This is a genomic window from Campylobacter sp. BCW_4332, assembly GCF_001763175.1.
In the GTDB taxonomy this organism is placed as follows: Bacteria; Campylobacterota; Campylobacteria; order Campylobacterales; family Campylobacteraceae; genus Campylobacter_D; species Campylobacter_D jejuni.
This window is the reverse complement of record NZ_MJYF01000045.1, coordinates 1-57,671: the sequence shown is the minus strand read 5'-3', so window position 1 is coordinate 57,671 and position 57,671 is coordinate 1. Positions and strand designations below refer to the sequence as shown.

The 57,671-nt window shown below is 30.2% G+C and carries 57 protein-coding genes and 1 pseudogene (1 of these 58 running past the window's edge); 22 read left to right on the top strand and 36 right to left on the bottom strand.

Features of this window, described 5'->3' with window-relative positions:
* Window positions 1–31: the 5' end (the start) of a peptidylprolyl isomerase gene (locus AJN64_RS04675; RefSeq protein WP_070292746.1), read on the bottom strand. 1,460 nt of this gene lie to the left of the window's left edge; 31 of the gene's 1,491 nt are visible here — the first part of the coding sequence; its start codon is at window positions 29–31; the stop codon falls past the left edge of the window.
* Window positions 32–190: 159 nt separating this feature from the next.
* Here AJN64_RS04675 and rsmH point away from each other — a divergent pair, with 159 nt between their 5' ends.
* Both rsmH and AJN64_RS04665 read left to right on the top strand, forming a co-directional pair.
* On the top strand, window positions 191–1,129 hold the full coding sequence (gene rsmH, locus AJN64_RS04670) for a 16S rRNA (cytosine(1402)-N(4))-methyltransferase RsmH (RefSeq protein ID WP_083271915.1): 939 nt from the start codon (window positions 191–193) through the stop codon (window positions 1,127–1,129).
* Window positions 1,129–2,067: a hypothetical protein gene (locus AJN64_RS04665; protein WP_004305554.1), complete on the top strand. Its 939-nt coding sequence runs from the start codon at window positions 1,129–1,131 to the stop codon at window positions 2,065–2,067. Before rsmH ends, AJN64_RS04665 begins: the two co-directional genes overlap by 1 nt.
* Here the strand turns inward: AJN64_RS04665 and AJN64_RS04660 are convergent.
* The 3 genes from AJN64_RS04660 to pta form a co-directional block, all read right to left on the bottom strand.
* Window positions 2,055–2,546, bottom strand: a complete 492-nt coding sequence (locus AJN64_RS04660; protein WP_002855147.1) for a hypothetical protein — start codon at window positions 2,544–2,546, stop codon at window positions 2,055–2,057. The two genes, AJN64_RS04665 and AJN64_RS04660, sit on opposite strands and share 13 nt — an antisense overlap.
* A 70-nt stretch (window positions 2,547–2,616) precedes the next feature.
* Window positions 2,617–3,804: an acetate kinase gene (locus AJN64_RS04655; protein ID WP_053872685.1), complete on the bottom strand. Its 1,188-nt coding sequence runs from the start codon at window positions 3,802–3,804 to the stop codon at window positions 2,617–2,619.
* Between the two features lie 13 nt (window positions 3,805–3,817).
* Window positions 3,818–5,323: a phosphate acetyltransferase gene (gene pta / locus AJN64_RS04650; protein ID WP_079729002.1), complete on the bottom strand. Its 1,506-nt coding sequence runs from the start codon at window positions 5,321–5,323 to the stop codon at window positions 3,818–3,820.
* Window positions 5,324–5,414: 91 nt separating this feature from the next.
* Between pta and flgH the strand changes: the two genes are divergently transcribed.
* The gene (flgH, locus tag AJN64_RS04645; RefSeq protein ID WP_053872687.1) at window positions 5,415–6,113 is read left to right on the top strand and encodes a flagellar basal body L-ring protein FlgH; all 699 of its coding nucleotides are present in this window, start codon (window positions 5,415–5,417) and stop codon (window positions 6,111–6,113) included.
* 29 nt (window positions 6,114–6,142) lie between these two features.
* Here the strand turns inward: flgH and ispG are convergent, their stop codons facing one another.
* A complete protein-coding gene (ispG, locus tag AJN64_RS04640) occupies window positions 6,143–7,216 on the bottom strand; it encodes a flavodoxin-dependent (E)-4-hydroxy-3-methylbut-2-enyl-diphosphate synthase (protein ID WP_002861372.1) in 1,074 nt (357 codons plus the stop codon).
* A gap of 145 nt (window positions 7,217–7,361) precedes the next feature.
* Between ispG and AJN64_RS04635 the strand changes: the two genes are divergently transcribed.
* Complete coding sequence (locus AJN64_RS04635) at window positions 7,362–8,756, top strand: DUF2972 domain-containing protein (RefSeq protein WP_070292744.1); 1,395 nt, start codon at window positions 7,362–7,364, stop codon at window positions 8,754–8,756.
* A 9-nt stretch (window positions 8,757–8,765) separates the two neighbouring features.
* Here AJN64_RS04635 and AJN64_RS04630 read toward each other — a convergent pair whose 3' ends face one another.
* The 4 genes from AJN64_RS04630 to AJN64_RS04615 are packed head-to-tail and all read right to left on the bottom strand — an operon-like array spanning window position 8,766 to window position 11,497.
* A complete protein-coding gene (locus AJN64_RS04630) occupies window positions 8,766–10,619 on the bottom strand; it encodes a primosomal protein N' (protein ID WP_083271914.1) in 1,854 nt (617 codons plus the stop codon).
* Window positions 10,601–11,038, bottom strand: coding sequence for a prepilin-type N-terminal cleavage/methylation domain-containing protein (locus AJN64_RS04625; RefSeq protein WP_002852324.1), 438 nt, complete (start codon window positions 11,036–11,038; stop codon window positions 10,601–10,603). Before AJN64_RS04625 ends, AJN64_RS04630 begins: the two co-directional genes overlap by 19 nt.
* Window positions 11,035–11,277: a hypothetical protein gene (locus tag AJN64_RS04620; protein ID WP_002854947.1), complete on the bottom strand. Its 243-nt coding sequence runs from the start codon at window positions 11,275–11,277 to the stop codon at window positions 11,035–11,037. Before AJN64_RS04620 ends, AJN64_RS04625 begins: the two co-directional genes overlap by 4 nt.
* Window positions 11,267–11,497, bottom strand: coding sequence for a hypothetical protein (locus AJN64_RS04615; RefSeq protein ID WP_002852327.1), 231 nt, complete (start codon window positions 11,495–11,497; stop codon window positions 11,267–11,269). The genes AJN64_RS04620 and AJN64_RS04615 overlap by 11 nt, the downstream gene beginning before the upstream one ends.
* Before the next feature lie 153 nt (window positions 11,498–11,650).
* Here AJN64_RS04615 and uvrB point away from each other — a divergent pair, with 153 nt between their 5' ends.
* Window positions 11,651–13,624: an excinuclease ABC subunit UvrB gene (gene uvrB, locus AJN64_RS04610; RefSeq protein ID WP_070292743.1), complete on the top strand. Its 1,974-nt coding sequence runs from the start codon at window positions 11,651–11,653 to the stop codon at window positions 13,622–13,624.
* Here uvrB and AJN64_RS04605 read toward each other — a convergent pair.
* The 10 genes and pseudogenes from AJN64_RS04605 to AJN64_RS04565 form a co-directional block, all read right to left on the bottom strand.
* The gene (locus AJN64_RS04605) at window positions 13,619–15,550 is read right to left on the bottom strand and encodes a sensor histidine kinase (protein WP_002871322.1); all 1,932 of its coding nucleotides are present in this window, start codon (window positions 15,548–15,550) and stop codon (window positions 13,619–13,621) included. The genes uvrB and AJN64_RS04605 overlap by 6 nt on opposite strands.
* A gap of 2 nt (window positions 15,551–15,552) precedes the next feature.
* Window positions 15,553–16,161 carry a potassium-transporting ATPase subunit KdpC gene (gene kdpC, locus AJN64_RS04600; protein ID WP_002871323.1) on the bottom strand — a complete coding sequence of 203 codons (609 nt, stop codon included), beginning with the start codon at window positions 16,159–16,161 and terminating at the stop codon, window positions 15,553–15,555.
* Window position 16,162: 1 nt separating this feature from the next.
* Window positions 16,163–18,208 carry a potassium-transporting ATPase subunit KdpB gene (kdpB, locus tag AJN64_RS04595; RefSeq protein ID WP_070283753.1) on the bottom strand — a complete coding sequence of 682 codons (2,046 nt, stop codon included), beginning with the start codon at window positions 18,206–18,208 and terminating at the stop codon, window positions 16,163–16,165.
* Between the two features lie 9 nt (window positions 18,209–18,217).
* The gene (gene kdpA, locus AJN64_RS04590; RefSeq protein WP_002861365.1) at window positions 18,218–19,909 is read right to left on the bottom strand and encodes a potassium-transporting ATPase subunit KdpA; all 1,692 of its coding nucleotides are present in this window, start codon (window positions 19,907–19,909) and stop codon (window positions 18,218–18,220) included.
* Between the two features lie 9 nt (window positions 19,910–19,918).
* Window positions 19,919–20,106, bottom strand: a pseudogene (gene kdpF, locus AJN64_RS09245) (K(+)-transporting ATPase subunit F).
* Window positions 20,107–20,247: 141 nt separating this feature from the next.
* The gene (locus tag AJN64_RS04585) at window positions 20,248–21,672 is read right to left on the bottom strand and encodes an anaerobic C4-dicarboxylate transporter (protein ID WP_004305519.1); all 1,425 of its coding nucleotides are present in this window, start codon (window positions 21,670–21,672) and stop codon (window positions 20,248–20,250) included.
* A gap of 165 nt (window positions 21,673–21,837) precedes the next feature.
* Window positions 21,838–23,088: an RNA polymerase factor sigma-54 gene (locus AJN64_RS04580; RefSeq protein WP_053872598.1), complete on the bottom strand. Its 1,251-nt coding sequence runs from the start codon at window positions 23,086–23,088 to the stop codon at window positions 21,838–21,840.
* Window positions 23,088–23,816 carry an LPS export ABC transporter ATP-binding protein gene (gene lptB / locus AJN64_RS04575; protein ID WP_002855252.1) on the bottom strand — a complete coding sequence of 243 codons (729 nt, stop codon included), beginning with the start codon at window positions 23,814–23,816 and terminating at the stop codon, window positions 23,088–23,090. Before lptB ends, AJN64_RS04580 begins: the two co-directional genes overlap by 1 nt.
* Window positions 23,809–24,216, bottom strand: a complete 408-nt coding sequence (gene tsaE, locus AJN64_RS04570; RefSeq protein WP_002854905.1) for a tRNA (adenosine(37)-N6)-threonylcarbamoyltransferase complex ATPase subunit type 1 TsaE — start codon at window positions 24,214–24,216, stop codon at window positions 23,809–23,811. The genes lptB and tsaE overlap by 8 nt, the downstream gene beginning before the upstream one ends.
* The gene (locus AJN64_RS04565) at window positions 24,213–24,458 is read right to left on the bottom strand and encodes an RNA-binding S4 domain-containing protein (RefSeq protein ID WP_002864726.1); all 246 of its coding nucleotides are present in this window, start codon (window positions 24,456–24,458) and stop codon (window positions 24,213–24,215) included. Before AJN64_RS04565 ends, tsaE begins: the two co-directional genes overlap by 4 nt.
* A gap of 154 nt (window positions 24,459–24,612) precedes the next feature.
* Here AJN64_RS04565 and AJN64_RS04560 point away from each other — a divergent pair, with 154 nt between their 5' ends.
* The 11 genes from AJN64_RS04560 to AJN64_RS04500 all read left to right on the top strand — a co-directional run bounded on the left by AJN64_RS04560 (window position 24,613) and on the right by AJN64_RS04500 (window position 35,759).
* Complete coding sequence (locus AJN64_RS04560) at window positions 24,613–25,833, top strand: argininosuccinate synthase (RefSeq protein WP_053872599.1); 1,221 nt, start codon at window positions 24,613–24,615, stop codon at window positions 25,831–25,833.
* A 12-nt stretch (window positions 25,834–25,845) separates the two neighbouring features.
* Window positions 25,846–26,289, top strand: a complete 444-nt coding sequence (gene rplI / locus AJN64_RS04555) for a 50S ribosomal protein L9 (protein WP_002871329.1) — start codon at window positions 25,846–25,848, stop codon at window positions 26,287–26,289.
* The gene (gene hslV / locus AJN64_RS04550) at window positions 26,289–26,831 is read left to right on the top strand and encodes an ATP-dependent protease subunit HslV (RefSeq protein ID WP_002776411.1); all 543 of its coding nucleotides are present in this window, start codon (window positions 26,289–26,291) and stop codon (window positions 26,829–26,831) included. Before rplI ends, hslV begins: the two co-directional genes overlap by 1 nt.
* Window positions 26,828–28,147, top strand: a complete 1,320-nt coding sequence (gene hslU, locus AJN64_RS04545) for an ATP-dependent protease ATPase subunit HslU (protein ID WP_053872600.1) — start codon at window positions 26,828–26,830, stop codon at window positions 28,145–28,147. Before hslV ends, hslU begins: the two co-directional genes overlap by 4 nt.
* The gene (era, locus tag AJN64_RS04540; RefSeq protein ID WP_053872601.1) at window positions 28,144–29,019 is read left to right on the top strand and encodes a GTPase Era; all 876 of its coding nucleotides are present in this window, start codon (window positions 28,144–28,146) and stop codon (window positions 29,017–29,019) included. Before hslU ends, era begins: the two co-directional genes overlap by 4 nt.
* Window positions 29,006–30,112, top strand: a complete 1,107-nt coding sequence (locus AJN64_RS04535; RefSeq protein WP_079728989.1) for a hypothetical protein — start codon at window positions 29,006–29,008, stop codon at window positions 30,110–30,112. The genes era and AJN64_RS04535 overlap by 14 nt, the downstream gene beginning before the upstream one ends.
* The gene (locus AJN64_RS04530; protein WP_052794060.1) at window positions 30,105–30,653 is read left to right on the top strand and encodes a hypothetical protein; all 549 of its coding nucleotides are present in this window, start codon (window positions 30,105–30,107) and stop codon (window positions 30,651–30,653) included. Before AJN64_RS04535 ends, AJN64_RS04530 begins: the two co-directional genes overlap by 8 nt.
* Window positions 30,654–30,871: 218 nt before the next feature.
* The gene (locus tag AJN64_RS09765) at window positions 30,872–31,066 is read left to right on the top strand and encodes a hypothetical protein (protein WP_070292742.1); all 195 of its coding nucleotides are present in this window, start codon (window positions 30,872–30,874) and stop codon (window positions 31,064–31,066) included.
* Between the two features lie 556 nt (window positions 31,067–31,622).
* On the top strand, window positions 31,623–31,805 hold the full coding sequence (locus tag AJN64_RS04510; RefSeq protein WP_153881743.1) for a hypothetical protein: 183 nt from the start codon (window positions 31,623–31,625) through the stop codon (window positions 31,803–31,805).
* A gap of 594 nt (window positions 31,806–32,399) precedes the next feature.
* Entirely contained in the window at window positions 32,400–33,953 is a 1,554-nt protein-coding gene (locus AJN64_RS04505; protein WP_053872603.1) for a peptide MFS transporter, read from the top strand.
* A 15-nt stretch (window positions 33,954–33,968) separates the two neighbouring features.
* Complete coding sequence (locus tag AJN64_RS04500) at window positions 33,969–35,759, top strand: aminopeptidase P family protein (protein WP_053872604.1); 1,791 nt, start codon at window positions 33,969–33,971, stop codon at window positions 35,757–35,759.
* Between the two features lie 119 nt (window positions 35,760–35,878).
* On the opposite strand, the gene mrdA is transcribed toward AJN64_RS04500, so the two are convergent.
* The 12 genes from mrdA to AJN64_RS04440 form a co-directional block, all read right to left on the bottom strand.
* On the bottom strand, window positions 35,879–37,684 hold the full coding sequence (gene mrdA, locus AJN64_RS04495) for a penicillin-binding protein 2 (RefSeq protein ID WP_052949642.1): 1,806 nt from the start codon (window positions 37,682–37,684) through the stop codon (window positions 35,879–35,881).
* Window positions 37,685–38,179 (bottom strand): membrane protein, encoded by a 495-nt coding sequence (locus AJN64_RS04490; protein WP_002855248.1) that lies wholly within the window; start codon window positions 38,177–38,179, stop codon window positions 37,685–37,687. It lies immediately after the preceding gene.
* Window positions 38,176–38,772 (bottom strand): ribosome biogenesis GTP-binding protein YihA/YsxC, encoded by a 597-nt coding sequence (gene yihA, locus AJN64_RS04485; RefSeq protein ID WP_002871338.1) that lies wholly within the window; start codon window positions 38,770–38,772, stop codon window positions 38,176–38,178. The genes AJN64_RS04490 and yihA overlap by 4 nt, the downstream gene beginning before the upstream one ends.
* Window positions 38,769–39,230: an LptA/OstA family protein gene (locus AJN64_RS04480; RefSeq protein WP_002871339.1), complete on the bottom strand. Its 462-nt coding sequence runs from the start codon at window positions 39,228–39,230 to the stop codon at window positions 38,769–38,771. The genes yihA and AJN64_RS04480 overlap by 4 nt, the downstream gene beginning before the upstream one ends.
* Window positions 39,212–39,727, bottom strand: coding sequence for a hypothetical protein (locus tag AJN64_RS04475; protein ID WP_002871340.1), 516 nt, complete (start codon window positions 39,725–39,727; stop codon window positions 39,212–39,214). The genes AJN64_RS04480 and AJN64_RS04475 overlap by 19 nt, the downstream gene beginning before the upstream one ends.
* The gene (locus tag AJN64_RS04470; RefSeq protein WP_052949640.1) at window positions 39,718–40,206 is read right to left on the bottom strand and encodes an HAD-IIIA family hydrolase; all 489 of its coding nucleotides are present in this window, start codon (window positions 40,204–40,206) and stop codon (window positions 39,718–39,720) included. Before AJN64_RS04470 ends, AJN64_RS04475 begins: the two co-directional genes overlap by 10 nt.
* 5 nt (window positions 40,207–40,211) lie before the next feature.
* Complete coding sequence (locus AJN64_RS04465) at window positions 40,212–41,039, bottom strand: septal ring lytic transglycosylase RlpA family protein (protein ID WP_053872258.1); 828 nt, start codon at window positions 41,037–41,039, stop codon at window positions 40,212–40,214.
* Window positions 40,999–42,117 (bottom strand): lytic transglycosylase domain-containing protein, encoded by a 1,119-nt coding sequence (locus AJN64_RS04460; protein WP_052858977.1) that lies wholly within the window; start codon window positions 42,115–42,117, stop codon window positions 40,999–41,001. The genes AJN64_RS04465 and AJN64_RS04460 overlap by 41 nt, the downstream gene beginning before the upstream one ends.
* A complete protein-coding gene (locus AJN64_RS04455; RefSeq protein WP_002852210.1) occupies window positions 42,117–42,932 on the bottom strand; it encodes a TatD family hydrolase in 816 nt (271 codons plus the stop codon). Before AJN64_RS04455 ends, AJN64_RS04460 begins: the two co-directional genes overlap by 1 nt.
* On the bottom strand, window positions 42,923–44,167 hold the full coding sequence (cbrR, locus tag AJN64_RS04450) for a bile resistance response regulator CbrR (RefSeq protein ID WP_044780550.1): 1,245 nt from the start codon (window positions 44,165–44,167) through the stop codon (window positions 42,923–42,925). The genes AJN64_RS04455 and cbrR overlap by 10 nt, the downstream gene beginning before the upstream one ends.
* A 103-nt stretch (window positions 44,168–44,270) precedes the next feature.
* Window positions 44,271–45,794, bottom strand: a complete 1,524-nt coding sequence (locus AJN64_RS04445; protein WP_002861340.1) for an AAA family ATPase — start codon at window positions 45,792–45,794, stop codon at window positions 44,271–44,273.
* Window positions 45,794–46,654 (bottom strand): NAD(+) kinase, encoded by an 861-nt coding sequence (locus AJN64_RS04440; protein ID WP_053872257.1) that lies wholly within the window; start codon window positions 46,652–46,654, stop codon window positions 45,794–45,796. Before AJN64_RS04440 ends, AJN64_RS04445 begins: the two co-directional genes overlap by 1 nt.
* Before the next feature lie 90 nt (window positions 46,655–46,744).
* Between AJN64_RS04440 and aspS the strand changes: the two genes are divergently transcribed.
* Genes aspS through msrA form a run of 4 tightly spaced genes read left to right on the top strand, consistent with a single transcriptional unit; the run spans window position 46,745 to window position 50,137 of the window.
* Window positions 46,745–48,496 (top strand): aspartate--tRNA ligase, encoded by a 1,752-nt coding sequence (aspS, locus tag AJN64_RS04435; protein ID WP_053872260.1) that lies wholly within the window; start codon window positions 46,745–46,747, stop codon window positions 48,494–48,496.
* A complete protein-coding gene (locus tag AJN64_RS04430; protein WP_002855137.1) occupies window positions 48,493–49,071 on the top strand; it encodes an adenylate kinase in 579 nt (192 codons plus the stop codon). The genes aspS and AJN64_RS04430 overlap by 4 nt, the downstream gene beginning before the upstream one ends.
* Before the next feature lie 9 nt (window positions 49,072–49,080).
* Window positions 49,081–49,599 carry an inorganic diphosphatase gene (gene ppa, locus AJN64_RS04425; RefSeq protein ID WP_070292741.1) on the top strand — a complete coding sequence of 173 codons (519 nt, stop codon included), beginning with the start codon at window positions 49,081–49,083 and terminating at the stop codon, window positions 49,597–49,599.
* Between the two features lie 40 nt (window positions 49,600–49,639).
* The gene (msrA, locus tag AJN64_RS04420) at window positions 49,640–50,137 is read left to right on the top strand and encodes a peptide-methionine (S)-S-oxide reductase MsrA (RefSeq protein WP_002855174.1); all 498 of its coding nucleotides are present in this window, start codon (window positions 49,640–49,642) and stop codon (window positions 50,135–50,137) included.
* A gap of 175 nt (window positions 50,138–50,312) precedes the next feature.
* Here msrA and AJN64_RS04415 read toward each other — a convergent pair whose 3' ends face one another.
* Genes AJN64_RS04415 through ilvC form a run of 5 tightly spaced genes read right to left on the bottom strand, consistent with a single transcriptional unit; the run spans window position 50,313 to window position 54,432 of the window.
* On the bottom strand, window positions 50,313–51,152 hold the full coding sequence (locus AJN64_RS04415) for an RsmB/NOP family class I SAM-dependent RNA methyltransferase (RefSeq protein ID WP_083271916.1): 840 nt from the start codon (window positions 51,150–51,152) through the stop codon (window positions 50,313–50,315).
* Window positions 51,153–51,180: 28 nt separating this feature from the next.
* Entirely contained in the window at window positions 51,181–51,564 is a 384-nt protein-coding gene (ruvX, locus tag AJN64_RS04410; RefSeq protein ID WP_053872256.1) for a Holliday junction resolvase RuvX, read from the bottom strand.
* Complete coding sequence (locus tag AJN64_RS04405) at window positions 51,561–52,334, bottom strand: DNA-processing protein DprA (protein ID WP_053872255.1); 774 nt, start codon at window positions 52,332–52,334, stop codon at window positions 51,561–51,563. Before AJN64_RS04405 ends, ruvX begins: the two co-directional genes overlap by 4 nt.
* Complete coding sequence (locus AJN64_RS04400; protein WP_053872254.1) at window positions 52,324–53,406, bottom strand: divergent polysaccharide deacetylase family protein; 1,083 nt, start codon at window positions 53,404–53,406, stop codon at window positions 52,324–52,326. The genes AJN64_RS04405 and AJN64_RS04400 overlap by 11 nt, the downstream gene beginning before the upstream one ends.
* A gap of 3 nt (window positions 53,407–53,409) precedes the next feature.
* Window positions 53,410–54,432, bottom strand: coding sequence for a ketol-acid reductoisomerase (ilvC, locus tag AJN64_RS04395; protein WP_002861333.1), 1,023 nt, complete (start codon window positions 54,430–54,432; stop codon window positions 53,410–53,412).
* 118 nt (window positions 54,433–54,550) lie between these two features.
* On the opposite strand from ilvC, the gene AJN64_RS04390 reads away from it, so the two are divergent.
* Both AJN64_RS04390 and AJN64_RS04385 read left to right on the top strand, forming a co-directional pair.
* Window positions 54,551–56,485 carry an RNB domain-containing ribonuclease gene (locus AJN64_RS04390; protein WP_070292739.1) on the top strand — a complete coding sequence of 645 codons (1,935 nt, stop codon included), beginning with the start codon at window positions 54,551–54,553 and terminating at the stop codon, window positions 56,483–56,485.
* Entirely contained in the window at window positions 56,478–57,443 is a 966-nt protein-coding gene (locus AJN64_RS04385) for a DNA polymerase III subunit delta (RefSeq protein ID WP_053872252.1), read from the top strand. The genes AJN64_RS04390 and AJN64_RS04385 overlap by 8 nt, the downstream gene beginning before the upstream one ends.
* Window positions 57,444–57,671: the final 228 nt, after the last annotated feature.

The window sequence follows — 57,671 nt, the reverse complement described above, 5'->3', positions numbered from 1 at the left end:
ATTTTTTGTGATGTTGCATCCAAGTAAGCATATCATTCCTTGATTAAATTTAAACTAGATATTGTATCGTAGAAGTGTTTAAGTGGAGTTTAATTATAGAATTTTTACCAAAAAAATATTTGTTCTTTAAATTTTATGATTTTTACAATGAAATTTAGTTATAATTATAGTTTATAAAAATTTATTAGGATTGATTTTGGAAATTCCTCATATCCCAGTTTTACTTAATGAAGTTCAAGAGATTTTTAAAAATCTTAAAACAGGTTATTTTTTAGACTGCACTTTAGGATTTGGCGGACACAGTGAAGCTTTGCTTAAAAATCATCCTGATCTTGAAATCATTGCTTGCGATCAAGATCAACAAGCTTTAGAATTTTCTAAAAAACGTCTTAAAGATTTTCACAATAGGATAACTTTTATACAAAGTAATTTTAGTGAAGTTTTAGAAAAAATTTCACATAAAGAAGAATTAAGAGGTATTTTAGCAGACATTGGAGTTTCTTCATTTCAACTTGATAGTAACGAAAGAGGTTTTAGTGTAAATTCTGACTTTTTGGATATGAGAATGAATCAAAACTCCAAAATATCGGCTTATGAGATTATTAATACTTATACAAAAGAGCAATTAACTTCCATTTTTAAAGATTATGGAGAATTGCACGATGCACATTTTATTGCTGAAAAAATTTGCCTAGAAAGAAGTAAAAATCCAATCAAAAGCGCCAAGGAACTTTATCAAATCATAGGAAAAGGCAAACAAAATCATAGAAAAATTTCCAAAGCCACCTTAGCATTTCAAGCCATTAGAATAGAAGTAAATCAAGAACTTAAAGTGCTTAAAGATTTTCTTGGGCATTTAGAAAATTTAAAACCAAAAAATTGCATTTTAGCAATCATTAGTTTTCATTCTTTGGAAGATAGAATAGTAAAAAATTTTTTCAAAAAATGGTCAAAAAACTGCATTTGTGATGAAAAAATAATGCGTTGCGAATGTGGAAATAACCATAGCCTAGGGCAAATAATAACCAAAAAAGCTATAAGTGCAAGCAAGGAAGAACTTTTAAAAAATTCTCGCTCTAGTTGTGCTAAAATGCGGGCTTTTTATTTTAATAATTTGGACAATAAATAATGCTAGAAGATGATTTTATAAAAGAACGCCAAAACATACGCCAAAAAATGCTGAAATTTTCTCGCGCTATAAATCAAGGCAAACCGCTTGATGATGATTTAAGAGATGAAATTTCTAGCGATGATATTTTAAGACGTCGTTTTAAAAAAAAGACTCCTAATAAATTCTTAGAAGAACTCGATGAAGAGTATGAGTCAAAACATACTAAAAAATCAAATATATATTTAAAAGAAGATCTGATCAATGTTAAATTAGAAGAAAAGCAATCTCTTGCTAAAAAATTTTTTTCCAAAATGAAAGAAAGGAAAAAAGAAGAAAATAAAAAAACTAAAAAGATTTTTTCGTTTGGAAGAAAAAAAATAAACGAGATAAAAAATATTCAAACCAAACCAAAAATTCAAACAAAAAATGATCAAAACCCTATCCAAGATAAAAAAGAAAAAAAAGAATCTATAAAATCTATAGAAAAAATTCAAAAAACTGAGCCTAAAATACAAAATTCCCAAACTATAGAAAAACGACCTGATATTAAAAAACAACCCGATATTAAACAAAGTTTGGAAAATTTACAAAAAAAGATAACACCACAAGAAAATAAACAAGAACTTCCAAAACCATCCAATCAAGCCCAAGAAAAACAACAAAATGATGAAGATGCTCAAAAGGCAAAAAATGTTTTATTAGAAGGCTACTCTAATGCCACCAAAGAAGATAGAAACCTAAATTTCAATCATCTTCTTTTTGCGGCTTTACTTGTTAGTTTTGCGTTATTTTTATTTGCTCCACAAATTTATATTAGAAATCAAATTTATTATCTTAGTAGAGAAATTGCTACATTAAGAACAGAAGAAAGCGTTTTAAACGAAGAAAATAAAGATTTAAAAAGAAGGCTTGAAAATATGCGATTCCAAAATCAAATTTTAGACTATTTAGAATGAATAATCTTATCTAAAACATACTGCTCTAAATTTGCTTTTGGAATTTCCTCTTTTAAGGCTTCCTTATAAATTTCACCTGCCATTATAGAGTATTTTTCATAAGCAAAATAAGGGAAATGCAAAGCCCAGGCTTTTTGTATTATTTTTTTTGAGATTATTTTGCGAGTATAAACTTTAAAAATATCATATCCTATAAATACACAAGCAGTAACCATAACAGCACTCACTATGCTTATATGAAAGTCAAGTTTTGTTAAAAAATAATGAGTAATTAAAAGCAATGGTAACAAAACCACAGCACAAAAAACACCAAAATAAATATAAGAATTTAGAATTTTGAAATTAAAATTTAGCTTAGAAGGATCTACAAGCATACCGTCATTAAAAAGTGCATTTGCCTCTAATAAATCCTTCACTAAAACAGGTTGTTCTGATACTTTAAATAAAAAACGAAGGCTAAATTCTTTAAATTTTTTCATAATCCATGCTTTATTTTTTAATTAAAATTTTATCTAAAGAAAATTAATTTTTACTAAATATAAACCTCTTTCAATTGCTTATTAATTCTTCTGTAATTCTAGCGATTTCTAATTCTTCATCTGTAGGAATAACAAGCACTTTAACTTTAGAATTTGCATGATTTATCATTCTTTCGCCCGAAATCCTTTGTTTGTTAAGTTCAAAATCTAACTCGATACCAAGATGAGCTAATCTCTCACATACTTTTTGTCGAACCAAACTATCATTTTCTCCTATACCACCTGTAAAAATAATAGCATCGGTTTTTGGCAACACGGCAAAGTAGGATCCTATATATTTAACAAGACGATAACAAAACATATCAAGAGCCAAGCGTGCTTTATCATTACCTTGTTCTATCTCTCTTTCTATATCTCTAAAATCATTATAACCACAAATTCCATATACTCCACTTTTTTTATTCATCAGTGTATCTATTTCTTCTATAGTTAAACCTTTGATATGACTTATAAAAGGTAAAATAGCAGGGTCTAAATCTCCACAACGCGTTCCCATAATAAGTCCTTCAAGTGGAGTAAAGCCCATAGAAGTATCTACACTCTTACCTTTTTCTATAGCACATACACTTGCGCCATTTCCAAGATGAGCAGAGATGACATTTAATTCATTTTGATCTTTTTGAAGAAATTTTGCCGCTCTAGAACTAATATAAGCATGAGAAGTCCCATGAAAACCATATCTTCTAATATTATGCTTATCATAAAAATCATAAGGCAAAGCATACATATAAGCAAAATCAGGCATAGTGCGATGAAAAGCTGTATCAAAAATAGCTGCATTAGCAACACTAGGTGCAGCTTTAATCATTGTTTTTATACCTGCTAAATGGGCAGGATTATGCAAAGGAGCAAAAATACTAACCCTATCTATCTCTTTAAGAACATAGTCATCTACTAAACAATGCTCACTTAAATTTCTTCCCCCATGAACTATACGATGACCACAGCCATCAAGAGCATTTAAATCCGCTAAAATTCCTGATTCTTTAAAAAGCTCATTAACTATACTAAGTCCTTCTTCGTGATTATTTATTGTTAATTCTCTTTCAAAACTTTCATTATTTAAAACATTTTTTAATATAACTTTTGAATTTTGCTCTCCGATTTTCTCTACTAAGCCACTGGCTTTAACGATTTTATTATCAAAAAATTTAAATTTAATCGATGAAGAACCTGAATTTAAAACTAAAATTTTCATTTATTATTCCTTTCTATTGAGCTTGTATAGCACTTAAAATAACAGTATCTACAATATCATCTACCAAACATCCACGACTTAAATCATTAACAGGTTTTTTAAGACCTTGTAAAATAGGACCGATTGCTAAAGCATTAGCGGTTCTTTGAACTGCTTTGTAACAAATATTTGCTGCATTAAGATCAGGAAAAATATATACATTTGCATGGCCTGCTATCTTAGAATTTGGCATTTTCTTTGCCGCAGTCTTTAGATCATAAGCGCAATCAAACTGCATAGGACCATCTATATTTAACTCAGGGTATTTTTCTTTAGCAATTTTTAATGCTTCTTTTACAAGATCTACACTTTCCCCTTTACCGCTATCACCACTAGAATAAGAAAGCAAAGCTATTCTTGGTTCAAGTCCAAAAGATTTAGCAGTCATAGCACTTACATAAGCACTAGTTGCAAGCTGTTCAGCACTTGGACTTGGATTTACAGCACAATCAGCAAAAGCTAAAACTTGATCTTCAAGCCCCATAAAGAAAATTCCCGAAACAGAACTAATACCTTCTTTGGTTTTAATAAGCTGCAATGCAGGGCGAATTGTTTCAGCCGTAGTAGTTGATGCTCCACTAACCATAGCATCAGCTTTTCCAGTATGTATAAGCAAAGTTCCAAAATAAGTTTTATCCTGAACTAGCATCTTAGCCTCTTCTAAACTCATTCCTTTAGATTTTCTTGCCTCATAAAGAATGGAAGTAAATTCTTGATTATATTCTGAATTGAGCGGATTCATAATTTGTATAGTACTTAAATCAAGACTTAATCTAGCAGCATCTTGTTTGATTTTTTCCTCATCACCCAATAAAATAAGATCAACAACTTTACTTTTTAATAAAATTTCAGTAGCTTTTAAAATTCTCTCATCATTACTTTCTGGCAAAACAACAGTTTTTTTATTTTTTACGCTTTGTTTAATCAATTCATATTTAAAACGATGCGGAGTTATAAAATCATACTCTTCAAGCTTTTGCACTTCTTCAAAATTAAATTTTTCATTAATCAAAACATAATTACGACCATCTAGGGCATGATCGAAATATTTTTGAGCTATAAGTTTATCTTCATCATTAATAATAGCAGCGATAGGGGTATTAAGATTTTTAGCCAATTTTATACTAAGATCAAATCCATCAAGTATTCCAAATTCGCAAAAGCTATTTACAAGCACAAAATCGTATTTGCGTTTTAACTCTTCATATTCTTCTAAAATAACATTAAAAAAATTATGAGGATCTTTGCTAAATTCCTCCATTGCCTCTCTAAAGGTAAAACCATAAGCGCTTTTTACAGTTTGATTGATATTAAATTCTTCCAACCAACCTTGCAAAACAGGGACGCGATGTATGTATATTACAGGACAATAAATTGCGATATTTTTGTAAATTTTGCTATAATTTTTAAGCAAATTTGTACTAATAATAGTATTTAACTCATCACTTCTAGATCTCATCAAATAAAGATTTGCCATCATTTTCTCCTTAAATTTATAAATGTGGAACACTCTTTGCTTTTTCTAATTTTAACAAAAGAAAAATAAAAAATTTATATTTTAAAGGACGAAAATGAAAAAAGTTTTATTTTATGTGTTACCGTTTGCATTTTTTGGTTGTTCTGCAACGGTTGATCCACAAATTTCAATGAAACCACCTGCTTATGTAGAAGAACTTGCACCAAAACAAAGTAATAATGTAGAAAGCGCACCAGGATCGCTTTTTGGCAAAGGGGATAATCCTTTATTTTCAGATAAAAAAGCTATGAATGTAAATGATTTAGTTACAGTTGTTATACAAGAAAGCACCACTCAAAGCACACAAGCCAACAAATCAACAAGCAGAACTAATACCTCAAATTTAGGCGGAGGTGCTTTAACAGGAAGTTCAGGAGTGGTAGCTAATGCTCTTAATAAAGTCAATGCTTATTCTAATATAGGCTTTCAAACCAATAGTTCAAACAAGTACACGGGAACAGGCTCACAAAGCAGAAATGAAAGTTTCAATACTACAATTTCAACGCGTGTAATTAAAATTTTATCAAATGGTAATTATTTTATCGAAGGCTCAAGAGAGCTTTTAATCAACGGAGAGAAACAAATCATACAATTAAGCGGTGTTATTCGTCCTTATGACATCGGTCAAGACAATACTATAGATAGTAAATATATAGCAGATGCTAAAATTCTTTATAAAACAGAAGGTGAAGTGGATAGAAGCACAAGAAAACCTTGGGGTAGCAAAGTTATAGAAGCGATATGGCCATTCTAAAAGCAAGGTTAAACCTTGCTTCTTGGCTTTTATTCTTTTACAGCCCTACTTTTAACCTCATCTTCAACTTCAGCTAAAAATCTATCTACAAGTTCACTTTCTTTTAATTTGGCTACAACTTCACCATGTCTTATAACAAGCCCTTGATTTTTCCCAAAGGCTATAGCCACATCAGCGCCCTTAGCTTCACCTAAAGCATTTACTACACAACCCATAACACTGATATTTAAAGGTTCTTTTATATGCTTGGTTTTTTCTTCTACGATTTTAATCGCGCTTAACAAATCACTTTGAATCCTACCGCAAGTTGGACATGAGATGATATTTACTCCGCTTTTTTGCACTCCACTATCTTGCAAAATCGCTCTTGCTACACGAATTTCCTCTTCAAGCTCACCCGTCATAGAAACACGCATAGTATCGCCTATACCTTTAAGAAGTAAATTTCCTAAAGCTATAGAACTTTTTACAGTGCTATGAAATTTAGTTCCTGCTTCAGTCACCCCTAAGTGAAAAGGATAATCACAAAGCGGTCTTAATCTCTCATAAGCTTCTATAGTTTTTTGAGCATCTGAAGTCTTCATGGAAATTTTAATATCAAAAAAGTCTAAATCCTCTAAAAGCTTGATATTATACATCGCACTTTCTAGCATAGCATCGACACCATAGCCAAATTTATCACTAAATTGTTTTTCTATGGAGCCGTGATTTACACCGATACGTATAGGGATACCCCGTTCTTTACATGCTTTTACCACTTCTTTGATATTTTCTTTAGAACCTATATTGCCAGGATTTATACGCACTCCATCAATAAATTCAGCACAATATACAGCCAAATTATGATTAAAATGAATATCTACGATTAAAGACAAAGGACTTTTAGCTTTAATCTCTTTTAAAGCCCTTGCATCAGCCATATCCAAGCACGCCAAACGCACTATATTTGCTCCTGCAAAATAAAGACGATTGATTTGCTCCAAAGAACCTTCTATATCTCTTGTTTTAGTAAAAAGCATAGATTGAACTGAAATAGGTGCATCACCGCCTATTAAAACATCTCCTACTTTGATTTGTCTGGTTTTAAATCTTTTATACTCCATAACTTCACTCTTTGAAAAATTTTAATATCAAATTTTAACTTTTTATTGCTTTAATTAAAGTTTATTTTTGATAATATATTTAAATTTCATGATATTTAAATATTTATGAATTATATATAAATTAAATACAATTAAAAGAGGTTATATGCAAAATCTTTTACTCTATATAAACAATAACCTAACTCCAACCCTAGCTCAAATTCTTTTACAAGCTTTAAAAAATTCGAATAATGAAAAATTTTTTACCTTTGTTTTGGAAAATATTGAAATAATTTGCACTTGGCTCAATTCTAGCGAATTTAAGAATAGATATTTATCAATAAAACATCCTTATCCACCTTTAATCAATCCTAATTTTATAGAAATAGATGCTAGTCGACATTGCGCAGAATTAGCCTGGGATTTAAATTTACCCCTACCTAAACACTATAAATTTATCTATATTTCTCCACATGGCGTTGGAGCAGCAGCATTTTTAAGATACCTTAATCAATGTTGCGATGTAACTTGTTTTGCCTCCTGGGTTTTACCACCTGATGCCAAAGAAAGATATTGTCTTAATTACATGTGTCTAAATGATAATACAATTGCTCAATATGCTATTAATATATCAGAAATCAATCTACCTTATTTTGATAAATATCTATCTTTATTGGATTTTAACTCTAAAATTATTTGCGGAGTTCGCGATCCAATAGGAATTTTAAAGCATAACTGGGGAAGAGATTGGAGTAAAGTTTTAAGAAACTATCCCTCTGAATTTAATCTAACTTATGATTGGCGTTATTATATCGACTATCTTACTCATCAAAATCATAAAATTAAAATCGATATAAACGAACTACAACAAGGAGTTTTTATCATCTCTTATTTATTAAAATATTTTAACAAAGACAATGTATACTATCTTGATATGGAAGAAATCCGCCAATCAAAGGCCTTCGATACTATGAATTTACTTGCTATAAATTTTAATTTTACCCCCCCCCATAAAGATAAATTAGATTTATTTAAAATTAAAGAATTTAGAGGTTATATTCGCTATCTTTTTCCTATCACACTCTATGCAAATTCTAAAGATATTAATAACACCTTTTATCTTAATACTCCTAAAAATAATAAAAATTTCAATATTGATAAAACTTCTAGCATTCCCATAATTTTAGACAGAAAACATATCAATCATGAAAAAATAGACATAATACAAGAAATTATAAAAAACGACCTATGTAATGATATGGGTGTATATATTGATAAAAATGATTTTAAACAATTAGAACAAAACAATCTTTTATTTTCAACAATTAAACATTATTTGTATGATTTTTTATATCAAATTAAAATAACCATAGATGAAACAGAATCAAAAATGATGAAAGAAAAAGATGTAATAGATTATTTTATAAAAAATAAATCACTTATTTATACTTTTTTTAATATATTTGAAAATGAACTAAATCATTTAAAACAAACACATCCTCATATTATTGACTCTTGGAAATATTATAAAGAATTTGAAAAGATATACAAAGATAAATAATTATCTTACTTACACAAAATCAATAGGATCAATATCTGCACTTACATTTTTAAATTGCAAAATATAATTTTCAATTGCCACTAAAACTTTATGATTTTCACTTCTAAGTAATAAATAAAAACGATATTTTCCATGTAGCATTTCAACTCCACAAATTCCATAGCCTACCAATTCTACCTGTTTGATATTTTTAAATTGAGAAGCAAATTTTTCACAAAGTTTTTGTGCACTTTTTTGATCTTTATCTTCTATAAGAACTCTTAAAAGGCGTTTAAATGGGGGGTAAAGATCTTTTCTATTTTCTAACTCATCTTTTAAAAAAGCATCATAATTCTCTATATACCTTTCAAAAAAAGCTCTATTTTTTGTTTGTAAAAGTACTCTTGCTTCGCCTTTACGCCCTGCCCTGCCTGCAACTTGCATAGCTAAAGCTAAAGTTTCTTCACTCGCTCTAAAATTAGGACGCAACAAATATTCGTCAAGCCCTAAAATCACACTCAAATCCACACTATGATAATCATGCCCTTTAGCAAGCATAGAGGTGCCAATAAGTATATCGATCTTATCTTCATTAAAGTCTTTTAAAATAGTATTAAGCTTTTTAACGCTTGTGATTTCATCGCTATCAAATTTTGCTATTTTTGCTAAAGGCAAAGCATTTTGCAAAAGCTCTAAAAGTTCAGCAGTCCCCATTTTTCTAGCTTCTAACATTTCTCCTTTGCAACTTGGACAATTTTGCTCTATTAAAGAAGTATAATTACAATAATGACATTTTAAAACATTTTTCTTTTTATGCATACTCATGGCGATAGAACAAAAAGGACATTTTATCGTTTCTCCGCAATCCTTGCAAATGATTTGCCTAAAATTAGCCCTTGTAGGTAAAAACACTATAGCTTGTTTTTGATGTTTTAAACTTTTTTCTAATTCGCTTAAAAGCATAGGCGTTATACCAAGCTCATTTTCATCATATAAAAAATGTTTTTTGCTCTCAAAAAAAGTTCCTTTTAGTCTAAAACTTTTTTGTTTGTAAAAACTCGTCAAAGATGGGGTTGCAGAACCTAAAACCACTTTAATATTATTTTTTTGACCCAAAAAAAGCGCTAAATCTCTTGCATTGATAAAAGGCTGATTAGAAGCCTTATAAGAATTATCATGTTCTTCATCTACTACAATAAGTCCTAAATTTCTAAAAGGCAAAAACAAAGCCGATCTTGCACCCGCTACTAAAAGTACTTCTCCCTTGCAAAAACGCTCTAAATATTCTTGCTTTTTTTTCTTTGAAATTTTAGAATGCCACAGGAAAAAATTATCCTTAAAATACACTTCTAAACGCTTTTTCATTTGTGGAGTAAGTGCGATTTCTGGCATTAAAAGTAAAGCTTGCTTACCCTGTTCTAAACACTCTTTTATCAAAGAAATATAAATTTCAGTCTTGCCACTACCTGTATCAGCAAAAAGTAAGGAATTATTTTCTTTTTGAAGAAAACTTAAGGCATTTTGTTGTTGATTGCTTAGTTTAGGAGTATCTTTAAAAAACATTTTTTGACATTCATATTTAGGACTGGTTTCAAAAAAGCCCAAAACAAAACCAAGTTTTGAAGCATAATAATAAACAATAAAATTTGCCAATTCAAATTGCAAAGGAGTTAGAAAATACCCTGTAATTTCTTTAATTTCTACGGTTTTAAAATCAGGTTTTTGACATTCTTTAAGCACGATAGCTTTAAGGTTTTTTTTAGTTTTTAAATCCACTAATACTTGTGTTAAAGGTTTGATTTCATCAAAACTATGAAAAGTTAAATTATCCAAATACAAACCACAAATTGCAAGTTCATAATATCTTATATCAGATCTTTGCATCTAGAACTTCCTATACACTTTAACAAGCCTTCTTTAGAATCATAAATAAATTCAACCATCTCTTTGGCGTTTAATGCAAATCTATAGTGATTTTTACCTATTTTTATCCAAGATTTAAAATCAGAATAAATAGGTGTATCAAGCAAAGAATAATCACAATCATTTAAACAATAAAAGAGTTTTTCTTTGGCTTGATTGTTTTGCGCATTATCTAAAATTTCTGGAAAATTTAAATTTTTAAGTCTCATTTGACTACGCATTAAAGCAAGAGCTGAGCTTAGCATTTCATAGTCCATTTTTAATTTTAAAATTTTAACCTCATCTTTTGTAGTATTGATAAAAGATAAAGATAAGCTTGATAAAATTCCCAAAATCAAAATCACAAAAACAAGCTCAAGCAGAGTAAAAGCTTTATTCATTTTGTCGGGAGTTCTTCATTGATTGCTTTTATTAGTTTCTTAAGTTCTCTTTCTAAAATATAATTTTCATAACTTTTTTTAACAAACGCATCTACAAAGCGTTTAAGTTCTATTTTTTTAGTACCGCCAGAAATCAAAGCGATATCATCTTCTAAAAAATTTGCAAATTCTTCACTGCACTTAACAATGAAATCTTTTGCATTGACATTAACAATGACTTGTTTTAGATTATCTGCCAAGAACAGCCTCTATTTTCTTGTAAATATCTTCGCTTTCTATATTGCGAGATTTAAGTTCTTCTTCTAAACGCATGATTTGATTACTTTTCGCTTCATTTTGTGCTTTAACGCTTACAAGCTCATTTCTTAAAGCCTCATTGGCTTCGCAAACTTCGTTATACTTTTCAATTAATTCATTTACTTTATCTGTCATAGTATTGATTATTTTTTCATCAAACATATTTTTGCCTTCTTAAGAAATTTGTAATTTATGGAAAATATTATTTGATATTGTAGCAGAAAAAAATTTAAATTTAGGTTTTTATTGTCAATTAATTTTTAATTAAAGCATTTTCTTTTAAAATTTTTTCAAAAATAAAAATAAAGTAGAAAAATGTTAGAACTTACCAGCGAATTTAAACCCAGTCCCGATCAACAAGAAGCCATAAAAGGCATAGTAAAAAGTATAAAAAAAGGCAACAAATATCAAACCTTACTAGGCGTTACAGGAAGTGGAAAAACCTTTACCATGGCAAATGTCATTAAAGAACTTAATATACCCACTCTTATCATGAGTCACAACAAAAGCCTTTGTGCACAACTTTATAGTGAATTTAAAGGCTTTTTTTCTAAAAATCATGTAGAATATTTTATATCTTATTATGATTATTATCAACCTGAAGCCTATATCCCACGCACTGATGTTTTCATAGAAAAAGACAGCTCGACCAATGAAGACTTAGAGCGTTTAAGACTGAGTACTACTGCTTCTCTTTTAAGTTATGAAGATGTAGTTTGCATAGCTAGTGTTTCAGCAAATTATGGACTTGGTAATCCAAATGAATACATAGGCATGGTTTTAATCTTTGAACTAGGTATGCAAATTTCACAAAAAGAACTTTTAAAAAAACTTGTAGATATGGGTTATAAAAGAAATGATAATTTTTTTGATCGTGCAGATTTTAGAGTTCAAGGAGATATTATAGACATTTATCCAGCTTATTATGAAGATGAAGTAGTAAGACTTGAATTTTTTGGCGATGAGCTTGATGCTATGTATCATTACAATGTTTTAGAAAATAAAAAAGGTAAAGATTTAAAACGCTTCATACTCTATCCTACAAGCCAGTTTAGCGTGGGCGAAACAAGATTAAAACAAGCGATAAAAGACATAAAAGCAGAACTTAACGAACGCCTTGCTTATTTTGAGCATGAAAATAAACTCGTAGAATATCAACGCCTTAAACAAAGGGTTGAATTTGATCTTGAGATGCTTACAAGCACAGGAATGTGTAAAGGCGTTGAAAATTATGCAAGGCATTTAACAGGGCTTAAAGAAGGTGATACTCCTTATACGCTTTTTGATTATTTTGCGATTAAAGATAGAAAATTTCTTGTTATAGTCGATGAAAGCCATGTATCTTTACCGCAATTTAGAGGTATGTTTGCAGGAGATAGAAGCAGAAAGCAAACCTTAGTGGATTATGGTTTTCGTTTGCCTTCAGCCTTGGATAATCGTCCTTTAATGTTTGATGAATTTATCCATAAAAATTGTCAATTTCTTTTTGTTTCAGCTACACCTGCACCTTTAGAACTTGAACTTAGCAAAGAAAACATCTTTCATCAAATCATGCGTCCTACAGGACTGCTTGATCCTTTAATAGAATTAAAAGATAGTGATAATCAGGTTGAAATTTTATTTGATGAGGCTAAAAAAGTCATACAAAGGAACGAACGAGTTTTAGTAACCGTGCTGACTAAAAAACTCGCTGAAGAACTTACAAGGTATTATTTAGAGCTTGGTATAAAAGTCAAATACATGCACTCAGACATCGATGCTATAGAACGCAATGAAATCATAAGAGGTTTAAGAAGCGGTGCTTTTGATATGCTAATTGGCATTAACTTACTTAGAGAAGGACTAGACCTACCTGAAGTTTCACTCATTGCCATTATGGATGCAGATAAGGAAGGCTTTTTAAGAAGTACAACAAGTTTAATCCAAACCATGGGAAGAGCAGCTAGAAATGTTAATGGTAAGGTTTTGCTTTTTTGCAAAAAGATTACAAAATCCATGCAAGAAGCTATGGATACCACCAATGAACGTCGCAAACTTCAAATGGCTTATAATAAAAAATATAATATCACGCCAGCTTCAGTCAAACGCCATATTGAAGAAAGCTTGAAAAATGAAGAGGATTTAGGCGAAATTTATCGCAAAGATAAAAAAATAGAAAAAATGCCTGCTAGCGAAAGAGCAAAACTTGTCAAAGAATTAAGAAAGCAAATGCTTGAAGCAGCAAAAGCACTTGAGTTTGAAAAAGCTGCTGCTATTAGAGATGAGATTAATAAATTAAGGGATTTATAATAAAAATATATCCCTTGTTCTAACTCCTGCCTCATTAAGTAAAGCACTTAAAATTTCATACTGAAAGTCTTGTAAGGGACGTTTTTCTTTTAAAACTATACCTATGACCCCTTTAGTTTTTTCTCCATCTTCTATAGGTAAATACATAGCATTGGCATTAGGCAGGGTATTTGTGCAAACACCTGCTCTTTCTTTATTTGTTGCAACCCATTGAGCAATAGCAATCTCATCAGCACTAAAACAATTTTTTAACATTTGCTTATCATCGTTAAAAAACAACAAAGGTTTCGATAAAATATTGTTTTTATTTATAGGATAAATAATAATAGGTAAATTTAATAATTTTAAAGCTTGATTTCCAAGTTGTTCCCAAAGCTCTTGTTTGCTTTTTACTCTTGCTAACTTTTCACTATTTTCAAGCAAAATAGCTGTTCTATAAGCTCTTTTAGTGAGTTCTTTAGATTGCAATTTTAATCTTCTAGTAAAAACAGCTGTTAAAAATCCAACTATAAACATAGTTGTAAAAGTAATAATATTTCCACTATCATGAACTTTAAGACTAAAAATAGGTTCTAAAAAGAAAAAATTATAAATCAAGACACTTACCAAAGAAGAATAAAAGGCGAAAATTTTATTATCAGAAATAAAAGAAGAAGCAAAAACTGCTAAAATAAAAATCATAACTATATTACTTGGCTGAGTATTAAATTTATGAAATACAAAAGCTATAAAAGTTGCTAAAAGCAAAACTCCTGTGATTTTTAAAAAACCTAAAAAATCAAAACCTTTTTTACTTCGTATTTTAGGAGTAGAAATTTGATTTTCATTAACAAGATATAAATCAATATTGGGTGCTTTTTTAGCAACAGCTTCAAAAATCTCTTCTTTAAACTTTTTTTTATCTTTATTTTTACCTAAAACAATTTTAGAAACATTGCTAAGGCTTGAATACTCTGCAATTTGTCTTGCTATATCATCATCATATACGCTAATGATTTCAGCATCAAAACTTTTAGCTAGTTCTATATTTTCCTCTAAGGCTTTTTCTTCTTTAATATTGGGATTTTTTATATAAAGCGCACTCAATTTAGCATGAAAAGCTAAAGCAAGTCTTGCAGCTGCACGAATAACCTTTGCATTTGAAGCATTAATACAAACTAAAATATGCTCTCCAGTATGATAAGCTAAATCATCATTAATAAGCCTTTGTTCACTTGCTCTTAAATTCACTCTTGAAGCAAGTCTTCTTAAGGCAATCTCACGCAAAGCTATAAGTCTTTCTTGGCGAAAGAAATTTTCAAGTGCTAGTTTAGCTTGTTTTTCCTTATAAATTTTGCCATCTTGCATTCTTTTTAAAAGCTTATTGGGTTCAATATCAACAAGTTCAACCTGATCAGCATCATCAAAAATACGATCAGGAATACGCTCTTTAACTTCTATCTTACTGATATTAGCGACTAAATCATTTAAACTTTCTAAATGTTGTATATTTAAAGTAGTATAAACATCAATACCTGCTTTTAGAAGTTCTTCTATATCTTGAAAACGCTTTTCATTACGCAAGCCTTTAGCATTAGTGTGTGCAAGCTCATCTACTAAAACCAAAGCAGGTTTTCTCTTAAGGGTAGCGTCTAAATCAAATTCTTTTAATACTATATTTTTATAAGGAATTTCAAGATTAGCTATACTTTCAAAACCTTGTGTTAAAGCCATTGTTTCAGGTCTATCGTGAGGCTCTATATAGCCTAAAACAACATCAACTCCATTATCCCTTAAAGTTCTAGCTTCACTTAACATAGCATAAGTTTTTCCAGAACCTGCAGCATAACCTAAGAAGATTTTTAATTTTGCAAGTTTGTTTTTTTCTTCTTCCTTGGCTTTAACCTCAAGTTTTTTAAGAATTTGTTCAGGACTTTGTCTTTGCATGTTTATTCTTTTTTCATGGCTTTAGCAATAGCTATATTAACGGCTAAAACATTAACTTTTTCTTCCCCAAAAATCCCTAAAAATTTAGACTCGGTATTTTCTTGAATGATTTTTTCTAATTCTTCTTTGGTGATTTTTGAAGATTGACTTATCCTAGGAATTTGCACTAGGGCTGCTTGAAGACTGATATGAGGATCAAGACCTGATCCTGAAGCGCTTAATAAATCCAAAGGAATTTGTTCTTTTGTAATTTGCGGATTTTCATCTAAAAATTTTTGCAAATCTTTTTGCACACGCTCTTTTAAAGCAGGATTTGACATAGCATAATTAAATCCACCTGAACTTACACTGCTTTCATTTGCATCACTTGTATTGTAATTTAATACAGATGCTCTTGAATGTAGAAAATAAGGCTTATTAAAATCTTGACCCAAAAGCTTTGAACCTACCGCTTTACTTATATCCAAAGTTGGACGACCTTCTTTATCCACTAAACTTCCACTTGATTGATAAGGAAAAATAAATTTTGCAACTGTATTTAAAGCAAAAGGATAAATAAGAGTACACAATATTAGCATTACCACAAAAAAACTAAGCAAAGTTCTAAGCATATCACACTCCTAAAATTCTAAGTATCCAAGCTGTAGGAATATCAATTATTTTTATCCCTATAAAAGGTGCGATCATACCGCCTAAACCATAAATACTCAAATTTCTTAAAAGCAAATGCTCGCTTTTCATAGGCTTAAATTTAACTCCACGCATAGCAATAGGTATGAGCAAAGGTATAATAATAGCATTAAAAATAAGTGCTGATAAAATAGCACTTTGCGGGGTAGCCAAATGCATAATATTTAAAATTTGCATTTGAGGTAAAACCACACTAAACATAGCAGGTAAAATAGCAAAATACTTAGCAATATCATTTGCCATGCTAAAAGTTGTAAGACTACCCCTAGTAATAAGCAAACCTTTTCCTATTTCAACTACTTCTAAAATTTTAGTAGGATTAGAATCAAGATCTATCATATTGGCTGCTTCTTTGGCTGCTTGAGTTCCTGAGTTCATAGCTATACCTACATCAGCTTGTGCAAGAGCTGGAGCATCATTGGTTCCATCTCCTGTCATGGCTACTATCTTACCTTGGGCTTGTTCTTTTTTAATGGCTTCTATTTTATCTTCAGGCTTGCATTCTGCTATAAATCCATCAAGCCCTGCTTCTTTAGCTATAGTAGCTGCTGTTAAAGGATTATCTCCAGTACACATTAAAGTTTTTATGCCCATTTTTCTAAGCTCATCAAAACGCTCTTTAAGTCCTGGTTTTACTGTATCCTTTAGATAAATCACTCCTAAAATTTTTTCATTTTTACACACTACCAAAGGAGTGCCACCAAGATTTGAAATTTCCATTACCTTAGTTTCTAAATCGCTAGGAATTTTTCCATTCATTTCGCTTATATAAGCTCTTATAGCATCAAAAGCACCTTTGCGAATTTTTGTATTATCTTGCAAATCCACACCGCTCATTCTATTTTGAGCGCTAAATTCGATAAATTCTTTAATATCATTACCTTCTAATTCATAACCCATTTTTTGAGCCAATGCAACTATACTTTTACCTTCTGGAGTTTCATCTTTTAAAGAGGATAAAACACAAGCTTTAATCATTTCGTCTTTGCTTATACCTTGGACTTCATAAAATTCATTTGCCAAACGGTTTCCAAAAGTAATCGTTCCCGTTTTATCTAAAATCATAGTATCAACATCACCACAACTTTCAACAGCCTTGCCTGAAAGCGCGATCACATTAAAACGCGTTACCCTGTCCATACCTGCTATTCCTATAGCTGATAAAAGCCCCCCTATAGTTGTAGGAATAAGACATACAAGCAATGCTACTAACCACGAAATAGGCAAACTCACGCCTAAAAATTGCATAAAAGGATATAAACTTACAACCACTACTAGAAAACTCAAACTAAGCACAATTAAAAGAGTATTAAGAGCAATTTCATTTGGAGTTTTTTGACGCGCAGCACCTTCTACAAGATTGATCATTTTATCTAAAAAACTTTCCCCAGATCCAACTAAAATTTTAATCTTTAAAAAATCAGTTAAAACCGTAGTCCCACCTGTAACAGAAGAAAAATCACCGCCCGCTTCACGCATAACAGGAGCACTTTCACCTGTAATAGCTGATTCATCAACACTTGCAGCACCTTCTATAATTTCTCCATCATTAGGTATAAGTTCACCTGCTTTAACTAAAACTATATCACCTATTTTTAACTCGCTAGAATTAAGCATTTCTTCACTGCCATCACTTTTTATGCGTCTAGCTTTAGAATCCTTTTTACTTTGTCTTAAGGTAGCTGCTTGGGCTTTACCCCTTCCTTCTGTAATACTTTCTGCAAAATTTGCAAAAAGCAAGGTTACAAATAAAATAAAAGTGATTAAAATGTTATAAATTCTTTCATCAGAATTTCCATTAAACAAAGTAGGAAAAATACTTAAAATCAAAGTAAGAATCAATCCAACTTCCACCATAAACATAACAGGATTTTTTATCATAAAGCGTGGATCAAATTTTAAAAATGCTCCTTTTATGGCATTATTTAAAATTTCTTTTGTAATGAGTTTATTTTGTTTTTTAGACATTGACTCTCCTTAATGCCATAAAGATAAATATTCTGCAACGCTTGATAAAGTAAGCACTGGAAAAAAAGTAAGTGCAGCAAAAATATATATAATACAAACAAGCACAAACATAAAAGTTAAATTATCCGTTTTTAAAGAATTTGCAGTATTTTCTTGTGTATTTTTAGCCAAAAGCGATCCAGCTATAGCAAGCTGAGCTATTAAAACCAAATAACGCCCACAAAACATAGCAAAAGCTGTACTTAAATTCCAAAATAAATTATCATCTTTTAAACCTTCAAGTCCTGAACCATTATTTGCTGCCGAAGAACTAAATTCATACAAAATTTGAGCCAAGCCATGAAAGCTAGGATTGCTTATACTATCTTTTGCAAAAACAACAGCTAATGCACTTAAAACAAGGATTAATAAAGGATGGATAAGAATTACCAAAGCTATAAGCTTCATTTGTGCGCTTTCTATTTTTTTACCCAAGAATTCTGGAGTTCTGCCTATCATTAATGCACAAATAAACACGGTTAAAAGCACATAAATAATCATATTCATAAGCCCTACTCCTTCGCCACCAAAAGCTACATTTAACATCATATTTAACAAAGTAGCACTGATGCTTAAAGGATTTAAACTATCGTGCATATTATTGACGCTTCCTGTAGTAAAAGCAGTAGTTACAGCACTAAATAAACTCGAACCATCTGTGCCAAATCTTATTTCTTTACCTTCTAAATTTCCCAAATTTGCATTTAAACCCAAAGAATCCAAATTTGGATTTGACATTTTTTCGCTAAAATAAATTAAAAGCAAAGAAATGATAAAAATAATCCCCATTGCACCAAAAATAACTCCCCCTTCTTTTCCCATAAGAGCAAAACCTTGTCTTTCTTTTCTATGATAAACCATCAATCCAAAAGCTACAACACAGGCGCTAGGAATAAGCATCATGGATAAAATTTGTAAAAAATTTGTAAGTGAAGTAGGATTTTCAAAAGGCATACTTGAATTAGCACCAAAAAAACCACCCCCATTTGTCCCTAAATGTTTTATAGACTCAAGAGCTGCAACAGGACCTGTGGCAATACTTTGAAATTTATTTTCTAAAGTAAGCACGCTAAAATTTGCGTGATAGTTTTGCACCACGCCTTCAGAGATAAAAATTACAGCCAAAATAAAACTTAAAGGCAACATCAAACGCGTAATAATACGCGTAAAATCTTCATAAAAATTTCCCATTTGCATACCACATAAAGCACGACAAAAAGCCATACAAGCAGAATATCCACTTGCACTTGAAACAAACATAGCAAGTAAAATGCCTGTATTTTGGGAAAGCAAACTTAAAGCACTCTCTCCACTATAATGCTGAAGGTTTGTATTTGTAATAAAACTAATTACAGTATTTAAATTCAAATCCCCTTTCATAGAATTTATCGAATTGGGATTTAAAAAAAGTTTATCTTGTAAATAAAAAATCACGAAAGAAAAAATAGCCACTAAAGCATTAAAAGCAATTAAATGCAAAGAATATTTTTGCCAAGTCATATTTTTTCTATCAATCGCACAAATTTTATAAATTAAGTTATCAATTGGATTAAAAATAAAATCAAAAATAGTTTTTTTACAGCTTGCAATTTTATAAAGATAATTTCCAAAAATTAAAGCCAATATAAAAGCTATAATCAGTGTTATTAAAATTTCTAGCATATTTTTCCTTTAAAATTTTTCAGGATATAATAGAGCATAAAATAAATAAAGAGCAAGTATTAAGCTTAAAACTAGTAAAAATATCATCCGCGTGTCCTAGTTTGAATTTCACAAAAACGGATAAAAAACCATAAACTACCAAAAGCTAAAAGCAGAAGCAAAGCAAAGATAACATCCATAGGATAGCCCTTTCTCATTGATTCAAAATAGGATTTATTCTATCCTTGTTAAGCTTATATTTTGATTAATACTAATTTTATGATTTATTTATAATTTTTATCTATATTAAATAAAAAGACAAATGAAAAATTTAGCAGGAAAAATCCTGCTAAAAATTGTTAAAGATAACCCGCTGCCATAGCAATAAAATATCCTGCTATACAAGAAGTGATTACACCTATAAGACCTGGTAAAATAAAACTATGATTGATAACAAATTTACCGATGTGAGTAGTACCTGATCTGTCAAATTGTATAGTAGCTAAATCGCTTGGATAAGTTGGTAAAATATAATATCCATAACAAGCAGCCGCAAAGGCAACAATTACACCAGGTTCAACACCAATTCCTAAAGCCAAAGGAACAAAAGCCGAAATAGCTGCTGCTTGAGAGTTTACAAATTTTGAAATTAAAAGAAGCATTACAGCATAAGTCCAAGGATGCTCTTTTACTATATCTCCAAGTGCTGCTTTCATCATAGGAGTGTGAACTGCAAACATAGTATCAGCCATCCAAGAAATTCCAAAAACCGCAACAAGCGCTATCATGCCTGATTTAAAAATTTCATTAGAGCCGATTTTCTTTGCATCTGTTTTAGTAAAGATGATAATCAAAGAACCTGCTAAAAGCATAAACATCTGAATAACTGAAACCATGGATAAAACATCCATTTTAGGGTTACCTAAAGCATCTACTTGAGGAATGCCATTTTTTACAACTTGTCCCCAGTTTGGACGCAAAAAATCAAATACACCCAATAAAGCTACTAAAGCAATAGCTCCTAAGAAAATCCACATTGCGACCCAATTGCTTTTTGGAAGTTTAACACCTAAAAGTGTTTTAGAATCCCCATAAACATATTTTTTAAATTCAGGATCTTTAAGTTTTTCTTGAAATACTTCATCTTTATCCAAATCTTTTCCTCTAAACCAAGAAAAAATTCCTATACACAACACACCAAATAATGTACTAGGTATGGTAATTTGAAGAAGATTAATATAACCATCAAAACCTGCTAATTTATGATTAGCATTTAAAAGCAAAGCAGTCAAACTCACAACAGCCACAGATACAGGAGATGCAATAATACCCATTTGTGATGATATAGAAGCTGCTGCCATTGGACGCTCAGGACGAATACCGTTTTTAATCGCTATATCATAAATAATAGGCATAATAGTATAAACCACATGTCCTGTTCCACAAAGTATAGTCAAAAAGCAGGTTACAAAAGGTGCTAGTATTGTTAAAAACTTAGGATTGCGTCTTAAAATTCTTTCTGCTATTTGAAGCATAACATCTAAACCACCACTCGCTTGCAAAGTTGCACTCGCAACCACCACCGCTAAAATTGTAAGCATAACATCTATGGCTGGTTTTCCAGGCTTTATATGAAAAGCAAATACAAGCATTAAAATACCTATACCACCAAGCAAACCAAGCGCTATACCGCCTTTTTTTGCACCGTAAAAAAGACAAATTAAAACGATAATGATTTGGACTGCAAATTGCCCTCCCTCGGTAAGGCTTGTTAAAAAATCCATTTTAACTCCTTTGAAAATTGATATTTAAAAACAGTTATTATTGTATCACATTTTTAAATTAAAGAATAATATTTATAAAAATAAAAATAACAATTTTTTAAATTATTTAAATTAAATTTAAATATAAAACACAAGCGTAATGGGTTTGACAGATTGTATAGAATTTTATCCTTCAAGTTCATATATTTTTTTTCTATCTGTAGAGCTTGCTATATTAAGATGTTTGCGATATTTTGTAATAGTTCTTCGTCCGATATCGACCTTAAATTCTTCTTTGATTAATTCTAAAATTTTACTATCGCTTAAAGGTTTATTGCGATCTTCATTCTTTACTAAATTTGCCACGAATTCTTTAACACCTACATTTGAAGTCTCTCCCTCTTCATCAAGAGCAAAAGCAAAAAAATCACGCAAGGGAATAAGTCCTCTTTCACAACTTAAATATTTATTTGCCACAGCTCTTGATATAGTCGAAGCATTACGTTCTAAATCAAGTGCTAAATCCTTAAAAGTCATAGGTTTTATCTCTTTTCCCATGAAAAAATCATATTGATATTCTACTATCATAAGCCCTATTTTATAAAGAGTAGCTTTTCTCATCGCTAGAGCATCGACTAAATTTTTTGCTTCTTTGATGTAATGACTTAAAAAATCATGCTCTAAACCATCAGTTTGAATTGAAATTTCAGGATAATAATCATCATTGATTTTTACTTTAATTTCACCATTTTCTTTATAAACAAAAATATCAGGAACAATTATACGAGAATCTTCAAAATATTCCAAAAAAGGAGGAGTGCTAAAGCGCTTAAGTACAGCCAATGCTTCTTTATATAAAGGCTCTTTGGTATAGTTTTGTATATTTTCAAAATCCATAATCAACATTCTACAAAACTCATCAATATCTTCATCTAATTCCATATTTTCAAGAGCAAATAAAAATGCTTCTTTATAATCTTTAGCTCCTACTCCTACAGGATCTAAAAATTTAAATCTTGCTCTTACTCGCTCAATTTCTTCTAAGGAATACTCTTTTAAAAATTCTTCATCGTATTCAAAATATCCTTCCTCATTTAAGCATTCTATAATTTTTTTTGCAAGCTCTTGAGATTTGTTTGTAGGAAACAAAGGAGGAAGAATCTGTTCATTTAAAAGCTCATAAACACTTTTTTTGGCAAGTCCTTTACTATCCACAAAAGCCGAATTTGCATTATGTTTATAAAATGAATCAAAATAATTCTTATCCTTATCATGAGTTTGTATCGAATCTTGAACATTTAAGAAAGGATTATCCTCAGCAAATTTATCTAAATTTTCTTTTAAATCCTCTATGTTTGCTTGTAAAATCGGCAACCAAGAGCGTAAAGTTTGAGAAATTTTAGTCTTGGGTGCTTGGGTGATTTTTTGCTTTAACATCAATCAAGGAGTTTAAACTCCGCTCCTAAATAATACTTTTTCACGTCTTTATTGGTTGCAATTTCATCAGCATTCCCACTAGCAAGCAAAGAACCTGATCTTATAACATAAGCTCTATCACAAATAGCCAAAGTCTCACGCACATTATGATCGGTAATTAAAACCCCAATCCCTAATCTTTTAAGCTCTTTAATCAAAGTTTGAATTTCAGCCACTGCTATAGGATCAACACCTGCAAAAGGCTCATCAAGAAGCAAAAACTTAGGTTCGCACATCAAGCTTCTAGCGATCTCACAACGCCTTCTTTCACCTCCACTTAAACTTAAACCTTTCCTTAAACGAATAGGTTCTATACTTAAAAGTTCAAGCATTTGCTCAACTTTATCATGTAAAATTTTTTTATCTTTATAAAAAATCTGAGCCGCTAAAAGCAGGTTATCTTCTACACTTAAATCCTTAAAAATACTACTTTCTTGAGGTAGATAACCTATCCCTGATCTAGCTCTTTTATTTAAAGGATCTTTTGTTACATCCAAGCCATCTAAAAGAACTTTTCCACTACTTGGAGAAATAAGTCCACATATCATATAAAAAGTTGTTGTTTTTCCTGCGCCATTTGGCCCTAAAAGTCCTACAACTTCTCCGCTATTAACCTCTAAAGAAATTCCATGTATAATCTTAGTTTTTTTAATAATTTTTTCCAAATTTACAATTTCTAATTTACTCATAAATTTCATACTTTCTTTTGTCATCTTTAATGCTAATTTTAATCTGAATAGTAGAAATTCCAAATTTCATTAAAGTTTTTTTCAAATTTTCACCGCCCCATTCAACCAAATGTAAACCTTTTTCAAAAAAATTTTCAAATAAACCATTCGCTAAAAGTCCTTCTAAACCTTCTTGATAAATATCATAATGATAAATGCAAATATCATGATTTTCATATTTTTGCATAGTGGAAAAAGTTGGAGAATCTACCCTTGCATCAAGACCAAGAAATTTAACCCAAGCTTGCACCAAGCTTGTTTTTCCGCTAGCCAAATCTCCTTGAAGCAAAACAACACCTTCTTTAGGCATTATTTGAAGCATCGTTTTGATCTCATCTTTTGCTAAAATAAATTCTTTCATAATTTTACCACATATTCATTTTGCGCGTTTTTAGGAATGCTTTTCGTACTAGGTAGAGCTAGTACTTTATATTTTTGAGTGTATTCAGTAAAATGTAAAGTGATAATATCACCCACCTTAACCTCTTTACTCGCTTTAACAATAACGCCATTAATCCCTACTACACCACTTTTACACATATCTTCAGAAATAGCTCTTCTTTTCGTGATATTAACTACATTTAAAAATTTATCTACTCTCATAAAAGCAATTTTAGCAAAAAAAATCAATTTTTGGAACAAAATTTGCTTACGCCTTTGCTTTATTTTTTAAGAAAATAGCAAGTAAAAACTTTTCTTTAATGAAATTTGGATACAATTTTACAATTTTCAAATCTATTTTAGCAAAGGATATCTTATGAAAAATGAAGTAAAAAAAGTAGTTTTAGCGTATTCTGGGGGGCTTGATACGAGCATCATTTTAAAATGGCTTCAAGATGAGTATAATTGTGAAGTTGTAACTTTTACAGCAGATATTGGTCAAGGCGAAGAACTCGAACCTGCAAGAAAAAAAGCCCTTTCTTTAGGTATAAAAGAAGAAAATATTTTCATTAAAGATTTAAGAGATGAATTTGTTAAAGATTATGTATTTCCTATGTTTAGAGCCAATGCGATTTATGAAGGAGAATATCTTTTAGGAACAAGTATAGCAAGACCACTTATAGCAAAAACTCAAGCACAAATTGCCCTGCAAACAGGTGCTGATGCGGTAAGTCATGGTGCCACAGGCAAAGGAAATGATCAAGTGCGTTTTGAACTTGGTTATCTTGCTTTTAACCCAGATTTAAAAATCATCGCTCCATGGCGTGAGTGGGATTTAAACAGTCGTGAAAAACTCCTTGCTTATGCACAAAAACACGGTATTGATATTTCTAAGAAAAAAGGAAAATCTCCTTATTCTATGGACGCAAATTTACTTCATATTTCTTATGAAGGACTTGTTTTAGAAGATCCTGCACACGCACCTGAAGAAGATATGTGGAGATGGAGTAAAAGCCCAAAAGACGCTCCAAATGAAAGTGAAATTATAGAACTTGATTTCCAAAAAGGAGATTTAGTAGCGATAAATGGAGAAAAACTAAGTCCTGCAGGACTTTTAACCAAACTTAACGAACTAGGCTGCAAACATGGTATAGGACGCCTTGATATAGTAGAAAATCGCTATATAGGAATGAAAAGTCGTGGTTGTTACGAAACTCCAGGCGGTACTATACTTTTAAAAGCACACAGAGCTCTTGAAAGCATCACGCTTGATAAAGAAGCAGCACACTTAAAAGATGAACTCATGCCAAAATACGCAAGTTTAATTTATAATGGCTATTGGTTCTCGCCTGAAAGAATGATGCTTCAAGCCTTAATCGATGAGTCTCAAATTCATGCCAATGGTAGAGTAAAACTCGAGCTTTATAAAGGCAATGTGATGGTTATAGGACGTGAAAGTGCGAACGATAGCTTGTTTAACGCAGCTTATTGTACTTTTGAAGAAGATGAAGTGTATAATCAAAAAGACGCAGCAGGCTTTATCAAGCTTAATGCTTTGCGTTTTATCATTGCAGGAAAAAATGGAAGAAAATTTTAATAAAGGAATAAAATGAAAGTATTATTAATCAAAGATGTAAAAACACTTGGAAAAGCAGGAGAAATAAAAGAAGTAAAAGACGGCTACGGACAAAATTTCTTAATCGCTAAAGGCTTTGCTAAAGCAGCTACTAATGAAGTTTTAAGAAAATATGAAAGCGACAAGAAAAAAGAGGCTGAAAATTTACGCTTTGAAATCGCAAATTTAGAAAAACTCAAAGAAGAACTTAGCAAAATCACTCTTGAAATTTCAAAACCCGTAGGTGCAAATGGAAGTTTGTTTGGTGGCGTAACCAAAGATGAAATCGCTCACGCCCTAAAAGAACAAAGCCATATAGAAATCGATAAAAAAAGTTTAGAATGCGACACCTTAAAAAGCTTAGGAATTCACGAAGTAAGCGTAAAACTTGGACACGCAATCCATGCTAAATTTAACATAAATATAAAGGCAGAATAATGTTTCACGCAACAACGATTTTAGCTTACAAAGGTAAAAATAAATCCGTAATTGGCGGAGATGGACAAGTAAGCTTTGGAAATACGGTGCTAAAAGGCAATGCTGTAAAGATTAGAAAACTCAACAATGGCAAAGTTTTAGCAGGTTTTGCAGGATCAACAGCTGATGCTTTTAATCTTTTTGATATGTTTGAAAATCTCCTTCAAAGTTCTAAAGGCGATCTTTTAAAAGCAGCGATTGACTTTTCTAAAGAATGGAGAAAAGACAAATACTTAAGAAAACTTGAAGCCATGATGCTCGTACTTGATAGAAATCACATTTTTCTACTTTCTGGTACAGGCGATGTGGTCGAACCTGAAGATGGACAAATCGCAGCCATAGGAAGTGGTGGAAACTATGCACTTTCAGCTGCTAGAGCCTTAGCAAAACATGCCAATTTAGATGAAGAAGAGCTTGTAAAATCAAGCCTTCAAATCGCAGGTGAAATTTGCATTTATACTAATACCAATATCAAAACTTATGTAATCGAGGATGAGAAATGAATCTAACTCCAAAAGAAATTGTTAAATTTTTAGATGATTATGTTATAGGACAAAAAAAAGCTAAAAAAATCATAGCCATAGCTTTAAGAAATCGCTACCGCAGAATGCAACTTAGCCCTGAGTTGCAAGATGATATAGTGCCAAAAAATATCTTAATGATAGGTTCTACAGGTGTAGGAAAAACAGAAATCGCTAGGCGTTTAGCTAAAATGATGGGCTTTCCTTTCATCAAAATCGAAGCAAGTAAATATACTGAAGTAGGTTTTGTAGGTCGTGATGTAGAAAGCATGGTAAGAGATCTTGCCAATGCGGCTTTAAATTTGGTAAAAAATGAGCAAAGAGAAAAAAACAAAGATAAAATCGATGAATTTATAGAAAATAAAATTTTAGAAAAACTTTTACCACCTTTACCAAAGGGTATCAGCGATGAAAAACAAGAAGAATATAAAAACAGTCTTGAAAAAATGAGAACTAAACTAAAAAATGGCGATCTTAATGAAAGCACTATAGAAATAGAAATTTCACAAAATATGTTTGATACCAATCCCAACCTACCTCCTGAAATGGGTGCAATGCAAGATATAGTTAAGGTTATAGGCGTTGGCAGTAAAAAAGTCAAAAAAGAAATGAAAATCAAAGACGCTAAAAATGCTTTAAAAAATGAGGCAGGAGAAAAAATCCTAGACCAAGAAAGCATCAAAAGCGAAGCCTTAAAAAGGGCGGAAAATGAAGGGATTATTTTTATTGATGAAATCGATAAAATCGCTGTTTCAAGCGGAAATTCAAACCGCCAAGATCCAAGTAAAGAAGGGGTACAAAGAGACTTACTTCCTATAGTCGAGGGATCAAATGTACAAACAAAAATAGGTACTTTAAAAACCGATCATATTCTTTTTATCGCTGCAGGGGCTTTTCATCTTAGCAAACCAAGTGATCTTATCCCTGAACTACAAGGACGCTTTCCTTTAAGAGTGGAATTAGATAGTCTTGATGATAAAGCTCTTTATGAAATTTTAACACGCCCTAAAAATTCACTTTTAAAACAATACTCTCAGCTTTTAAAAACTGAAAATTTAGAACTTGAATTTGATGATGAGGCAATCAAAGAAATAGCAAAAATAGCTTCAAGAGCCAATGAAGAAATGCAAGATATAGGTGCTAGACGCTTACATACTGTGATAGAAAAATTACTTGAAGATTTAAGCTTTGAAGCTGATGAGTATGCGGGTAAAAAATTCGTAGTGGATAAAAAAATGGTAGAAGAAAAACTCGGAGATATCATAGAAAATAAAGATCTTGCAAGGTATATTTTATGAAAAGTGGCTTTGTTAGCATCATAGGGCGTACTAATGCAGGAAAAAGTACTTTAATCAATTCCTTATTAGAAGAAAAAATCGCCCTAGTTTCTCACAAACAAAATGCCACAAGGCGCAAAATCAAAGCCATAATGATGCATGAAAAAAATCAAATCATTTTTATCGATACCCCAGGACTTCACGAAAGCGGTGCTAGGCTTAATCAACTGCTTGTCCAAAGTGCTATTAAATCCATGGGGGATTGTGATGTGATTTTGTTTGTGGCAAGTGTTTTTGATAGTACAAAAGACTATGAAAATTTTCTTAGTCTAAACCCACAAGTACCACATATCATCGTTTTAAATAAAGTAGATTTAACCGACAATGCTACGCTCTTAAAAAAACTTAGCGAATATGCAAAATTTAGCCAACATTTTAAGGCTATCATTCCTTATTCTTCTAAGAAAAAAAGCTATAAAAAAGGCTTATTAGATGAAATAGTAAAATACCTTGATGAACATGAGTATTTTTATGATCCTGAATTTTTAAGTGCGAGTAGCGAAAAAGAACTTTATAGAGATTTCATACTTGAAAGTATTTATGAAAATTTAAGTGATGAGCTTCCTTATAGTAGCGAAGTGCTTATCCATCGCACCAAAGACACACCTAATCTTTTAATCCTAGAAGCCAATATCATCACCAATGCAAACTCTCACAAGGGTATGCTTATAGGAAAAGAAGGGGCAACTTTAAAAAGAATAGGCAAAGATGCACGCTTTAAAATTTCAAAACTTGCACAAAAAAAGGTACTTTTAAAGCTTTTCGTAACAGTGAAAAAAAACTGGCAAAAAGATGAAGAATTTTTAAAAAAACTTTTAAATGATGAAAATTAATTCATTAAATAAAATAAATTTTATAAAATCTACAGATTTGCTTTATGCTCAAAGAACAGGAATATCCAAAGAAGACGAACTTTTTAACAATTTAACCGCAGATTTTAAGCTAAGCAAACCCTTTGACTACCAAATAGCTTTTTTTAAACATAATGAAATTTATCATTGTTTTTTAGCGCCTGTTTACAAATTGAAAAAAAGTCGTTTTTGCTTTCCTGAGCCTTTAATTTTTCAAGCTTTGTTTGATGAAAGATTTATTGAGGAAAGTGATTATTGTGTTTTAAATTTATATGATCAAACTTTATATTTATATTTTTACCAAGAAGGAAAATTTATCAATCTTAAAAAAATCGAAAATTTCAACCCAGGTAATATGGATTTATTTTTTAAACAAAATCGATTTATAGAGCTTTTAAAACACTATGAAAGCAAATTGCTACTTTATCAGGATTTGGATACAATCAAACATTACTTCTCATCTCAAATAAAATGTTTAAATCTAAATGATATTCTTGATAAAAATAGTTTATTGAAATTAAGTTCATATAGTATAAAAAATCTAGATCAAAATTGTAATTTTATCAAGCATAATAAAATAAAAATATCTATTTCTTTTAAAATTATATTAATATTTATTTTTAGCTTTAGTCTTAGCATGATGATTTTATTATTTAAAGATTTTATAGAGTACAAACAAAATAAGGAAATTCAAAATAAAAATTTTATCATACAAGAAGAAATTTCTAAACTAAAACAAGATAAGCAAAAATTATTAACAAACATACAAGATTTAAACTTTACTCTTTCCAATAAAATATCATCTACACAACAACAATTTCATATTTTATCCACCATAACAAAAGAAATCAATTTAGACAAAAATAAGGCAATCATTCTAAATCAAATCATATCATGGCTTAACTCCAATGAACTTAAAATCACAAATCTTGAATTTGAACAAACAAAAATCATTCTTTCTTTTATCGATGAAAACCACTTTAAAAGAGCATTAAAAAATCCAAATTCTGCTTTTAAAATTCTTGATAAAAATGAAGAAACATTTAATATCATATTAGAAGTCATACATGAATAAAATAGAAGTATTTTTGCAAAATTTAAATCCTAGGGAAAAATTTCTTTTTATTTCTTTTATCTGCCTTTGTGCTTTGTTTTTAGCTTTTAAAATTCACGATCACTTTTTGGAAGATATTTTTCAAAAAACATTAGTAGAACATAACTACCTTACATTAAATGAAGCAAAAATAGAAAATTCACATCTTAAAGAAATAGAGACAAAGCTAACAAAACAGATAAAAACAGAGGAAGAAAAATTAAAATACTATAAAGAAAAATTGCATTCATTTTCTTATGATAAAGATTTTTTCAATAAAAAAATCAACAATTTATCCAAAAATTTAACCATTAATAAAATAAAATTTTCCCAAGAAAACAAAAATTTTATCCACTATAATTATGTTTCTCTAAGTTTAAATGGCAACTTTAAAGACTTACTTAATTTTATACAAAATTTAGAAAATCTTCCTATAGCTTTAAAAATTGATAAAATAAAACTATACAATACACAGGGTTTAAAATTAAAGCTTGATTTAATGTTTAAATTTATTAATTTATAATAATATTAAAATGTTATATTTTTAAATATTACTATAAAAAATATTTAAAAATATTGTAATTTAATTATTTTTCCATTACTATGAGTTAAAATATTTTAAGCATAAAAAAGAAAGGTATTGAGAAGTGACTAAGCAAGAAATACAAAAACTCGATACAAATTTCCTAGGTCATCCCAAGCCTTTATTCTCTCTATCAATGGTAGAACTTTGGGAAAGATTTGCTTTTTATTGCAACAACCATAAACAAAGGTGGACTTGGAATAGGCACTCAATACGCCTTGGCAATTTATGGCATTTTTGCAGGATGCTTGTATTTAGCAGCACTTCCTAAAGGCTGGATTACTGATAATTATTTAGGGCAAAAAAAAGGCTTTATTTCTAGGTTCTTTTATTATAGCTTTAGGATATATTAGCATAGCCTTATCTATTTTGAGCACATCTATATTTTTCCTAGGACTTACTTTTATCGTTATTGGTGCTGGATTTTTTAAAACTAGCGCTTCTGTAATGGTTGGAATGTTACATAAAAACAAAATGATACAAGTTGCAGTACTAGCTATACAATTTTTTATATAGGAATTAACATTGGAGCATTCATTGCTCCTCTTATATGTGGTTTTGTTCAAGCAAAATAGAATTATCATTTAGGATTTGGAGGAGGTTTAGGTATGCTAATCTCTTTGCTTATTTTATATTTTAAAGCTGCCCCTGAGCTTGAAGAATTTCATAAAAATTACACCTTAAAGCAAAACTGGGAACAATCATTTAAAAAAGTAAAAATTTAACTCTTATACTAAGTATAAGCTTGTTAAGTATTATTGGATTTTTTCTAATTTTTATTAATCTTGCAGATATTAATCCCATAATACTATCAAAAAAACTTCTAATTGTAATTTTGCTATGTTTGGTAAAATTATTTCATATATCTTTTTGTTTTTAAAGCCTTAAAATAACAATTAATAATTTTAATTGTTTTATTCTTTGCAGCCACTTTTTTGGAGTACTTTTGAACAAAAACCTACTACTTATAATCTTTTTGCACAAGATTTTACAAATAGAAATATTTTTGATTGGAAAATTCCAACAAACTGGTTTCAATCTTTTAATCCAATTTTTATCATCATACTTACTCCTATAGCAAGTTATATTTAGATATTTTTAGAGAAAAAATATATATTTTTCTTCCATTGGAAAATTTACTTTAGAAATATTATTTGCCGGTATTGGTTTTATGATAATGACCTTTGCTTCACAAAGTCTAATAAACAACAATGGTTTACCAATATCCATGGCTTGGATTATTATAAGTATATTCTTTTAACACTTGTGGAACTATGCGTGTCTCCTATTGGACTCTCTATAATGGCTGAGATTGCCCCTGATTTAATCAAAAATCAAATCATGGGACTTTAGTTTGTAGCAAGTGCGCTTGGAAATTTTGTTGCAGGATTTATGTCAATATTAAAAACATCGATCAACTTCCCAGTATTTTTGGACAATGCATGTGGATGCTTTTTATTGCTAAAAAACCAATTTATAAAATTCTTAACGAAAAAATAAGCAATTATCTAATTAAACTTAAAATACAAAATACACCAAAGTTGAAAATTGATCTTAATATTTCTTTTTTTATATTTGCAAAAAAGTAACATTATGATATAAATTATTTAAAAATATTACAAAGTTATACATATTTTTTAATTTCTTATCTATAATTTATAAATAAAAATACATAAAGGATATAAATTGAGTAAAAATGTAAAAAATTTAGATACTTCATTTTTTGGACATCCAAAACCACTTTTATCTCTTTCGCTTACCGAGCTTTGGGAAAGATTTTCTTTTTACGGAATTCGTCCCTTGCTTTACCTTTTTATGATAGCAAGTTTTGAAAAAAGTGGAATGAACTTAAAACCTGAAGAAGCAAGTGCAATTATGGGAATTTTTGCAAGTTGTTTATATCTTGCTGCTTTGCCAGGTGGGTGGCTTGCGGATAATTACTTAGGACAAAAAAGAGCAATTTTACTAGGTGCTTTAACTATAGCATTTGGACATTTGTGCATAGCCTTTTCTTATTTTAACAATAAAATGATTTTTGTTGGTATGGTTTTTTTGGTTATAGGTTCAGGACTTTTTAAAACTTGCGTTTCTGTAATGGTTGGAATGCTTTATAAAAAAAATGATACAAGGCGTGATTCTGGTTTTACTCTTTTTTATATGTGTTTTAATTTTGGTGCTTTTGTAGCTCCTTTAATTTGCGGCTTTTTACAAAAAGAATACGGATGGCATTTTGGTTTTGGTGCAGGTGGGATTGGTATGCTTTTAGCGGTAATTATTTTCTACCTAAAAACTATGCCTGATTTAAAAGAATTTGATGAAAAAGTTGGCATAGACTCTACTTGGGATAGACCAAGCAAAAAAAGCAAAAACGCATTTTACATCATCATTGTATCAGGTATTGTTTTGCTTGGAGCAATATTTTTAATCCTTGGTGGTTTTATAAAATTAGATGCACAAGTTATTAATAAAAATATTATTCTAACTATCTTAGCTTGTGCTGGAATTTATTTTTTATATCTTTTCGCTTTTACTTCTTTAAAAATAGAAGAAAAAAGAAATTTAATTATTTTTATTGTTTTATTTTTAGCGGCTGCGTTATTTTGGTCAGTATATGAGCAACAATACACTTCTTTTAATTTTTTTGCAGAAAAATTAACAGATAAAACCATATTAAATTATGAAATTCCTACAATATGGTTTCAATCTCTTGGAGGTTTATTTGTTATACTTTTTGCACCTTTTAGTGCTTTTATATGGACTATATGTGCCAAAAATAATAAAGAAATTTCATCTATTATTAAATTTGCATTAGGACTTTTGGGTGCAGCTTTGGCATTTTTAATAATGGCTTTAGCTTCAAATCATGCAATTAGTTTAAATGGCGATGCTAATACATTAAGAGAAAATTTAGAAAATTCATCACAAATTATTTTAGTTTCACCTTGGTGGCTTGTCAGTAGCTTTTTGCTTATGGTTTTAGGAGAGCTTTGCCTTTCCCCTGTGGGACTTTCTATAATGACAAAAATTGCACCTAATTTAATTAAATCTCAAGTCATGGGACTTTGGTTTGTAGCAAGTGCATTAGGCAATGCTTTAGCTGGATTCATAGGTGGTAAAGCAAGTGAAGAAAATATAGCTTATTTGCCAAATTTATTTTACCAATGTATGTGGATATTACTTGGTGCTGTTATAATTTTACTTATACTCAAAAAACCTATCAATAAAATACTAAAAAATTAATATTAAGGAGAAAATATGAGTATTTACAAACAAAGAGTATTAGAACTTAGAAGATTAATGAAAGAAAATAATATTGACGCCTATCTCATCTTAAGCGCGGATCCGCATTTGAGCGAATATTTACCAGAATATTACAAAAACAGAGTCTTTATCAGTGGCTTTAAGGGTTCTGTTGGAACAGTTCTTATCACACAAGAAGAGGGCTTTTTGTGGGTAGATGGAAGATATTGGCTTCAAGCACAAAAGGAATTAGAAGGTAGCGGCATACTTTTACAAAAACAAGATGCTAAAAATACTTTTACCAAATGGTTGGAAAAAAATTTAAGCGAAGATCAAATTTTAGGCATCGATTTTGCACTTTTACCTTTATCTTTACAAAAAGATTTACAGATTAATTGCAAGGCAAATTTAAAACATATAGATTTGATAAGTCCACTTTGGAAAGATCGTCCCACTTTACCACAAGAAAAAATTTATGAACACGAACTAGAATACTGCTCTTACTTAAGAAAAGAAAAATTAGCATTAGTGCGTCAAAAAATGAAAAATTTAAATGCTACCTCTCATTTAATCTCCAGCCTTGATGATATAGCTTGGCTTACAAATTTAAGAGGGAATGATGTAAATTATAATCCTGTATTTTTAAGTCATTTGCTAATCTTGGAAGACAAAGCTTTGCTTTTTGTTGATCAGAAAAAAGTAAATTCAGAACTTGAAAAAAAATTAAATTTAGATGGGTTTTGGCTTAAAAATTATGATGAAATCATCATGGAGCTTGAAAAACTTGCAAATACAAATTTGCTTATTGAGCCTTCAAAAATGACCGCTTTACTCATAAATTCTTTAGATAAAAGCGTAAAAATCATTCAAGAAATTAATCCAAGCACTCACTTAAAAGCAGCTAAAAATACAAAAGAAATAGCGCATATACAAGATGCTATGATAGAAGATGGAGTGGCTTTATGTAAATTTTTTGCCTGGCTTGAAGAAGCGATAGAAAATAAAGAATTAATAAGCGAATTAGACATAGATGCTAAAGCAAGCGAATTTAGAGCACAAAGCAAGTACTATATAAGTGATAGTTTTGCCACTATAGCAGGCTTTAACGAAAACGCAGCATATCCACATTATAAAGCCACAAAAGAGAGTTTTGCTTATCTTAAAAAAGATGGGCTTTTACTTATTGATTCTGGTGGACAATATAAAAACGGTACAACAGATATTACACGCGTTGTACCAATAGGAAAGGCTAATGCAGAACAAATTCATGACTATACCTTGGTTTTAAAAGCACATATTGCCATTTCCAGTGCAATTTTTCCAAAAGATATAGCTATGCCCTTACTTGATGCAATCACACGCGCACCTTTATGGAAAGAACAAATTGACTATATACACGGCACAGGACATGGCGTGGGATATTTTTTAAATGTCCATGAAGGTCCACAAGTTTTATCTTATCTATCCCCTGTGCTTGAAAAAACAAAAGCCAAAGAAGGTATGCTAACCTCCATAGAGCCAGGTATTTATAAAGTAGGTAAATGGGGTATAAGACTTGAAAATTTAGTTATTCATACCAAAGTAGAAAATCCTAAAAATAAAGATTTTGGAGAGTTTTTATACTTTAAACCTGTTACTCTTTGTCCTTTTGAAATATCTTGTATTGATATAAAAATGTTAGATGAAAAAGAAAAAGAATGGTTAAACAATTACCACAAAGAAGTATTTGAAAAACTTTCTCCTAAGCTAGATGATTATCCAAAAGCTCTAGTTTGGCTTGAAAAAAGAACAAAAGCCATCTTTTAAGATACTTTTGTTAACATAGATAAATTTTCCTTGTATTAAACTTATAATTTGTTTAATACAAGATTTTTAAACCAATTGCTAAAAAAGTTTTTTTGAAAAACTCAATTTACAACTAAAAATTATTTAAAATATCCAAGTTCAATCATTTTTTGATAAATTTTAGCTACAGTTACCCCTGAAGTAATATTTCTCCCACCATGTTCCAAAAGAACGGTAACTACATATTTTGGCTTAGAATAAGGAGCATAAGAAGTAAGCCACGCATGAGATCTAGTATAATACTCAAATTGTTTTTCATCGACCCTATTTTTATCTGTTTGTGAAAATCCCACAACCTGAGCAGTTCCTGTTTTTGCTGCAACTTTCACATCAAGATTATGCAAATAACGATAAGAGGTTCCTCCTTGCTCATTAGCAACAGCATACATTGCATCTCTTATATAAGGCAATTGACTCTTTTCAAATAAAGTAAAAATTTCTTTTTTATTTTCATCCATTTGATTTTCTATAGTTGTATTATTATTTTCTATACTTTTTAAAAAATGAGGTATAACCTCTCCACCTTTTGCGATTTGAGCTGTATATCTAGCAATTTGCATAGGTGTTGCAAGAAAATTACCTTGACCTATAGCTGTATTTAAAGTATCACCTTGAAACCAAGATTGTCTATATCTTTGCATCTTCCATTCTTTGCTTGGTAAAGTCCCTACAAATTCACTAGGTAAATCTACCCCTGTTTTCGCTCCAAAGCCAATGCGAGATAAAGTTTCACTTATTTGATCGATTCCAACTTGCAAACTGCCATTATAAAAATAAACATCACAACTATATTTTATCGCATGTTTTAAATCCACAGGTCCATGGCCTGATCGATTCCAACATCTAAAAAACCTACCTCCAAGCTCAATGCTTCCATTGCAAACATATTGAGTCGACGGGCTAATATTTTTAGAATTTAAAAAAGAAAGCCCTACTCCCATTTTTACAACAGAACCTGGAGGATAATATCCATTTATAAGTTTATTTGTAAAAGGATGATCAAGACTATTTGAAAGCTCGTCCCAATCCTTAAAAGAGATCCCTGTTACAAAAGGATTAAGATCATATTCAGGGAAACTCCCTGCAGCTAAAATAGATCCATCATTTACATTCATAATTATAGCAGCTCCAGCATTCCCTTCAAACAATGAAGTTAAATAAGACTGAAGCTCTATATCTATCGTAAGTTCTATATCATTAGACATAGCAGGAGTGTAAGAAAGCTGTTCTACTTCTTGATTTAAGGCATTAACCTTATAAACCCTAGTTCCTTTTTCTCCTTGTAAAATATCATTATAATAGCGTTCTATACCGCTTTTTCCCGTATAGTTAGAAAGTTTTGCTATTTCATTTTCTTGAACATCTTGCAAATTTGCCTTACCTACATACCCAATAATATGCGAAGCCAATTTTCCAAAAGGATATTTTCTTTTTACAACAGGATCTATTTTTATTGTTTTATTAAGATTTAACTCTGAATAATGCGGAATAATCTCATCGTAAGGTATAAAATCTACAACTTTAATAAAATCTTGATTATAGTAAGAATCATTTCTCTTATAAATTTCTGCTAATTTACTAGCATTTAAATCAGGAAATAAATTTGCAAGTTCAGATAGTTCTTTATCTAGAATTCCTTTATTTGACTTTTTAATACTTAAATAAGGTTTAATAGAAATACTAAAACCCAAATCATTAATAGCCAATAAAGTTCCATTTCTATCTGTAATTTGACCCCTAACAGGTGCTAAAAATTCAGTTTTTATGGCATTTTGTTTAGCAAGTTCTTCATAATATACATTTGATTTTATACTCAAATAATACACACGACTTAATAAAAATATAAAAAACAATAGTATAAATCCAACAACTAAACGCATTCTCATTTAAATTTTACCTTTAAAAAACACATAAGCTAAACAACATTCTATAAAAACTGAAACAATATACGCCCATCCTAAAATTTTAATTTTTTCATCTCCAATATAAGACAATATCATATCCAAAAACAAAATAATGCCGTAAGCACAAAGCACAAAAACAACAGGGATAAATTTACCAATTTTTAAATTTGTCTTAATCCAATCTGCACAAAGATAATAAAAAATAAAAAATGCCAACCAAGATGAAAAAATAAAAAAATTATAAGTTATATCAGTAAAAAATAAAAAAAATAAAGAAAAATACCATCTAAAATCAAGCTTTGAAAAAGTTCTTTCTCTCTCTTCTAGTAAGCAAAACATATAACAGAAAAAAATCCCATAAAGTAACGGAGCATATATAAAAGTCGAACCAAGAATCTGATAGATTAGAAAAAAAAATCCTAAAAAGACATAAGCTCCATTAAATTTTGCTTTATAAGCACTTAAATTTCTTCTCATTTATCAAGACCTAAAGTTTGATTGATAATAATATCTTCTAAAGAATCAAGGCCAAATTTATTCAAATTTGAAACTAAAATAGAGTCTTTAAATTCATTTTTTAACTTAGCTTTTTCACTTTGATTTAATTTATCGCATTTGGTAAAAACTTTTAAAATTTTTTGATCAGGTCGTAAAAATCTTTTCAAATAGTCATTTAAATTTACATCGATCTCCAAATGAGTATGTCTTGAGTCGATTAAATGTATAAATAACTTTATCGAGGTTCTTAATTTTAAAAATTCATCTAAGTTTTGATTCCATATTGCTTTTAAATTTTTAGAAACCTTTGCATAACCAAACCCTGGCAAATCGATAAAATTGATATTAAATTTTTCTTCATTTCTTTTGCAAGTTACTTCGAAAAAATTTATAAGCTGAGTTTTTCCAGGAGTTGCCGAACTTTTGGCTAAATTTTTTTGTTTACACAAAGAATTGATTAAAGAACTTTTTCCGACATTGGAACGCCCCAAAAATGCTACTTCGCTAAAATTTGAGCTCAATTTCTCATCAAATTTCACTAAAGAAGTGATAAATTTAGCACTAATTATCATTTGTCTTTAAGATCAAACACAAAACGAGCAGGTTTTTGATCCTTACTCTCCACTCGATAAATATTAGCTTTTCTATCGACTATTATTTTATCACCAAAAAGTTTTTGATTACTTCCAAGCTCATTTATATAAGCATGACCATTAATCTCGTAAGTATCTTTAATAACATTATAAATAAATTTATCTCCACTACCTTTATAAGTTTTACCCTTTAAAACAATCTTAAACGTAGCATTTTGCATTGCTTCATAACGAATAGGTTTGCGATTTTTATCCGTATAAATAATCAATTTTTCAGAATTTAAAATATCATCACCCCTAATTACTTCTACATTTCCACTAAGAATACTTTCACCCTTATTTTCATCTGAGTAAAAATTTAAAGCTTTTACTTCAATTTGAGTTGCCCAAGTTACACTTACACAAGCTAACAATAAAATTATTTGTCTTGCAACCACGCATTTACTCCTTGGATATTTAAAATTTTGTTTTTTGTATCATAGTTTAAAGTATTTCCATTAATAATACTTCCATTGATCAGAGCTTTAAAATTAGTATTTGTGTGTAAAATTTTATCCTTAGGTTGGTATTCTACCTCTTGAGAAATAATTTTGACATTATTAGCACCTATATAAGTAACATTTCCTTCAAACAAAACCTTGTTCATATCTTTATTGAAAAACTCTAAACGATTCGCACTAAGATTAAAATCTAAATTTAAAGTAATAAAATCATTAAATTCATCTCTATCTGCATATCTCACCCAAGAATTTGCCTTATAATATGCCTTAATTGTACTAGCATTACTCTCATAAGCTTTCAAATTTTTAGCCTCAATATTTTTAAAATTTAAAGCATTAGTTTGCAAATTTAAAGAATACGGATCTTGCAAACTTAAAATCGTAAAAGTAATTGTAAAAAGAGCAATTAAAATTCCAAAAATTTTTATAGCCAAAGCCTATTCCATTCTTCTTTTAGATGATTTTTTTCTACTAAAATTTCTATCATCTGTGCTACAGCAGCCTTACCACCTTTTTTGCTAAGCACTATGTCTACATTTAAATCTTTATGACCATCTTTTGGCTTAAAACTAAGTCCTACGCTTTCAAGCAAAGCCTTATCGTTAAAATAATCCCCAATAGCCGCACACTGAGAAAAATCTAAATTAAGTTTTTGTAAAATTTCTTTTGCACAAGCTAACTTATCCTTGATGCCTTGATATAAAATTTCTATTTTTAAATCTTTAGCTCTTTTTTCAACACAAGGACAATTTCTACCTGTAATAATAGCAATTTTTTTACCAAGCTTTAGCCAAGCCTCGATAGCCGCTCCATCTTTTACATCAAATTCTTTAATAAATTCTCCATTAGAAGTATAAATAATCTTCCCATCAGTTAAACAGCCATCTACATCCAAAAAAATCAATTCTGTCATAATTTCTACTCTCTTACAACAAATGCACCTGCAAATGCACCACTTGCAGCAAAATCCCTTGCTTCATCTTCACTTCTAAAGCCTGTTAAGAAAACGCGATTTAATCCATCCACTGAGCTTGTGCGTATAGTAGAGCTATAAGTTCTATAAGTTTTATATCTTGCTGCTATCGTTTGTGCTCCAGCTGGGTTTTTAAAGGCTCCAATTTGAACCATGAAATTTCCACCTTCATAAATTTGTCCATTATTTGCAATCTCTCCACTATTTCCATAGTTTACATTAGAATGTACAATATTATTACCCGAATTACTTGATCCAAACCCTATAACCTCAAGCCTTACTGGAGCTGTTCCTGAAGCAATCATATCAATTTGACTGGCAGCTCCTTTTGATAAATCTATAATACGATTATTCACAAAAGGACCTCTATCATTTACACGAACGGTAACTTGACGATTGTTATTTAGATTGGTTACTTTTAAGATGGTATTCATAGGTAAAGTTTTATGAGCTGCGGTTAAAGCATTTTGATTATAGGTTTCACCATTAGAAGTTTTCTTGCCGTGAAAGCCTGGCCCATACCAACTCGCAATACCATCAGCAGTTTCGCCTACTGCTACAACAGTAGGATAATAAGTTTTGCCGTTGATAGTATAAGGCTTCATCGTTCCTTTAGTCCCTGAAGAACTAGGACTACTTTTAAAATCATTTGAAGGATAATACACTTGAGCATTATCCAAGCTAGAAAAAAAACTAGTGCCTAAACAACCACTAAAAAATAAAGCCCCCAAACTAACGGCTGACAACTTTAGTGTAATTGTTTTTATTCGCATTTTTATTCTCCTTGATTGGTATAATTAATTTTTGATTAATGCTAAGATGATTTTTTGCTATTTTATTGAATTCTCGAATTTCATCAACACTTATATTATAATTTTTTGCTATTTTATATAAAGAGTCACCAGACTTAACAATATAAGTTCTTGTCATAGGTATAGTTGTATCAACCTTCGCAAGTTTTTCTGCTTTAAAATTTTTATCAAAAAATGCTACTTTATTAAGTGGTATATACATATAATACCCTTTACCAGGAGGCGTAAAATTATGTTTAAATTGTGGATTATATTTCTTAAAAGTTGCAAGATCCATATTTAAATTTTTAGCTATTTCTTTTAAAGATGCAGAAGAAGGCACATCAACTTTTGCGAATTCGTTGCTTAAAGCATAATTCATTAAAGACGCATCTTTATCTAGTAAAAAATCCCTATCATTGGCTAAAAAAGCAAGCGTTAAAATTTTTCTTATAAAATTTCTAGTTTCTAAAGAAAGATATTTCTTATCAGGGTTCAATAAAACACTTAAATCATCACTTCCTGCTTGTTTGATAGCTTGTCTTAGTTTACCATTTCCGCAATTATAAGCTAAAAGCGCTAAATACCATTTGCCAAATTCTTCTTTTAACTCTTTTAAATAATTTGTAGCGGCATAAGTTGACTTGACCGGATCACGCCTTTCATCAACATAAGCATCAATTCTTAAACCCAAATTTCTAGCTGTTGGTTGCATAAATTGCCAAACCCCTACAGCCTTGGCATTAGAAACGCTATGAGTTTTCAAGCCTGATTCAACCATAGCTAGATACAAAATCTCATCAGGAACTTCCTGCTGGGCTAAAATTTTTCTTATCATAGGAGTAACTTTTGAAAAATTTTGCATACTATCTATTAAAGTTTGAGCGTGTTTTGATTTTATATCTTGTTGAGTTTGCACGAAAATCAAATCACTAATAAAACTTGGATTAATATCTAAATTTCTTAAAACATTCATTTGTCTTTCATAAAATTCAGGAGTATTAATTTGTGCAAAAAGAAAATTAAAACATATTAAAAAACACAATAAAATTTTTTTCATCAATAACCTTTAAAAAATAATTTTTCAGAATTATTAAAACAAATTTCTAGAAGCTCTTTTCTTGATAAATTCAATACTTCACACATTTTGTTTGCTACAAATTGAGTTAACAAAGGTTCATTTCTTTTACCGCGATAAGGCTCTGGAGTAAGATATGGAGCATCAGTTTCAAGTAGCAGTCTATCTTTTGGAATTTTAGGTAAAATTTCAACTAATTTCTTAGCATTTTTAAAAGTTAAAACTCCTCCAATACCAAAATAAAATCCATCTTCAAAAAGAGTTAGCAAATGTTCGCTTGCATTAAAGCAGTGTAAAACTCCTCCTACAAGATCCTTAGAATACCCATGTAAAATCTCATAAGTATCATGATTTGCTTCTCTTGAGTGAATGATAACAGGTTTTTTAAATTCAATAGCAAGTTCAAGCTGTGCGATAAAAATCTTTTTTTGATTTTCTTTTTCTTTTTGAATTTCTTCAGCAAGATCACTTTTAAAACGAAAATAATCAAGCCCACATTCACCTACAGCTACACACTTTTCATCGCATAAATACTGCCTTAAAATTTTCTCATCATAATTATCAATTTCATAAGGATGCACCCCTGCTGCAAAAAAAATATTTTTATATTTATGAGCAATTGTAGCTGCATAGGGCAAATCTTTTATATCAGCACCAGGTATGATGATTTTCTCTATACCATTTTTAAAAGCACGATTTAAAGTTTCATCTAAATCATCTTTAAATGCTTCACTGTCTAGATGGCAATGCGTATCAACAATCCTTAAACCATCTTGAAAATCAAGATTTAAGAACATACTTCAACTCTATCCTTGCCATTATCTTTTGCTTGAGACAATATTTTACTTGCTTTATCAACCAAAGAATCAATCTTATCTCCACTTTTTCCAAAAACCACGCCTATAGAAGCTGTAAAAAAGATTTCATCTAAATTAACCAAAACACCAGCCTTTTTTATATTTACTCGTATACGAGAAAAGATTTTAATCGCTCTTTCTTGGGATATATTTTTAAGTAAAATACAAATTTTTTCTGCACTATATCTACCTACAAGATCTCTTCCTTTAGTTTCATTAACTATTTCATTAGCGCAGATTTTAATTACTTCATCACCAACTTCACGGCCGTATTCATCGTTAATCATTTGAAGATTATCTATATCTAAGAAAGCAAAAGCAAATTCCTCGTCTTTTGTCGCTATTTCATTAAAATAATCATCTATTCCATCGATTAAGGCATTATAATTTTTAACCCCAGATACAGGATCTAAAACATTATAAGTGCTTAAAAATTTTTTATCATCCATATAAGATAAACAACGATCTAAGCGGCAATTAAAGCTTTCTTTGCTTAAAGGCTTGAACAAATACTCATTAACTCCATTTTTAAAAGAATTCGCTTCAAATGAATCATTATGATCCCCCAAAAGAATCACACCTAATTCATCATCACTAAAACGCTCTCTTACTTGAGTTAAAAGCTCAAAACCACTAATTACTGGCATATTGACATCTGCTATAATAAGCTTAACATCATTATTATCATTTAAATAACTCATTGCTTCTTCACCATGAGCTGCAGCTAAAACATTAAATTGTCTTTGAGTAAGTATTTTTTTAATTTCATTACGTTCAGGTAGCTTGCTCATAGCTAAAATCACTTTAGTTTTTGCATATTGATTAAGTTTTATAATAGAACTAATAATCTCATCAATGCAAGTTTCACTTTCTTTAAAAATATAATCTAATATATCTTTATCCATAAATTTTTCTTTAGTAGCCTTATCACCACTAGCCGTAAGAACAATAGCAGGAATTTTCTTTTCTATAACATAATCCACAACTTCACCATTTGGGGCATCCGGTAAACATAAATCTACAAAAGCTAAAAAATAATTATTGTTCATTAACTCCTTGGCTTCAGCAAAACCAAAAGCAATATCTACCTCATAATCTAAAGTCATTTGAATTTTTTTAGCTAAAAGTTTGCCGAGCATTTTATTATCATCAATAATTAAAATTTTCTTATTCATAGTGTGTAAAATACCTTTATATCTAAAATTTTTAATATATTTATTTCAAAAGAAAGGAAATTTTATAGTTATATATTTTAACATAGTAAAATAAAAAATCCGCTTAATTCTTAAACAAGGTCTTAGCAAATTCGATTGCTTCATCACTAACAAGCTCTCCACTTACCATCCTAGCAAGCTCTTTAATTCTTTCTTTTTGATCAAGCTTTTTTACCTTACTTTCTTCGCCATTTTTTTCAACTAAAAAATGATTATGTGCCTTAGAGGAAAGTTGGGGTAAATGAGAAATAGCAAAAATTTGATAAAACTTAGAAAGCTCCTCTAAAACCTTAGCTATACTCATAGCCTCTTTTCCACTTAAATTTGCATCGATTTCATCTAAAAATAATATCCCTTTACCTGCATTTAAAATTTTACATTCTGTAGCTATAAAAGCAAGTCTTAAGCGATTTAATTCACCTGAACTTAAATTTTTTAAATGAGCTAAATTAATATCTAGCATTATCTCATCTTTGCCTAAAATTGAAATTTTTCCACTTTCTTTAAGCGTCAAACTTGCATCTTTCATATAAAGTTCTTTAAGATAATTATTTAAACATTTTTCTAATTTTTTAAGGTTTTTCTTTCTTGTTTGAGTTAAAATTTGTGCTTTTTCTTCTAATTTTTGTTTTGATTCTTGAAATTTTTTTTCAAGTTCTTTTTTTTCAAAACTTAAATTTTCATAATGTTCTAGTTCATGTTTTTTTTGTTTTAAAACTTCTAAAGCATTTTCTATGCTTTCATAACGCTTGATGAGATAGGATAAATTTTCAATGCGATCTAAAAGTGTCTCCACATCAAAATCCAAATCTTCCATTTTTTGATTTTCACAAATCACACGCAATTCATTTAAACATTCACTAAAAAAACTCGCATCAACTTCGCTTAAATTTAAAGCTTCAATAACAACTTTTTCAAGCTCAAAAATACGCTCTGCCTTACTCCAAGCTTCTTCTAATTTATCTTTTTTAGAAAGCTTCTTTTTAAGTATTAAAAGCTCTTCATACTCGCCTATTTTAGGATTAATGCTTGAAATTTTTTCAATTTGCACTCTAGCTAATTCTTTTAATTCTTCTACTTTTTTTTCTTCTTCTAAAATTGCATTAAGCTCATTAGAAATTTGACTATAAGCATTAAAATCTTTTTTAAAATCTTCCAAAAAGGAAACAAAATTTGTATTTTCTTGCATTTCCAAGGCATCTAAGAGATTTAAAAATTTTTCATTTCCAAATTCGTTATTTTCCTTTGCGCTTAAATACTTAATAAAAGTTTTACTTAAATTTTGCAAACTTTTTTTCGCTATGCTTTGATTGTTAATAAAATATTTTGTGTTTTTTTCTTTTAAAAGCTTAAAAACATTCTCCTCTTCGCTTTCTATGCCAAAACTTTCTAAATCTAATTTATCATCTAGTTCTATTTCAACAATTTTAGCCTCACTTTCACTCAAAGAAAATGCGGATAAAATTCCTTTAAACAAGACCGATTTTCCAGCTCCACTTAACCCTGTAAAAACGGTAAGTCCTTTAGAAATTTCAAGCTCAGCCTTTTTAAAACCAAGATTTTCTTTCATAAAAATTCTATTTATCATCAATTTCCCCAGTGTAATTTTTCTTTTAAAATTTGAAAATAATCTCTATTTTTTGGGTGAATTAAAGCCACATTTTTATTACTTAAACCCACTTTTATACTTTTAAAATTATTCATTTTATAATTTTCTTGCCCATCAATGCAAAGTATGCAATCCTTTGCCATAATCTCTATTTCAAAACCTTTTGGCAAGACAATAGGGCGTTGTGTCAAAGAATGAGAACAAACAGGAGTTAAGATAAAAGCTTGAGCTAAAGTATAAACTATGGGCCCATTTGCACTTAAATTATAAGCTGTTGAACCCGCAGGAGTTGCAACAATAAGCCCATCTCCAAAATATTCATTAAATTTCTTTTCTTTTCTAAAAACTTCTATATGAGCCATAGAAGCTTGATTATTTTTACTAATAACCACATCATTAAAAGCCAATTTTTCTAAAATTTTTCCTTGCTTATCTTCTAAAAAAACACTTAACAAATAAGGCTTTTCTATTCTAAATTCTCCTTGAAAAAAAGCTTGAAAAAAATTTTCAGCTTCATCAACTTTAAAATCTGTTAAAAAACCTAAATGCCCAGCATGAATTCCTAAAACTGCTTTATCATATTCACAAGCTTTACGGCATAAAGAAATCAAAGTTCCATCTCCACCTAAAGAAATAACAAAATCGGATATTTTAAACAAATCATCCAATCCATACTTTGGCAAATCTAAAATTTCAGAACTTTCTTTAAACAATACAAGTTCAACTTTATATATAGATAAAATCGATTGAAGTTTTAAAATTTCCTTATCTAAACTCACATTGGGTCGTGTAACAAGTCCAATTTTTTTAATATTTTTATGATCTATTTTATTTTGCATAAAAAATTATATCAAATCTTAGCAAAGCAAAAGAATAAAAATACTATAATTTTGCTCATTATCTTAAAAAATCTTTTTCAAGGAATAAATTTGCGAAGTCATTATAATACAGACTTGGGAATTTCCCATGTTGGTCAAAGCGTTAAACTTTGCGGTTGGGTAAATAGCTACCGCGATCATGGTGGAGTTATTTTTATAGATTTAAGAGATAGAAGTGGTATTATCCAACTTGTTTGCGATCCAAATGATAGTAAAGAAGCTCATGAAATTGCTTCCAATGCAAGAAATGAATTTGTACTTATTGCAGAAGGTGCTATTCGTCCGCGTGGCGAAGGACTTGTAAATCCTAAATTAAAAACAGGAGAAATCGAAGTAGTTGTTTCTAAACTTACCATAGAAAATGAAAGTGCCGTGCCTCCTTTTGCTATCGCTGATGAAAGTGTAAATGAAGAATTACGTTTAAAATATCGCTTTTTAGATTTAAGAAATCCTAAACTTTATGAAAATTTTGCCCTGCGTTCTAAAGCTTGTATAGCAGCTAGAAATTCTTTGGCAAATATGGGATTTTTAGAAGTTGAAACCCCTATTCTTACCAAAGCTACTCCTGAAGGCGCAAGAGATTATCTCGTGCCTTCTCGTGTGCATCAGGGTGAATTTTATGCTCTTCCGCAAAGCCCTCAGCTTTTCAAACAACTTTTAATGTGTAGCGGTTTTGATCGTTATTTTCAAATCGCAAAATGTTTTAGAGACGAAGATTTAAGAGCTGATCGCCAACCTGAATTCACACAAATTGATGTTGAAATGAGTTTTTGTGAACAAAAAGATGTGATCAATGTAGCCGAAACTTTTTTAAAAGATATTTTCAAAGCTTGCGGCAAAGAAATTCAAACCCCTTTTAGGCAAATGCAATACAAAGACGCTATGGAGAATTATGGCTCTGATAAGCCAGATTTAAGATTTGATCTTAAATTTATTGATGTGATTGATATTTTTGCTAAGTCAAATAATGAAATTTTTGCAAATATTGCCAAAGATACAAAGAAAAATCGCATCAAAGCCATACGTGTTCCAAAAGGCGATACTATTTTTTCAAAAAGACAAATGCAAAGATTTGAAGAATTTGTGCGTAAATTTGGTGCCCAAGGCTTAGCTTTTATACAAGTTAAAGAAGATGGGCTTAAAGGTCCACTTTGCAAATTCTTTAGCGAAGAAGATTTAAATGAGCTAAGCAAACGCTGTGAGCTTGAAGTAGGAGATGTGGTATTTTTCGGTGCAGGAGCTAAAAAAACCGTGCTTGATTATATGGGAAGATTTAGAATTTTCTTAGCCAACGAGTTAAATCTTATAGATCCAAATGCCTTAGAATTCTTATGGGTTGTTGATTTTCCTATGTTTGAGCAAAATGATGACGGAAGTTATTCTGCGATGCACCATCCTTTTACTATGCCAAAAAATATCAATGAAGCTGATTTAGAAGAAATTTCATCTATCGCTTATGATGTAGTACTAAACGGCGTTGAGCTAGGTGGAGGTAGTATAAGAATCCATAAAAACGATATTCAGCAAAAAGTATTTAAACTTTTAAATATAGATGAAGAACAACAAAAAGAAAAATTTGGTTTCTTGCTTGATGCTTTAAGTTTTGGTGCTCCACCACATGGAGGTATTGCTATAGGACTTGATAGACTCATCATGCTAGTTACAGGAGCAAACAGCATAAGAGAGGTTATAGCCTTTCCAAAAACCCAAAGAGCGCAATGCTTAATGACAGATGCACCATCACCTGCTAACAATGAAGCAATGAGAGAATTAGGAATCAAATTAAGGGAGAATATAAAATGAAAGAATTGTTTTTAATCATAGGTGCACCAGGTAGTGGAAAAACTACCGATGCTAGTTTAATCGCACAAGCAGATGCGACAAATATCACACACTATTCAACAGGCGATCTTTTAAGAGCTGAAGTAGCAAGCGGGAGTGAACTTGGAAAAACTATAGATAGTTTTATATCCAAAGGCAATCTTGTTCCTTTAGATGTTGTTGTAAATACTATAGTTTGCGCACTAAAAGCTGCTCCAACTAAAACTATCATCATCGATGGCTATCCAAGAAGCGTAGAACAAATGATGGAATTTGACAAGGTTTTAAGTGAGCAAAATGAAATTTGTCTTAAAGGTGTCATAGAAGTAAGAGTAAGCGAAGAAGTTGCCAAAGAAAGAGTTTTAGGCAGAAATCGTGGTGCAGATGATAATGAAGAAGTATTTTACAATAGAATGAAAGTTTATACAGAACCTTTAAATGAAATTTTAGATTTTTATCAAAAGAAAAAACTTCATTTTATTATCGATGGGGAACGCACTATCGAACCTATCGTTGCAGACATGAAAGAACTGATTAAAAAAATTCAAAGTATATAAGGAGAAAAAATGGATTTAAGCAAAATCAAAATCGGAGATATTCCAAATAAAATCAATGCCGTAATCGAAATTCCATACGGCTCAAACATAAAATATGAAATCGATAAAGATAGTGGTGCTATCATAGTAGATCGCGTTATGGCTAGTGCGATGTTTTACCCAGCAAACTATGGTTTTATTGCCAATACTTTGGCTGATGATGGTGATCCTGTGGATATTTTAGTGCTTAATGAATATCCTATCCAAGCTGGAGCCGTGATTCCTTGCCGCTTAATCGGTGTTTTAATCATGGAAGATGAAAGCGGAATGGATGAAAAACTTCTTGCGGTTCCAAATTCAAAAATAGATGCAAGATATGATAATATAAAAACTTACACAGATTTGCCACAAGCAACTTTAAATAAAATCAAAAATTTCTTTGAAACTTATAAAATTTTAGAACCAAATAAATGGGTTAAAGTACAAGATTTTAAAGATGAAAAAGCTGCAATTGAAATTTTAGAAAAAGCAATCAAAAACTACAAATAATCCTAGCCCTTCAAAGGGCTAAACTCAAGGAAAACTCGCAATGAAAAATATCGTTTTAGGTGGTGGTTGTTTTTGGTGTGTTGAAGCCGTATTTGAACGCCTAAAAGGTGTAATCGATACTGAAGTTGGATATAGCGGAGGAAATCCAAATCCTAGCTATGAAAGCGTGTGTAATGGTGATGGTAACATAGAAGTTGTCAAAATAAATTACGATGAAAAACAAATCTCTCTTCTTGAAATCTTAACACTCTTTTTTAAAATTCATGATCCAACAAGTATAGATAAACAAGGTGGAGATATTGGTATACAATATCGCTCAATAATCTTTTACGAAAATGAAGAAGATAAAATTTTAGCTCAAAATTTCATCGAAGAACAGCAAAAAATATTTAGCAAAAAAATAGTTACTAAAATTTCAAGATTGCAAACTTACTACAAAGCTGAAAACTATCATCAACATTATTTTATAAATAATCCCAATCAAGGATATTGTCAAGCTGTAATAGCTCCAAAACTGCAAAAAATACAATCAGACTAATTTCATCTTTTTAAGGTTAAAAAAATTTCAACTTTATTCACAGCCTTTTCACGCTGTGATTTTCTTTTCAAAGTACTTAAAAATAGAACTTTAAGCTTTAAAATAAAGAAAAAATTATTTATTGTTTTTTAAGTTTTTTTATGAATTTGTATTTAAATGTGAATAATTTTATCAATTAACATAATTTCCTAAGCTTAGCTATAAAAAATCCATCATAGTCTAAGCTTGGTAAAATCCGTCTGCATTTTGAAATTTCAGCAAATTCTTCACTTTGCCCTGCTTTAGCCTCAACATTTTCCAAATCAATATCTAAAAGCTCTAATTTAAACTCGCTTTTTAAAGCATTCTCTATCACTTCTTCATTTTCTTCTTTGGTAAAGGTGCAAGTACTATATACAAGCTCTCCGCCTATTTTTAATGCCTTTAAAGCAGAATGTAGAAGTTTTTTTTGAGTTTTTGCAATATTTTTGATTTCTTTATAACTTTTTTCCAAATCAAAACCTATTTTAGCAAAAGTTGAACAAGGTGCATCAAGTAAAATTTTATCAAATTTTAAAGGACATAAATTGCCTATATTTTTACCATCTTTCATAAAAACTTTAGCATTCACGCCGTAATTTTTAAGATTTTTTTGCAAAATAAAAAATCTATCCCTACTCATCTCATTGCAAGCTAAATAACCTGTATTTTGCATAAAATTTGCAAAATTGATACTTTTACCACCCGGAGCTGCACACATATCAAGAACACTTTGCCCTGCTTTAACTTCTAAATTTAAAGCACACAAATAAGAAGAATAATTTTGCATATAAAAGTACGCTTCATTAAAAACTTTCATAGAACTTAAGATGGCTTTATCTTTGGCGTCAAACAAATAACAATAAGCATTGATCTTTTTAAATTTTAAATTTTGTTTTAAAAATTCTTTTTCTAATTCTTCAGTGCTAATTTTTAAAGTATTTGCAAATACGCAAACATTTTTTTCTTGAGTAAAAGAAGATAAAATATTTTGCATTTCATCTTTGGTATAAAGTTTTTCTATTCTAGAGAGCAAAATAATCCTTTATCATGATAAAAGCAGCCAAAGAGTCTAATTTACCATCTTTTTTGTGTGTATTTGCTATGCCGTATCCTAAAGCTTCTTTACTTGTTCCGCTTTCATCTACAAAGCAAATTTCTTTATCAAATTCAAGCAAAGAAACAAAATGCTTAATGCGTCTTGTCATTTCTTCTTCACTTGACCCACCCTTAGGAATACCTACAATGAGTAAAGAAATTTCATGTATTTTAAGTAAATTTTTAATTTCATTAGCGGCTTGATTGCGATTTTTTCTTAAAACTGCATCTAAAGGCAAAGCGATCTTTTTATCTACGCAAAGTGCTACACCTATGCGTTTTAAACCTACATCTAAAGCCAAAGCTCTCATACTAAAACCCTTATAAAAAGCCCTTCTATGGAAATTTTTCCTTCAAGTTCGTATTCATAAACTTTTTGTCCATAAATTTTTAAAGCCTCATCAACACTCACACCTTTTTTACAAAACTCTAAAAATTCATCTTGATTTATATCTATATTTGCAAACTCACTTACAAATTCTTTAAAATCACAGATTAACTTTGCTTTATTTTCCTTTAAAAGCAAATTAGACCCTGTGCTTTCTCCTAGTCTTTGCGGTAAAACATATAAAGGCTTATTAAGCTCTAAAGCAAGCCTTGCACTTTGCATAGAACCACTTTTTATATCTGCTTGTGCAACCACAACAGCCTTACTTAAAGCAATAACCAAACGGTTTCTTAGTAAAAAGTCATAATTTTTTGGCAAATAATCATCTTCGTATTCGCTTAAAGCTAAAGCATTTTCATAAATTTGTTTAATGATTTTTTCATTAGTTCTTGGGTAAATTTGTTCCAAACCATTAGCAAAAATACCTATAGTATTTGGCATAGCTGCCATACTTGCAGTGATATCCACACCTAAAGCACCGCCACTTACCACGCAAAGATGGGTATTTTTAAGCATACTCGCTAAGGAAAAAACACAATTTTTCGTATAAACACTCATACGCCTTGAACCTATAATAGCGATTTTATCTTGTCTTAATAAAGATAAATTTCCTTTGTAGTGTAATTTTTTAGGAGGCTTTTTTAAATCTTTAAAAAGTTTCAAAAATTCATCAGGCAAAATTTCACTTGCCATAAATTTCACTCAAATACACAAGATCAACGCCTTTTAACAAATCCTTACTTTGCTCTAAAGCTTTAAAAGTATTTTTCCTAGGATGTCCTATGGCTATAACAAAACCTTTTTTTTGTGCAAGTTTTACTGCACTTTCAAGTTGTTTTTTAACATAATTAACATCATCTTCATTATCCAAAAACACATCTCTTTGTATATAAGGCATACTGAGTTCTTTAGCGATTTTATTTGCCTTAGAATTTCCTATAGTTTTAGAATCTACAAAAAATATATTTTGATTTTTTAAAGCCTCGTAAAGCTTTCTCATAGCTTCTTCATTGCTTGTAAATAAACTTCCTGTGTGATTATTGATATATCTTAAATCCTTAAAATCTTTTTTAATTTGCTTGATTTTTTTAAAAATTCTTTCTTTGCTATCATTTGGATTTAAAGTATCAAGCTCGGGTTTATTGTAATTAATCGCTGCTAAAGGTAAATGCACCATATAAAAATCAAATTTTAAAGCAAGTTTTGGCGTTTCGCTATGGTTTTTATCTGGCGGAAAAAAAGAAGGATTTAACTTTAAATTTAAAGCTTTTAAACCTCTAACCTGAATTGCATTTGCCATATCATCGATAATAATAGCAAGTTTTGGTTTTTTAGAAATTTTATTTAAATGAATATCTTCATCAAAAGTTAAATTTTGATCTTGGGTTAAATTTGTATCTTTTGGAATAAAATTTTGTTCTAAACTCTGATTTTGCTCTAAACTTAAATTCTGCTCCACGCTGCTTAAATTTTGCTCATTTAAACTTGTATTTAAATCATCAATTTCTTGAATTTTTTGCTCTAAAATACTTACAGATTTATTATTATCAAACTCATTCTCTTGAAAAATACCAATTTCATAATGATCTTTGTTTAATGAAATTAAATCTTCTTGTTTATCAACAAAATAATCCGGCTTAACAGAAGAAACATCTTGGGAATTTTGATATTTTACTAAAATTCCCAAAGCTAAAGCTATACAAAGTAAAAAAAGTATAGCTATGATTAAATAACGCTGAATTTGAACTAATTTTTTCTTTGACAATGTTTAGTTCTTATCTTTATCTACTAATTTTTTAGCACTGATCCAAGGCATCATAGCACGCAAATTGCGTCCTGTTTTTTCTATCAAAGAATCATTCATATTTTTGCGTTCTGCATGCATTCTAGCAAAACCTGCACGGCGTTCTAAGATAAAATCTTTTGCAAAAACACCATTTTGTATATCTTTTAAAACACCTTTCATCGCTTTTTTAGTCTCTTCAGTAATAATCTTTGGCCCTGTGATGTAATCGCCGTATTCTGCAGTATTTGAGATAGAATAACGCATATCTGCAATACCACCTTGATAAATCAAATCCACAATGAGTTTCATTTCATGCAAACACTCAAAATAAGCCATTTCAGGTTCATAACCTGCTTCAACTAAAGTCTCAAAACCTGCTTGAATCAAAGCACTAAGTCCACCACAAAGCACGGCTTGTTCACCAAAAAGATCTGTTTCTGTTTCAGCTTTAAAGGTTGTTTCTATAATACCTGTGCGTCCGCCCCCAATCGCACTCGCATAACTTAAGGCTAAATTTTTAGCATTTTTACTTTCATCTTGATGAATAGCTATCAAGCAAGGAGTTCCACCACCTAAAGTAAATTCATTTCTTACTGTATGTCCTGGTGCTTTAGGTGCTATCATAATAACATCTACACCTTTTGGAACAACAATTTGACCATAGTGGATATTAAAACCGTGCGCAAAAGCTATAGCCTTACCTTCACTTAAATTTGGTTTTATTTCGACATTAAAAATATCTGCTTGAATTTCATCAGGAGCTAAAATCATAATCATATCTGCTGTCTTAGAAGCCTCACTTACACTCATTACTTCAAAACCAGCATTTTTTGCTTTAACAGCACTTACACTACCTTCGCGAAGTCCGATAATTACATTTACGCCATTATCTCTTAAATTCATCGCATGAGCGTGTCCTTGAGAGCCAAAGCCTATAATTGCTACTTTTTTTGATTTGATTAAATTTAAATCACAATCTTTATCATAATATACTGTAATAGCCATATTCACTCCTTAAAAATTCAAAAATTAAAGGTATTATTATAGCAATTAAAGTATAAATTTCATATTTTTTTTATAAACTTTATGTAAGAATTTTACAAAAAATCATAAAGTATCAAAAGTGAAAGAATTTTTAAACAGTCTTAGTTATGGCATTAGCTCTCACGAAGTAAGCAATGAATTTAAACAAATTTTAAGAGAGCTTTTAGCTAATCATATCATCAAAGAACACAAAAACAAATACTATCTTAACAATGGTTTTGCCTTTGGAGTACTTGATATTTCAAGCAAAGGCACAGGTTTTTTACAATGCTTTGATGAAAGTTTCAAAAAAGATCTTTTGATAGAAAACAAAAACCTAAAAGGTGCAAACTATAAAGATATAGTCGCAGTAAAACTTCTACCTTTAAAGAAAAAACGCCCCAGTGCAAAGGTAATTTTGGTTCTAAAAAGAGCCAATGAAACCTCTTTAGTGATCACCAAAAGGTATGGTGAAGCCGTACTTGGAATGAATATCAAAACAGGATTAAGCACTGCCTTAAAAGCTTCTCAAAAATCCTTAAAAGCACTACCTTTAGGAACAGTTTTAAAAATAGAAAATGAAAATAACAATATCATAGAAGTTTTAGGGCATATTGATGATGAAAGTATAGATGAAAAAATCTCCTTAGCTCTTTTTAATAAAAATAACGAATTTAGCGACGCTTGTATCAAAGAAGCCTTAGCAAACGGCGATAGTGTTGATGCGAGTATGTATGAAAATCGCATGGATTTAAGAGCCTTGCCTTTTTGCACTATAGATCCTATACATGCAAAAGATTTTGATGATGCGATTTATTTTGACACTCAAAAACGAGAAATTTATGTAGCTATTGCTGATGTTAGCGAATATGTTTATGCTTATAGTGCTATAGATAAAGAAGCAAGAAATCGTGGATTTTCTATTTATTTTCCACATATTGCTATACCTATGTTACCTCGTCCTTTAAGTGAAAATATCTGTTCTTTAAAACCTCATTTAGATCGCTTAGCGTATTGTTTTAAAATCACGCTCGATCATGAAAATAAAGTCATCAAAGAAGAACTTTTTGAAGGTATTATCAACTCAAAACGCCGTTTTAATTACGATGAAGTTGATGAAATTTTGGTACAAAAACCTGATTTAAAAGAACTTTCATGGCTTTATGAGCTTTTTGAAATCACAAAAAATTTACGCAAAATGCGTCTTAAAAATGCCTTTGAATTTCGCACCGAAGAATTAAGAATGAATTTAGATGAAAATTTAAGTCTAAAAAGCACAGTTTTTGAAAAAGACACACCTTCGCATAATTTGATCGAAGATTGTATGCTTTTAGCCAATAAAGCCGCAGCAAAACTCATAGATATAGGCGTTTTTAGAAATCACTTAAGTGCTGATACAAGAAAAATCGATAAACTTTTAAATGAATTACGCGAACTCGGAATCGATGTAAATTTTAAGCCCAATCTTCCTGAACTCATACGAGACATACAAGCTTTAGCCGATGAGTTAAATTTAAGAGCAGAAGTAGATAAACTCATCATCAAAGCACAAAAAAAAGCGGAATACTCTAGCGTAAATGCGGGACATTTTGGCTTAGGTTTTGATAAATACTCACATTTTACAAGCCCTATAAGAAGGTATTCTGATCTTATTTTACACAGACTTTTAAAAGCCAAACAAAAAAACGATGAAAAACTTTTTAATTATCTGCTTTTAAACATAGAAAGCACTTGCGAGAGTCTTAGTATGCTTGAAAGAGAGGCGGATAAGGTTGCTTTTGATTTTATGGATAGAAAATTTGCTAGATGGGCAGCTAAAAATATAGGCAAAAAATTTAAAGCTTTAGTTGTGCAAAATGATGGAGTTTGCATAGCCAAACTAGATGATGAAATCAAAGGAGCGGATATAATCCTTTATGATACGCGTGTAAATTTACTAGAAAGTGTTGAAGTGCAAATCATGGAAGCGGATATAGTTATGGCAAAAATTTATGCTAAAATCACCCAAAGACTTATAAAGGAAGAAAATGTATAGAAAAGAGCTTCAAACCCTACTTTCTAAAGATTCAATACCTAATTTTTTCTTTCTTTATGGAGCAGATAATTTTCAAAGCGAACTTTATGCTGAATTTATAAAAGAAAAATATAAACCCGATGAAACTCTAAAGCTTTTTTTTGAAGAATACAACTTCACTCATGCAAGTGATTTTTTAAGCACAGGATCGCTTTTTAGCGAAAAAAAATTACTAGAAATCAAAACTTCTAAAAAAATTCCAATAAAAGATCTTAAAATTTTAGTCGAACTTTGCAAAAACAATGCGAACAATTTCTTTCTTTTAGAACTTTATGATGAAAGTTCAAAGCAAAGCGACATAGAAAAAATTTTTTCTCCTCATTTTGTAAGATTTTTTAAAGCTAACGGAGCTAAAGAAGGCGTGGAGCTTTTAAGCATAAAAGCAAAACAACTAAGGGTTGAAATCACTCAAAATGCTTTATTTACTCTTTTTACAAGTTTTGATGAAAACTTGTATCTTGCTGCGAGTGAGCTTAATAAATTTAGTGGTTTAAGAGTAGATGAAAAAACCATAGAACAATACTGCTATAGTTTAAATACAGGAAGTTTTGAAAGCTTTTTTGAGAAAATTTTAAAAAAACAAGACTTTAAAAGCGAACTTGAAAAAATTTTAGATAATTTTAATGAAATTGCTTTAATCAACTCTTTATATAATTCTTTTTATCGTTTATTTAAAATCGCACTTTATGCTAAAATCAATGGCAAAATTGATTTTAAAGAGCTTTTAGGCTACACTCCACCCCCTCAAGTGGGACAAAATTTAAGCTCTCAAGCCTTTAGTTTAAAAATCGAACAATATAAAGAAATTTTCACTCTTTTACTTAAAAGCGAATACGAGCTTAAAACCAATTCTAAACTCGTAAAAAAAGAATTTTTGATTTCAAATTTACTTAAACTTGCAAGGATTTTAAAAAGTTAATTTTTAATCTTCAATCCTCTTCACTTCTTTTTAATCGTATTAAAATAATTTAAAATGATTGTATTGTTATAATCTTTGTTGAGTTTTTAAAATACTTTAAAAGAATGATTGCAATCTAAAAAGAGTTTAACAACCTTAAAAACATCCATCCTAATAATTTTAAAATTATCAGGATGAAATTTTTAACAAGTAGGAGAGTAAACTAATTAAACTAAGGTATGATCTTTT

Coding starts and splice junctions, on each gene's coding strand:
- AJN64_RS04665 (WP_004305554.1), top strand. CDS start 1,129: ATGCTAGAAGATGATTTTATAAAAGAACGCCAAAACATACGCCAAAAA.
- AJN64_RS04660 (WP_002855147.1), bottom strand. CDS start 2,546: ATGAAAAAATTTAAAGAATTTAGCCTTCGTTTTTTATTTAAAGTATCA.
- AJN64_RS04655 (WP_053872685.1), bottom strand. CDS start 3,804: ATGAAAATTTTAGTTTTAAATTCAGGTTCTTCATCGATTAAATTTAAA.
- pta (WP_079729002.1), bottom strand. CDS start 5,323: ATGATGGCAAATCTTTATTTGATGAGATCTAGAAGTGATGAGTTAAAT.
- flgH (WP_053872687.1), top strand. CDS start 5,415: ATGAAAAAAGTTTTATTTTATGTGTTACCGTTTGCATTTTTTGGTTGT.
- ispG (WP_002861372.1), bottom strand. CDS start 7,216: ATGGAGTATAAAAGATTTAAAACCAGACAAATCAAAGTAGGAGATGTT.
- AJN64_RS04635 (WP_070292744.1), top strand. CDS start 7,362: ATGCAAAATCTTTTACTCTATATAAACAATAACCTAACTCCAACCCTA.
- AJN64_RS04630 (WP_083271914.1), bottom strand. CDS start 10,619: ATGCAAAGATCTGATATAAGATATTATGAACTTGCAATTTGTGGTTTG.
- AJN64_RS04625 (WP_002852324.1), bottom strand. CDS start 11,038: ATGAATAAAGCTTTTACTCTGCTTGAGCTTGTTTTTGTGATTTTGATT.
- AJN64_RS04615 (WP_002852327.1), bottom strand. CDS start 11,497: ATGTTTGATGAAAAAATAATCAATACTATGACAGATAAAGTAAATGAA.
- uvrB (WP_070292743.1), top strand. CDS start 11,651: ATGTTAGAACTTACCAGCGAATTTAAACCCAGTCCCGATCAACAAGAA.
- AJN64_RS04605 (WP_002871322.1), bottom strand. CDS start 15,550: ATGCAAAGACAAAGTCCTGAACAAATTCTTAAAAAACTTGAGGTTAAA.
- kdpC (WP_002871323.1), bottom strand. CDS start 16,161: ATGCTTAGAACTTTGCTTAGTTTTTTTGTGGTAATGCTAATATTGTGT.
- kdpB (WP_070283753.1), bottom strand. CDS start 18,208: ATGTCTAAAAAACAAAATAAACTCATTACAAAAGAAATTTTAAATAAT.
- kdpA (WP_002861365.1), bottom strand. CDS start 19,909: ATGCTAGAAATTTTAATAACACTGATTATAGCTTTTATATTGGCTTTA.
- AJN64_RS04585 (WP_004305519.1), bottom strand. CDS start 21,672: ATGGATTTTTTAACAAGCCTTACCGAGGGAGGGCAATTTGCAGTCCAA.
- AJN64_RS04580 (WP_053872598.1), bottom strand. CDS start 23,088: ATGTTAAAGCAAAAAATCACCCAAGCACCCAAGACTAAAATTTCTCAA.
- lptB (WP_002855252.1), bottom strand. CDS start 23,816: ATGAGTAAATTAGAAATTGTAAATTTGGAAAAAATTATTAAAAAAACT.
- tsaE (WP_002854905.1), bottom strand. CDS start 24,216: ATGAAAGAATTTATTTTAGCAAAAGATGAGATCAAAACGATGCTTCAA.
- AJN64_RS04565 (WP_002864726.1), bottom strand. CDS start 24,458: ATGAGAGTAGATAAATTTTTAAATGTAGTTAATATCACGAAAAGAAGA.
- AJN64_RS04560 (WP_053872599.1), top strand. CDS start 24,613: ATGAAAAATGAAGTAAAAAAAGTAGTTTTAGCGTATTCTGGGGGGCTT.
- rplI (WP_002871329.1), top strand. CDS start 25,846: ATGAAAGTATTATTAATCAAAGATGTAAAAACACTTGGAAAAGCAGGA.
- hslV (WP_002776411.1), top strand. CDS start 26,289: ATGTTTCACGCAACAACGATTTTAGCTTACAAAGGTAAAAATAAATCC.
- hslU (WP_053872600.1), top strand. CDS start 26,828: ATGAATCTAACTCCAAAAGAAATTGTTAAATTTTTAGATGATTATGTT.
- era (WP_053872601.1), top strand. CDS start 28,144: ATGAAAAGTGGCTTTGTTAGCATCATAGGGCGTACTAATGCAGGAAAA.
- AJN64_RS04535 (WP_079728989.1), top strand. CDS start 29,006: ATGATGAAAATTAATTCATTAAATAAAATAAATTTTATAAAATCTACA.
- AJN64_RS04530 (WP_052794060.1), top strand. CDS start 30,105: ATGAATAAAATAGAAGTATTTTTGCAAAATTTAAATCCTAGGGAAAAA.
- AJN64_RS04500 (WP_053872604.1), top strand. CDS start 33,969: ATGAGTATTTACAAACAAAGAGTATTAGAACTTAGAAGATTAATGAAA.
- mrdA (WP_052949642.1), bottom strand. CDS start 37,684: ATGAGAATGCGTTTAGTTGTTGGATTTATACTATTGTTTTTTATATTT.
- AJN64_RS04490 (WP_002855248.1), bottom strand. CDS start 38,179: ATGAGAAGAAATTTAAGTGCTTATAAAGCAAAATTTAATGGAGCTTAT.
- yihA (WP_002871338.1), bottom strand. CDS start 38,772: ATGATAATTAGTGCTAAATTTATCACTTCTTTAGTGAAATTTGATGAG.
- AJN64_RS04470 (WP_052949640.1), bottom strand. CDS start 40,206: ATGACAGAATTGATTTTTTTGGATGTAGATGGCTGTTTAACTGATGGG.
- AJN64_RS04465 (WP_053872258.1), bottom strand. CDS start 41,039: ATGCGAATAAAAACAATTACACTAAAGTTGTCAGCCGTTAGTTTGGGG.
- AJN64_RS04460 (WP_052858977.1), bottom strand. CDS start 42,117: ATGAAAAAAATTTTATTGTGTTTTTTAATATGTTTTAATTTTCTTTTT.
- AJN64_RS04455 (WP_002852210.1), bottom strand. CDS start 42,932: ATGTTCTTAAATCTTGATTTTCAAGATGGTTTAAGGATTGTTGATACG.
- cbrR (WP_044780550.1), bottom strand. CDS start 44,167: ATGAATAAGAAAATTTTAATTATTGATGATAATAAAATGCTCGGCAAA.
- AJN64_RS04445 (WP_002861340.1), bottom strand. CDS start 45,794: ATGATAAATAGAATTTTTATGAAAGAAAATCTTGGTTTTAAAAAGGCT.
- AJN64_RS04440 (WP_053872257.1), bottom strand. CDS start 46,654: ATGCAAAATAAAATAGATCATAAAAATATTAAAAAAATTGGACTTGTT.
- AJN64_RS04430 (WP_002855137.1), top strand. CDS start 48,493: ATGAAAGAATTGTTTTTAATCATAGGTGCACCAGGTAGTGGAAAAACT.
- ppa (WP_070292741.1), top strand. CDS start 49,081: ATGGATTTAAGCAAAATCAAAATCGGAGATATTCCAAATAAAATCAAT.
- msrA (WP_002855174.1), top strand. CDS start 49,640: ATGAAAAATATCGTTTTAGGTGGTGGTTGTTTTTGGTGTGTTGAAGCC.
- AJN64_RS04415 (WP_083271916.1), bottom strand. CDS start 51,152: ATGCAAAATATTTTATCTTCTTTTACTCAAGAAAAAAATGTTTGCGTA.
- ruvX (WP_053872256.1), bottom strand. CDS start 51,564: ATGAGAGCTTTGGCTTTAGATGTAGGTTTAAAACGCATAGGTGTAGCA.
- AJN64_RS04405 (WP_053872255.1), bottom strand. CDS start 52,334: ATGGCAAGTGAAATTTTGCCTGATGAATTTTTGAAACTTTTTAAAGAT.
- ilvC (WP_002861333.1), bottom strand. CDS start 54,432: ATGGCTATTACAGTATATTATGATAAAGATTGTGATTTAAATTTAATC.
- AJN64_RS04385 (WP_053872252.1), top strand. CDS start 56,478: ATGTATAGAAAAGAGCTTCAAACCCTACTTTCTAAAGATTCAATACCT.